Raw genomic sequence first — 57,671 nt, forward strand, 5'->3', positions numbered from 1 at the left:
AGGCGGCTTTGAATGATGTAGAGTATGTGAAACGAACAAAACAAGTATTACATGAAGAGCAACTTTTTATGTATAACTCATTAGATACTATAAATGGTATTACTGTATATCCGCCTTCAGCTAATTTTATATTGTTCCACATTGAACAAGAAGGAATAACAGCAGAGTCGATTAATGAAGCGCTTAAAAAATATAATATGATTGTTCGCAACTGTGATTCTTATATGGGATTAAATAATCAATGGGTTCGCGTTGCAATAAAAGATCATGATACTAATGTTAAGTTAGTAGAAAAATTAACAGATATTTTGAAAGTATAGGAAGACTATGAAAACATTGTATATTGTGCGCCATGGTGAAACTGATTGGAACAAAATGGGAAAATACCAAGGCATCACAGATGTTCCACTTAATGAAAATGGTTTAAATCAAGCAAAGGCATGTGGTCAGGCTCTTAAAGATGTTAAATTTGATCGCATATTATCTAGTGATTTGAGTCGTGCTTTAGTTACAGCTGAAGTCATTCGCGGTGAACGTACTACTCCTATTACGGTAGATAAACGCTTACGAGAACTTAATTTTGGTGATTGGGAAGCTATGTTATTTTCAGATATCGAAGATCGTTGGCCTGGTTTGATAGATGAAATGTATTTGCGACCACATCTAGTTAAGGTTCCTAATGGTGAAAGCTTTAAGAATTTACAAGACCGTGCATGGGCAGGTCTAGAGGAATTCATCAATGTTAATAATGAGGAGGAAACACTTCTCATTGCTTGTCATGGTGGAACTATACGAACATTATTGTGTAAATTATTAGATATTTCCATTAGTCATTGTTGGAATTTTAGTCAAGGTAATACAGCAATAAATCGTATATTCTATAATGGCATGGGAGAATTTGATCATAATATTTTAAACTTGCTCAATGATACAGCACACGTAGATGTATTACAAGGTCATGCATAATGCGACTAGATAAATTATTAGCCAATAAAGCTTATGGTAGTCGAAAAGAAGTCCATCAAATCATAAAAGATAGAAGGGTTACCATCAATGGTAGTATAACAACGAAAAAAGATACTCATATTGATATTGATGTTGATATAGTTGCTGTTGATGGTAAGATTGTTAGTACTACTCAACTATATTATGTAAAATTTCATAAGCCAAAGGGCTATGTTACCGCCGTAGAAGATTCTAGTCACCCTGTTGTTATGGATTTACTCCCTCCAGAATTCATAAAAATGGGAGTAGTTCCAGTAGGCAGATTAGATAAGGATACAGAAGGACTTTTACTATTAACTAATGATGGTGTGTGGGGACATTCTATCATCAATGGTAATAAACATGTGCCTAAGGTTTATTACGTAGAATTTGAAGGAACGCTATCTGATGAAGGTATACAACGTATTAAAGAGGGAATTCTTCTTGGAGATGGTACGCAATGTAAACCGGCAGAAATTGAATTTGTATCGTTACATTCAGTACATGTAACAATTGAAGAAGGTAAGTATCATCAAGTTAAGCGCATGATTGGTGCTGCAGGTGGTACTGTAACATATTTGAAACGTCTTACGATTGGTCATATTGATTTAAGTGGCATTGAAGAGGTTGGTTCTGCAATGGAATTGACCGTTGAACAGATAGAGGGCTTTAAAAAATAGCATAAAATTCTATTCAATATAGGTATTTTATGGTAAGATTAATTGTACTTTATAGACTAGGAGCAAGATTATGAATGGATTAAATCTGCTACAACAGTATATTAAAGAGCAAGAATTAACAGGCGTCATTTTAATAAGCCCTATAAATCTACATTATTTTGCAGGCTTTACTGGTACTACAGGCTTTGCTATCATTACTCAAGATAAAGCCTTTATGATTACTGATTTCAGATATACTGAACAAGCAACAAAACAATGTGAAGGGTACACAGTTATTCAATATGAAACAACTGTTATGGACACTCTTATAGATATATTCAATGAACATCATATTCACGAAGGTTTATTCGGTATAGAAGGCAAACAAATGCCTGTGGATACGTATGAAACTTTATGTGATACATTAGATGAACGCTTTAATTTTACATCTATCAATTTTGCAAAACTACGTGCGGTTAAGCGTGAAGATGAATTAGACTTATTGCGTAAAGCTGCTAAAATTGGTGATGGTGCTTTTGCTGCCTTGCTACCACAACTAAAGGTAGGGATGACAGAAAACGAAGCGCGCATTATATTAGAATCAGAAATGTTAAAACGTGGATCAGAGGAACCTTCCTTTGCAACCATTGTTGCTTCTGGTAATCGTTCTAGTATGCCTCATGGTGTAGCCAGTGATAAGGTCATTGAAGCAGGTGATTTTGTTACCTTTGACTTTGGTGCAGTATATAAGGGTTATCATTCTGATATGACTAGAACTATTGTAATGGGGCCTGCCTCTGAATTACAAAAGAACCTGTATGGTATAGTTTTAGAAGCACAAAAACGTGGCGTAGCTGCAGTTCGGGCTGGTATTACTGGTAAAGAACTTGATGCAGTTTGTCGTGATTATATTAAAGAACATGGATATACCAAGGAATTTAATCATGGTACTGGGCATGGCGTAGGTCTTGAGATTCACGAAGAACCAGTAGCCAATACTAAATCCGATACGGTATTTACAGAAAATATGATCATTACGGTAGAACCTGGCATTTATATAACAGGTACTATCGGATTGAGAATAGAGGATAGTGTCATCGTCAAATCTGACGGCTATGAGGTGTTGACACATAGTCCAAAAGAGTTAATTGAAATAGGTATTTAGAAGGAGAAGAGTTAGATGATTTCCAGTAATGATTTTCGTCCAGGTGTAACCGTTGAAATTGACGGTAATGTATGGCAAGTAGTTGATTTTCAACACGTTAAACCAGGTAAAGGTGCTGCATTCGTACGTACTAAAATGAAAAACTTGCAAACTGGTTCTGTAGTTGAGCGTACATTTAATGCAGGTGAAAAAGTGCCTAAAGCACATGTTGATCGTCGTCGTATGCAATACTTATATGAATCTGATGGCTCTTATACATTCATGGATAACGAAACTTATGATCAAGTTGAACTTACCCTTGAACAATTAGGTGATGCTAAAAACTTCCTTCTTGAAAATATGGAAGTATCCATCATGTTTTTCCAAGGTATCGTAATCGGTATCGATTTACCTGTAGCTGTTGAACTTCGCGTAGTTGAAACAGATCCTGGTATCCGTGGCGATACTGCGACTGGTGGTAATAAACCAGCCGTATTAGAAACAGGCTACACTGTAAAAGTACCTCTCTTCATTGAAGTAGATGATGTACTTCGTATTGATACTCGTACAGGACAATACATCGAACGTGCCTAATACTCATTGATATGTATTGGGGCAAGATCTTTTTAAGGAATCTTATTCCCCATATATCGTAACATTTGCACTTTAAGCACTTGTCGTCTATGTAATTATATATAGGGACAGGTGCTTTTTTTGAAAGAGGCCAGTATGACCAAGAAAAATACTGAACTAGAGTCGGGTAAGATTAAGATTAACGATGATGTATATGCTACAATTGTAACAATGACAGCGCTTGACACAAAGGGAATTCATCATATGAGTTCCACCTTTAATGATGGCGTTAACACTTTTTTTAGACGTAAATCCGATCATGAAGGTGTTAAGATATCCTTTAACGATGAAGGAGCAATATCAGTTACACTATATGTGTGCATTCAGTATGGATATCGTATTCCTGATGTTGTTTTACGTCTACAAGAGCGCATTAAAACTGCTTTAGTCTCTTATACAGAAATTGAGGTTCAAACTATTGATGTAGTTGTACAAGACATTATTTTTGATGATTTAGTAACACCTCAACAGCCATAGGAGGTATCTCTATGAGTTCAGATAATCAATTAAATTATGGTTTAGACACGGATACCATTGATATTGCAGATTCTGTCATCATTGATGTAGCAACAAAAACTTTAGGAACCATTCCTGGTATTCATTCTTTAAGCCCACGCTTTTACGATGAGTTGGTAGAGGGTATTACCCATGCTTTTGGTCAGCGTAGCTTACCTGGTATCAATGTAAAGCATCGTAAAGGTTTTATTGAAATTAACATTTATATTAAAGCATTGTATGGATATAATCTCATTGAATTATCGAAACAATTGCAATTAGAAATCAAACAAACCTTAAAAAATATGCTAGATCTTGATCATATTAAGGTTGATGTGCATATTGAAGGTATTGTAAAAGAAAAGGAGCCAGTTTTACATGGTAACTAAGCGAAATCGGCGAGAGGCTCGTCAATACGCATTCCAAATGTTATATGCCAATGAATTTCATACTGATCAAAATGATGTTCAATTTCCCGAAGGAAACATTCATAAAGCAATGGATAAAGCATATGCAAATAGTATTATAGAGGGTGTACTATCAAATGTTGAAGCAATTGATGCCACATTACAGCCATTCTGTAAATCTCGTAAAGTAGCAAATTTAGATAAGGTGGATCGTTCTATCTTACGTATTGCTGTTTGGGAAATGACTAATAAAGTGGAACCTTTAGAGCCATCTATTGCTATTAATGAAGCCATTCAATTAGCTAAAGAGTTTGGCTCTGATGCATCTTATAAATTAATTAATGCAATCTTAGACGCATATAATAAGAGTAAATAATGAAACGATATTACTTAGGCATTGATACGAGTTGTTACACTACAAGTTGTGCCATTGTAGATAGCGACTTTCACATAGTAGGGGAAGCACGTAAAATCTTAGAGGTAAAACTAGGTGAGCGAGGACTACAACAATCAAATATGGTCTTTCAGCATACAAAGGCATTGCCTAAGTTAATGTCAGAGTTGCCTCAGGTACCAATTAGCGGTATAGGTGTTAGTGGCTTTCCGCGCCGTGAAGAACGCTCTTATATGCCTGCCTTTATGGTCGGGTTAGGACAGGGGCAAACCTTGAGTCATCTTTTGAATGTGCCTTTACATATTTTTGCACATCAAGAGAATCATATATTAGCAGCTTTGAGGGATTTAAAAAATATTCCTAATGAGCCATTTTTGGCATTACATCTATCAGGTGGCACGACAGAACTAGTATATTGCCATTATCAAGGAAACGGTATTTTTGAATCTCACATCGTTGGTGGTTCTAAAGATTTACAAGGGGGGCAATATGTTGATCGCATAGGTGTCGCGTTGAGCTTACCATTTCCTGCAGGTAAACATTTAGAGGTATTAGCATTACAAACTACAGAATATGAACCATTGCCATCATCTGTAAAAGACGGATGGATTAGCTTTGCCGGTCCTTGTAGTGCTGCTATGCGGCGTATAAATAACGCTATGAGTGATATAGATAAATCTAAGTTAGCTAGAGCTGTTTTTACTTCCATTGGAAATGCTCTAGAAAAAATGATTACTTATTATACTAAAGAGAAACCTGTACGTGCACTCATTGCTGTAGGTGGTGTGATGAGTAATAGTTTACTTCGTAAGCGGATGGAAACCTATTGTAAACGAAATCATCTCCAATTACATGTGGCGCAACCACAATTCTCTGTTGATAATGCCACAGGTAATGCTTTTGGTGCTGCTTATTTACAAGAATCTAGAGGATAATCGTGAATGTATTAACCATTACACAATTAAACAATCTCATAAAACGTACCTTAGATCGTGAATATCTATTAAAGAATGTATATGTAAGTGGTACCATTATTAATGCAAAACGTCATAGCAGTGGTCATATGTATTTTTCTTTAAAAGATGAGGAATCTGCTATTGATGTGACAATGTGGTCTAGTACAGTCATGCAAAAGGGACTAGCTAATGCCATTCAAAATGGTTTATTAGTAACTGTAAAAGCATCTGTTAACTTTTACAATAAAATGGGCCGTTTAAATCTCATTGCATCAGATATGCAAATAGGTGCTAAAAGTCCGTTACAGCTCGAATTTGACGCTCTAAAACGAGAGTTAACTGCTTTGGGGTACTTTGATGATAGCCATAAAGTAGGTTTACCCTATATGGCGAGTTGCATTGGTATTGTTACATCCCAATCTGGTGCTGTATTACATGATATTCTACATGTTAGTAAACAACGCAATCCACTAGTTCAATTTAAATTGTTTTTCGTTCCTGTACAAGGTAGTACCGCAGGCCCAATTATAGCAAAAGGAATTGCTACGGCAGATGCTGATCCAGATATTGATGTCATCATCGTTGGTCGTGGTGGTGGATCTATGGAGGACTTGTGGTGTTTCAATGATAGAGCTGTTGTAGAGGCAATTTATAATGCTCATACACCGATTATTTCGGCGGTAGGTCATGAAACAGATTACACCTTATGTGATTATGTAGCTGATGTACGTGGTGCTACGCCTAGCCATGCTGCAGAAATGGCAGTGCTTCCAATTACTACATTACAAGATCAGTTGACAGAAAAAGAAGAGTATTTACACGAATATATACGCTATACACTACAACAAAAACGTACAGATTTAACATTGCTCTTTAATCGAAAACTTGGCATTCCAGCTCTGCAATTTTTACATAAGCAAAAATCACACTTACAAGAGCTTTCACAAACTCTAACGAATGCAACTAAAGAACGATGTAATGCAGAGAGACATAGCTTAGTATTATTGGCACAACAGTTAGAGTCGCTAAATCCATTACAAATGATCATTAAAGGTTTTGCAAAGGTTGAGCATGATAACAAACCTATTACTTCGGTTGCCCAATTACAAGCAAATGACGATATACGAGTTACACTAGCTGATGGTTATATTACTGCTACGGTAAAGGAGGCGCACAAGGATGGCCGCATCACTAAAAAGTTATGAGAAAAAATATAAGGCCTTAGAAGATATTGTTAAGCAATTAGATGATGGGAATATGACCATTTCTGAGCTTTTATCACAATATAAAAAGGGCTTAACTTTGGTAAAAGAATGTGCTGAAATGCTCGATTCTATTGAAGATGAAGTACAACAAATTATCGAAGAAGTCCGCATCAGCGAATAAGGAGATTCTATGTTCAAAGATTATTTAGCATCTAGCAAACAAAATATTGAACAATGGTTAGGCGAAGTACTTAATAGCCCAAATCAAGAATTTGAACAACTTTATGAATCTATGAATTATAGTTTAATGCAAGGTGGCAAACGAATACGACCTATTTTAACTAAGGCTGTGTTGGAAATGCTTCATAAAGAGCCAGCTGATTATAAGGAATTTCTATGTGCTATGGAGTGTATCCATACGTATTCATTAGTTCATGATGATTTACCAGCTATGGATAATGATGATTATCGCAGAGGTAATTTGACCAATCACAAAGTATACGGTGAGGGACTTGCTATTTTAGCCGGTGATGGGTTATTAACATATGCTTTTCAATTGATGACATCAAATACAGTTGCTAGTGCACAGCAAAAACTAGATGCTATAAAATGTGTTGCTACTGCGGCTGGTCCAGAAGGTATGGTTGGGGGACAAGCCTTTGATTTGCTCAGTGAAGATAAACATATTCCTTTAGAAGAATTAAAGGTTTTACATACTGGTAAAACAGGTGCACTATTTAACGCTTCTGTAGAATTAGGTCTTATTCTTGGAAGTGCTAATAATACTACGCGAACATTCCTTATGGAATATTCTAATTGCCTGGGATTATTATTCCAAATTACTGATGATATTTTAGATGTAACCGGTACTATTGAAGAATTAGGGAAAACACCTGGTAGTGATATTCGCCAACATAAATCTACCTATGTATCTTTACTAGGTTTAGAGCAAGCAAAACATCAAGCCTACTTAGTAGGTAGCCAAGCTCATGATGCGTTAAACTTGGTTTCTTATGATACAACTATACTATCAGCATTAATTGATTATCTTTTAAAACGTACGAATTAATGGGTATTACCTGTAGAAGGTATAAACAATGATTGATATATTACCACAAATAGCACATAATTATATCGCACAAGCTGCATTTTGGGGCTGGTTTACGGCTCAAGCTATCAAATTTGTATGGCAACTCTTAAGACATGGTAAATTCCGACCAGAGCGCCTTGTTGGATCTGGTGGTTTTCCAAGTTCACATACATCATTTGTAATTGCTACAACAACAGCAATTTACCTTAAAAATGGTGTAACGGATCTATTTATATTATCCTTAGTATTTTCAATTGTTGTTATGTATGATGCGTCTGGTGTACGATTAGAGGCAGGACGACAAGCTCAAATACTTAATCAAATTGTAGATTATTTTACCAAAAAGAATATACCTGTTGTCATTACACGTAAAGAAGCATTAAAAGAGTTGTTGGGACATACACCTATCGAAGTATTTGGTGGTTTAATTCTCGGTATTCTTGTGGCCTTTATTCAGTTTTATTGTATTTATCATGGTGTAATATGAACAATAAAGAACGATTAGATATACTCCTCGTTAATCGAGGCCTTTTTGAAAGTAGAGAAAAAGCAAAAGCAGCTATTATGGCGGGCCTTATATTTATGGATACTACGCGCATAGATAAAGCAGGCACCAAGATTCCTGCGGATGCTAATATTATTGTAAAAGGCAATACCCTACCTTATGTAAGCCGTGGAGGACTTAAATTAGAAAAGGCTATTCAAACTTATCCTATCGATTTACATGGGGCTGTGATGATTGATATAGGAGCTAGTACAGGTGGTTTTACAGATTGCGCATTACAAAACGGTGCGTCTAAGGTCTTTGCCATCGATGTAGGATATAATCAATTAGCTTGGAAATTACGCCAAGATTCACGTGTAATTAATATGGAGAAACAAAATATCCGTACTGTTACTGCTGAACAAATAGGTGAACTTGTTGATTTTATTTCTATTGATGTAGCATTTATTTCTTTAGACAAAGTTTTACCAGTAGCTACTAATTTATTAAAAGATACGGGCTCACTTGTGGCCTTAATAAAACCACAATTTGAGGCTGGTAAAGAAAATGTTGGTAAGGGCGGTATAGTGCGAGATAGTGAAATCCATAAAGAAGTATTACATCGTATTCTACATGTTGCGTATGATTGTGGATTGTATACACATGGCTTAACTTTCTCACCAATTAAAGGTATGGAAGGTAATATAGAGTTTTTAGGTTATTTTAAAAAGTACGAAGAAGGGGCCTTAACCATTGATGATACTTTGATTGATACAGTGGTTGCAGAAGCCCATTCATTATAGGAGATTACTATGCGTATCGGATTCTTCCCCAATATGGGGAAAAGCAATATTATGGCAGTTTTAAAAATGGCTGCACATATTTGTAAAGATGAAGGTATCGAAGTATTTTTGCCAGATGATCTCGAATCAGATGCACCTGCACGAGTACTTAAGATTCCTGAAACTCATATTTTAAGTCGCCCAGAAATCTTCAAACAAATAGATATTGCCTTTAGTTTTGGTGGTGATGGTACCATCATCCATCTTGCAAGACAAATTTATCCATATAATGTACCTGTTTGTGGTATTAATCTTGGCGAACTAGGTTTTTTAAATCAAATTGAAATTCATCAAATGCAAAGTCATATTAAACGTATTGCTAATGGTGATTATAATATTGAAAAGCGCGGACATTTATATGCTTATATCGAACGTCATGAGGGTAAAGAGGAAGAACTAGTTCCTATCATTAACGAAATTGTTATCACTCGTGCTGAACCTGCTAAAATGGCTCGAATTAATATGTCCATAAATAATCAACATACGCAAATGTATCCATCGGATGGTTTAATTATTTCCTCTGCTACAGGTTCTACCGGCTATAATCTATCGGCTGGTGGTCCAATCATGAAACCAGATAATCGATCTATCATTGTCACCCCAGTAGCACCACATTTAATTCAAGGTGTAAGCCTTGTTTTAGAGGAACATGATACGATTCAAATTACAATGCCGGAAAGAGAACCACAATTACATATTTGTATTGATGGTACATTTGACTATACTTTTACAAATAAAGAAACCTTACATATAAGCTCTAACCCTGTATATTGTTTATTTGTACGATTCAAGGATCAATGTTTCTTTGGTACACTATTTAAAAAGTTAGCATCTCGTCGAGATGAATTGTTATAACCAAATCTCAAGTGGGGTGGTTTTGTGATTAACATTAACAATGCTGTTCAATTCCAACATTTAATCTGGGATAGATGTATGGAAAATGCCAAAGTGGTAGTAGATGCTACATGTGGTAATGGACATGATCTTTTATACCTTTCTAAACGGGCACAAAAAGCATGCCATCTATATGGAATTGATATTCAAATGAAAGCTATTAAAACTAGCAAGGAGCTTTTACAATCAAATGATATTGCGCCAGAAGTGAGTTTAACGTTTATTCATGACTCTCATGATTTGGCGGTAGCTCATCAATTAAAGGATGAAGTTATTGATTTAATGATTTTTAACCTAGGATATTTACCTGGAGGAAATCACCAAGTTGTAACAAAACCGCATCAAACCATTGATGCCATAAATGAAGGTTTACACAAACTTTCCAAGTCTGGAGTTATCACAATAGTTGCTTACCCTGGAACAACAGAGGGATTTGAAGAAATGCAGTCTCTTAAAACGTATTTATCAGATTTAGATCAGAAAATATATAATGTATGTCATTGGCATCCGATGAACCAAATACATAATCCACCTGAGTTATTTATATTGCAAAAACGATAAAACGAAATATATCTTTATTCATTATGAATAAAACTCATACTCAGTTAGTAAAACCCCCTTTATAGGGGATTTTAATTATACATGTATATTTTTTTATTTTTAAATTATTAATTCCCTATAATTCCCTATAAATAGATGAACCTTATGAGCTATGAATTTACACGTTATCAATATATAGAATATTAACAATATTTTAAATATTAATATAATATGCATAAGACGTATAATATATGCGATTTATACCATATATTAATTATGAATATATGGTATAATATTATCAGAAAGATACTATTCTCTTTTATGTGCAAGGTTTAAAAAAGGGAGTTCAAAATGAAACGCTATCGCTATAACAAAATTAAAGAGATCGTGCAGTCCAAGGCGATTGAAACACAAGAGGAATTAGCTGCGGCTTTACTAGAAGAAGGTATTGAAGTTACACAAGCTACAGTTTCTCGTGATATTAAGGAATTAATGTTAATCAAAATTCCTACAGGCGATGGACATTATCGTTATGCATTATCTCCAGAGGAAAATGTAGTTTTATCTCGTAGTCGTATTAACCGATTATTCCAAGATTCTTTGATTAAGGTTGATCACAGTTTAAACCAAGTTGTATTACATACAATCCCTGGTTCTGCTCAATCTGTAGCATTTTCTATCGACCATGCAAAATGGACTGAAATTATTGGTACATTAGCAGGGGACGATACTATTTTGTTAATTGCAAAATCCGAAGCTGAAGTTCCAGCAATTTTAGCGAAAATTCAAGATTTAATGAAGGACTAATAATATGTTAACGCAAATGAGCATTCGCAACTTTGCGTTGATTGAGCAAATGAATATTTCATTTAATGATGGCATTACTATCTTTACCGGCGAAACTGGGGCAGGGAAATCCATTCTTATGGATGCCTTTAGTATCCTATTAGGAGAACGCGCAAGTAGCGAGTTTATTCGTCACGGTAAAGATAGTTTTGTTATTGATGGAATATTTGATATTGCTAATCACCAAAGTATTCAAGACCTATTAGAGTCTAAAAATATCATGATAGAAGAAGGCCAGTTAATTCTATCAAGATCCTTTAACCGTAATGGCAAATCTAGTATATTGGCTAATGATCAACCAATACCTTTAAAAGCTTTAAAGGAGATTGGTCAATACTTAGCAGATATTCACGGACAATATAGCAACCAACGTTTACTAGACGCTGATACACATCATGAATATTTAGATACTTTTAATAAAGAAGGAAAAGAAGCCTATAAAGCTTATATTGATGCGTATAAAATGTATAAGCAAGCAAAACAAGATGTAGATCATTTACAAGAAAATATGTCTGAGCGAGCCCGGGAGCTTGATATGCTTAGATACCAAATCGACGAAATTGAAGATGCTAGTCTGAGTGTTGGTGAAGATGTAACTATTGCTGAAGAACTTAAGCGTCTTGACAGTTTTGAACATATCGATAAGGTATTAGGTTCTTGTTATGATGTCTTTTATAATGGACGTCAACCATTACTTGATACGATTAACTCGATTAAGGTAGAGGTTAATGATCTAGTAAAATATGACAGCGAGTTAAAAGAAGTCTCAGAAATGGTGGACTCTGCTTATTTCCAACTAGAAGAAGCTGCACAATCTTTAGATCGTTACAGGGATACTATCAGCTACGATGAAGAGCGTTATAAGTATTGCCAAGACAGAGATACCACAATTTATAGCTTAAAGAAAAAATATGGTGAAACCGTAGAAGATATTCTAGCATACGAAGAAAAGGCGCAATCTCGTTTAGAAGAACTAGAAGGCCTTGTATTTGCTCAAGATGAATTAGAAACACGTCTTGAAGAAGCAAAAAAGGTAGCAGAAGAAGCGTTAACAGTTTTACACGAGGTACGTCAAAAAAATGCAAAAGAGATTGCTACGGCCTTACATCAAGAATTAGTGGATCTAGGGATGCCCAAAGGGGATATTCGTTTTCATATTGAAGAGGGGACTGAGTTATCCTCATTAGGTGCAAAGTCTATTGAAATGTTATTCTCTGCGAATAAAGGGGAACAGTTATTACCTCTACATAAAGTAGCATCTGGCGGTGAGTTAGCTCGCATTGCATTAGCCTTTAAATCAGTATTCCGTAGTGACGCTTTTAAAACGATGGTATTTGACGAAATTGACGTTGGTATCAGTGGTGATATAGCACTTAAGGTGGCAGAAAAAATACTTAATTTATCTAGAACAAATCAAGTATTTTGTATTACTCATTTGCCTCAAACTGCAAGTATTGCGAAACAACACTATCATCTATCTAAAATCGAGCAAGATGATCGTACAATCTCTACATTAGTAGTCTTAAATGAGGACGAACGAGTAACACAAATCGCGTCTATGATGTCTGGTAAGGGAATGTCTGCTACAGCACTTGCGGCGGCGAAAGAACTTATTGACCATTTTAATTGACTAAAATCGCATAATTACTTATACTAATAGTATTAAATGAATATGTTGATAGAGGTGCGAGTATTAAGAGTAATCATGAGGAGTAGGCATGCATTGATCCATGATAAAAGGGATGCTTGCCGAAGTTCGATGATTGCGACTCATCGTTCTGGTTGTCTATTTAATAGATAGACAACTGTCATCAATCTTGTATTGGTGGAGTGCTATCATTGAGCTTTTCATAAGAGTATATATAGCTATATAATCTATAAGGCCAGTGGATGCATCCACTGGCTTTTTTGGAGGTATATATGATTCGAGTAATGGTAAATGGCGCTGGCGGCAAAATGGGTCGTGAAGTGGTCAAAGCAGTACATAACGATCCTGATTTAACATTAGTTGGTGGTATTGATCCGACTAAGGCAGGGGAAGATGTAGGCTCTGTAGCAGGAATCGAACAATTAGGTATCAAGATGAATGCCTCCATTGATGAGGTATTAGATACAAATAAACCTGATGTGATTGTAGATTTCACTAATCCTGCAGTTATTTATGAAAACGCGAAGAAAATGTTATCCGCTGGTATTCATGTAGTCATCGGTACTACAGGATTGACCGCAGAACAACGTGATGAACTTGATACAATAGGTCGTTCCAATCAAGCGAATTGCTTAGTGGCGCCAAACTTTTCTCTTGGGGCGGTAATGATGATGAAAGTGTCTGCAGAGCTCGCTCCATATTTCCCTAATGTAGAAATTATAGAATTACATCATAATCACAAATACGATGCGCCTTCTGGCACAGCTATTTTAACAGCTAAATTGATTAACGATGCTAAACAAGCTGCTAAGGTAACTGCTGATGAGGATTTGACTCGTGAAAGCTTACCAGGTGCTCGTGGTGCTAAGGTTGACGATGTAACAATTCATAGTGTACGCCTTCCAGGTTATGTGGCTCATCAAGAAGTATTATTTGGTGGTTATGATGAAACATTAACCATACGTCATGATAGCTTAAGCCGTTTATCTTTTATGCCAGGCGTAGTATTAGCATGTAAAAAAATTAGTTCTAAAACTGGCTTAACATACGGTTTAGAACATTATTTATAATATTTGTGCAAGGAGATGTATCAATGAAAAAACCTAATGTTGCAATTCTAGGTGCTACTGGTGCAGTAGGTGCTGAATTTATTACACTTATTGAAGAACGTAACTTTCCTTATGAAAACTTAAAACTATTAGCTTCCGCTCGTTCTGCAGGTACAGAACTTACTGTGAATGGTAAAACATATATTGTAGAAGAAGCAAAACCTGAGTCTTTTGATAATATTGATATTGCGTTATTCGCAGGTGGCTCTATATCTAAGACATTAGCGCCAGAAGCTGCTAAACGCGGTGCTATTGTAATCGATAACTCTAGTGCTTTTCGTATGGATCCTGAAGTTCCACTCGTAGTACCAGAAGTTAATCCTGAGGATATTTTGAAACATAAAGGTATCATTGCAAATCCTAACTGCTCTACAATTATAATGAGTTTAGGATTAAAACCTCTTCATGATATTTCTCCAATTAAACGTGTAGTTGTAAGTACATATCAAGCTGTATCAGGGGCAGGTAAAGAAGGTATTGAAGAACTTGAAAATCAAGTAAAACAATATACTGCAGGCGAAGAAATGACAGCAAATTTATTACCAACAGGCTCAGCTCCTAAACACTATCCGGTAGCGTTTAACCTATTGCCACAAATTGATGTGTTCTTAGAAAACGATTATACTAAAGAAGAAATGAAGATGGTTTACGAAACGCAAAAAATTCTTCATGATGAAACAATTCAAGTAGTTCCAACTACAGTTCGTGTTCCTGTATATCGCTCCCATTCGGAATCCGTTTTGGTAGAAACAGCAGAACCTGTATCTGTGGAGGCTTTCAAAGCAGCATGTGAAAAATTCCCTGGTTTACAAGTTAAAGATAATCCTGCTGAACAAATTTATCCTATGCCATTGTATACATCTAATCAAAACGACTGTGAAATTGGTCGTATTCGTAAAGACTTATATAATGACAAAGGTATGAACTTCTGGATTGTAGGGGATCAAATTCGTAAAGGTGCAGCTCTTAACGCGTTGCAAATTGCTGAGTACTTGGTGGAAAAACAGGCATTTTAGTCTATCAAGGGGAGGATATATATGAAAACCTTTGGTCGAGTGTTAACAGCTATGGTGACATCCTTTAATAGTGATGGATCTGTAAATATTGAAAATTGTATAGATATCGCCAATTATCTGTTAGATAATGGCTCTGATGGTCTTGTAGTTTGTGGTACAACGGGTGAAAACCCAACTATGTCTAGAGACGAAAAATTAGCTCTATTTAATGCGATTGCAAAAGAATGTGGACATAAAGGTTCGATTATTGCCAATGTAGGCAGTAACGATACAAAAGCTTCTGCAGACTTTGTAAAGGAAGTCTCTAAAATCGATGGTATCGATGGTTTGCTAGTTGTAGTACCTTATTACAATAAACCTAACCAACAAGGCCAATATTTGCATTTTAAAACTATTGCAGAAGCTACTACATTGCCAATTATGGTGTATAATGTACCAAGTCGTGTGGGGACAGGTATTTTCCCAACTACCTTAGTACAACTACATAACGAATATCCACATATTTGTGCTATCAAAGAGGCAAGTGGTAATTTAATGATTGCTTCTGAAATTAAGCGTTTAATGCCTGGAGATGATTTCATGGTATATAGTGGGGACGATGGTCTTACATTACCGATGTTATCTATTGGAGGATGTGGAGTCGTATCTGTAGTATCTCATGTAGCAGGCAAAGATATGAATGCTATGATTCAAGCTTATGAATTTGGCCATAACTACGAAGCGATTCGTATTCATCAAGCTTTATCAGAAATTATAAAAGCGATGTTCATTACCACAAATCCGATTCCTGTTAAATATGCAGCCCGTAAAATTGGCTTACCTGTGGGAAAATTTAATTTACCAATGTGTGAACCGACGTCTGATGAAGCAGCATATATTGATAAAGCATTAGCAGAATATCTAAAATAAAATATCAGTATAAAATAAAAACCAGTAACTACATTGTAGCTACTGGTTTTTATTTTATAATACAATCTTACTGTTATTTTTGATTAGAGTGACATTATTTGTATTATATTAATTGTATTTTAATGTAAAAATTTATAATTATGGTATAATTTCTCTGGAGATAGTATTTTTAACTATACTCTAGTCTACTGTTAATTCATGATAAACAGACAAATTGTGAAAGTTCGAACCGACCAATATGGCGGGTACATTTAAAACACAAGGAGTTTAGCATGATACTAACAATGTTAAAAGGTAAAATTCACAGAGCTACTGTGACACAAGCAGAGCTTGATTATGTAGGGAGCATTACAATTGATACAGATTTATTGAATGCATCCGGAATACGAGAATATGAACAAGTTCAAATTGTAAATATCAATAATGGAGCACGTTTTAGTACATATACTATTGCCGGAGAAGCAGGTAGTGGTGTTATATGTTTAAATGGTGCTGCCGCACGACATGTACAAGTACATGATAAGATAATTATCATGTGTTATGCACAGCTTGATGAAAGCGAAGTTGAGGGCCATAAGCCTCTCGTTGTATTTGTAGATAACAATAACAAGATAAGTCATATAAAAAACTATGAGAAACATGGTTTATTAGTTGATCAAAAATAATTGTCATTGATCGAATTACAGTAGACTGTATAGGAGACTATCTTCGTATTTACAATATAACGGAGGAATATAATGGAATTTATAACAACTATCGAAAATGTACGGAATACAGTAAATAGCTGGAGAAAAGAAGGTTACACAATTGGTTTTGTACCAACCATGGGATTCTTACATGAAGGACATGCTGCATTAATAGATCAAGCTAGAAAAAATAACGATAAGGTCATTGTCTCTATATTTGTAAATCCTATTCAATTTGGAGAAAATGAAGACTTAAGTACTTACCCTCGTGATATTAATAGCGATAAAAAGTTATGTGAATCACATGGTGTCGATCTTATTTTTGCTCCAAATCCGGAGGAAATGTACCAAGATAAAAAAGCATTTGTAAATATTACGGATTTATCTGATACATTGTGTGGTATTCGCAGACCAATTCACTTTAAAGGCGTTTGCACTGTGGTGGCAAAATTCTTTAATATTATTCAACCAACAAATGCGTATTTTGGTGAAAAAGACGCACAGCAATTAGCAATTATACGTAAAATGGTCTTTGATTTAAATTTTCCTGTTAATATTATTGGCGTTCCCATTGTTCGTGAAGAAGATGGTTTAGCAAAATCTTCTCGTAATACATATTTATCTTGTGAAGAACGGAAAGCCGCTACCATATTGTATAAAGCTATTCAATTGGGAAAACAAACTATACAATATGGTTGTCCTGCTAAATGTATCATTGATACTATGACAGAAACAATACAAACCGAACCGCTTGCTAAAATAGATTATATTTCAGTTGTTGATGCTAAGACTATGCAACCTGTACAAGAGGTTACTGCCCCAGTATTAGTGGCTATGGCTATATATATTGGTTCTACACGACTTATCGATAACTTCTCATACGATCCAAATTAAGGAGAGAAGTTATGAATCATTTACTTGCACTCAACAACGTTCTTTCCAAATACTTAATTTTTATAATCCTAGGCTTTTCATGTATTGCCTATATAGTACCAGAATACTTTACTTGGGCAATCGCTTATACACCATTTTTACTTGGTATAGCCATGTTTGGAATGGGGCTTACTATTAAGTTTGAAAGCTTATGTAGTATCCTTAGGCATCCAAAAGATATTTGTATTGGTGTACTTGCACAATATACGATAATGCCTCTATTAGCTTGGGGAATTTGCCATATATTTACCTTATCACCGGATATTGTTATTGGTGTAATATTAGTAGGTTGTTGTCCCGGTGGGACAGCCAGTAATGTTATAACCTATATTGCCAATGGTGATGTCCCTTTATCTGTAGGAATGACAATTACTTCAACATTAATAGCTCCCATAGTTACACCATTATTAATCTTATATATCGGTGGCGCATGGGTAGATGTTCAAGTACTACCTATGATGATTACCATGGTAAAAGTTATTATTGTGCCAATCTTATTGGGCGCAGTAATCCAATATGTATGTAAATCACATATCAATACTTTAACCAGCATTAGTCCAATCTTCTCAATGATTGCTATTATACTGTTAATAGCAGCCATTATTGCTATTAACAAAGAGAAACTATTGATTTCTGGGCTTGAAACACTTATTGTTGTTGGTATACATAATATACTAGGTCTACTACTAGGATTAGGTGTAGGAGCACTGCTTAAATTAAGATATGATAAAACTACAGCGCTAGCAATAGAGGTAGGAATGCAAAATAGTGGTTTAGCCGTAACATTGGCAGCAACAAATTTTGCATTAAATCCATTAGCAACGCTAGTAGGGGCTATTTTTAGTGTATGGCATAATATATCAGGTGCTATTTTTGCTACTCTACGGAGAGAAAATAGTTTACATTAAAAATAAACTTTATACATGCAACAAAAAAACGGCAACAATATGTTGCCGTTTTTTTTGTTGCTTATATTCTATCTCGTACAAGACCGATTACAAGGCCCTCAATATGACAATCATCTACAATGATTGGAGCAAAATCATCATTTTCAGGTTGTAAACGAATATGACCATTTTCTTTATAAAAACGTTTTACGGTAGCCTCATCATCAATGCGAGCAACAACAACATCACCGTTATTAGCAGTATTTTGATGGCGCACGATGAGCATATCACCTTCATACATACCGATATTCATCATAGATTCGCCTTGAACACGAAGCAAGAAACAATCGGAATCACCAGTCAATTGAACTGGCAATGTAAGCGTGGACTCTAGGTTTTCTACTGCAGTAATAGGCATACCTGCTTGTACAGTGCCGATAAGAGGTACTTGTTTAAGTCCAGCCCCTAAAAACTCAAAGTTATCAGAGCTAGACGTTTCATTACCGGCTACTGAAATAGAAGGTTTAGTATCTTCTAATACAGTAATAGCACGATTTTTATTGGGATCACGTTTAATATAACCAAATTTTTCTAAAGTATTTAAGTGAGATTGAACGGTGGAAGTAGAACTTAGCCCTACATGTGTACAGATTTCACGAACTGTAGGACAACGATATTCATTATGTAATGAATCTTTTATAAATTCTAATATACGGCGCTGTTTTGTATTGATATCTGTAGCAGGGCGTCTCACGATAAACCTCCAAAGCCAATCTAATGTAAAAATAATGTTAACATTTCTATGCGTAAAAAATAACTCATATCATACTATATAATAAAAACATAAGGTATTTATTTAACTTATATCCCTATTATAGGAAATTTTGAAAGTTTTTGCAAACATTTGTTCTTAAACACTTGACCGAACATTCGTTCGTGTGCTATTATAAACATGTAAACAAACAAATGTTCTCAGATATTATGTTCGATGTAAATGTGAGGTATGAGATGAAAAATATATTGATGATGGTAGGAATGTGCTTAACAGTATTATTTGGTTATAATATGTCAAATCCTGCAACAGAGGTAAATACACATAATGTACGTGAGGTAAAGGTTCAAATAGGAGATACAATGTGGGACATTGCAGCACGTACAGCTCATAAAGATATGGATGTTCGTGAAATGGTATATGCCATGAAGGAACTTAACAATATTAGCGATTCTGGTGCACTTGTACCTGGTACAGTATTAAAAGTGCCAGCTAAAAAAATTGATAGTCCAGTTAGAGCTTTGGACTATGTGGCTCAAAACTAAATATATATGGGGATATCCCACGCAAAAAAGCAGCTACTCAATTGAGTTAGCTGCTTTTTGTTATCTAAATCGTTTCTCAAAGATCGTTGAGATAGGATTATCAACGAATTTATTGGCTTCATTAATATAACGACGAACCATATTAACACTATGATGGCGAGTTTGTCGCATAATATTACGTTCCTCAACACCATAAGCTGCTGCAGTCGTTGCGAAGCCATGACGTAAACTATGAGCGCCATACATGGTCGGATCTAGACCAATAAGAGAAATATATTTCTTTACGATTTCTGCAATCATCTTATCGGATATAGCTGTTTTACGTAAAGACATATTTTTTGTAAACCCTCTAAATACAGGTCCCTCAGTAATACCAGAAGCACGTAACCATTGTTGTAAGGCTCGTACTGCATCTAACGGAGAACCAGATAAATGTGGGATAGCTACCACTGCACCTTGACCTTCTTGATCGGCCTTAGAGGATGCTACAAAGATTTCAACACCTTGTGGTGAAAATTGAAGATTTTCTACTGTAATAGCTGCAATCTCACTGCGCCGGAAAGCACCCATAAAGCCAATCAAAAGAATAGCTTTATCGCGCAATAATTGAAGTTCCGGCACATCTAGCTTAGTCATACAGTCTATAATATCTTCAATATCTTCTAACAAAACTGGGGTTTTTCCTTGTTGGAATGTTCCTTTTAATCGTCTAATACCACGTAAGGCCTGTTTAACGATAGGAGCCATACATGGATTATCTCTTTGGCCAGAAGCATTAAAATTTTCAGATATAGCACTAATACGACGTGAAATTGTATTTGCCTTTGCATAATCTGCTAGATCGTTAATATAATTTACTATTGTTTCTGGTGTAGCTGGAAAATAAGATACCTTTTGATAAGTACACCAATCTACGAAATCGTCCCAATCCGATTCGTAAGCATCAACAGTGTTTTCAGCCTTAGATAACAATATGCTTTGTTTTGCTTTCATAGACAACTTTTTACTATTCATAAGCGCATCGTTATTGCGCAAATAGAAATGTTTTTGTTGTTTCTTAGACTTTGACATAATTCATCCTTACCCATAAAATATCAATATAATTGTACCATAGATTAGATCTTTATATGCTATAATTAGAGAATATAATAACTTATTCGGGAGCGTTTACGAATACATGACGAAGAAATACATATTAATAGGAACAGTACTCGTTCTTTTGGGTACAAGTGGTTGCTCATACATTCCAACAGAAAATATTTCTTATGGTGTATATTATAATGATACAGATCTATCAAATACACCAAAGAACGAATTACAAGCACGTTTACAAGAGGTGAATGATAAGATACCTCAGACTATATCTATCGATATGGGAAATAATAAAAAACAACAAGCCACATATCATGATTTAGGTATTCAATTCGATACAGAGGCTATGGTAAAAGCTATTTCCACATATGGCTATGAGGATGATATGTGGACAGTATTGTCACATAGATTTAATGGTTTATTTTATGGTCATCATTTTAAACCACAATATAAGTTAGACGAAGTAAAGGGTAAAACATATCTCACTGAGTTAGCAAAAACAATAGATACACCTGGCCATGATGCCTATCTTACTGTTGAAAATGGACAAGTAGTAATACATCCGTCAAAAGAAGGCAAACGTATTGATATCGATGCCACCCTGAAAAAGCTAAAAGATGATCTACAAACTAGCGATAGTATAAATTCTCTTTCTATGGTATTTACTACGCAGAATACGGTAAAAGTTACTGATACTGATCTAAAACCTTTAAATACTGTATTAGCATCTTTCACAACGGAGTATAATCCAAGTAATGAAAGCAGAACACATAATATCCAATTAGCTTCTGATAAGATAAATGGTACACTCATTAAGCCCGGTGCACAATTCTCCTTTAACGATGTAGTAGGCGAACGTACTGCAGAAGCTGGCTATGATGATGCGCCTGTTATGATTGATGGCAAATTAGTTCCAGGCATTGGTGGCGGTATTTGCCAAGTGAGTTCTACTATTTTTAATACAGCTTTATTATCTGGTATGAATATTGTTGAACGTACACCTCATTTTGAACCAGTTGGATATATTCAAGCTGGTAGAGATGCTACGGTAGCTTGGGGCTATTTAGACTTTAAGTTTAGAAATCCGTACCAACATTCTATTTATATCTTAAGTGTTATGAATAATGGTACGTTAACTATTTACATTATAGGTACAGCTGAAGATAAACCAAAAAATGTATCTATCTCTGTAGGCGATTATGGTGAGATTCCAAATAAAACAATAACTAAGGTAGATCCATCTTTAAAAGAAAAAGAGGTACAAGAGGGCCATGTAGGCTTAAAAATGAATACGTATAGAACCATTACATATGGTAACTGGGTTACTCAAACTGATTCCTTTGAGTCTGTATATGACCCTGTAGATACGATTATTACAATGCCTGCAACACCTGAAGCGCCACCTAAGAAAACAGATAAAAAGAAATCATAACTATAGCTTTTATGAAATATAGCCTAAACTATTGACCATTGTATATAAATAGTTTAGGCTATTATTTGGGCTGTAAATGAGAAATCATTATATACGTAAATAAATTAGTATAGATTAATTATTAAAATAAAAAGCATAATAAGACATTCTCAATAATTATCATTTAGGTAAAAGTAGAATAGAAGAGGAATTTATGGACACAATTTTACAATTTGATCACTCTTTAATCTTCTATGTACATGAACATTTTGTATATAGTTTTTTAACACCAATTATGGCATTTATCTCAAAAATTACAAGCAATGGCGCATTATGGATTATAATAGCCTTATTATTAATGCTACAAAAAAAATATCGTGTTTTAGGCGTGGCAATTATTATTGCTTTAGGATTTGTATTTATAATTGGCGACCAAGGTTTAAAACCAAATGTAGCGAGATTAAGACCATTTGTTGATTTTCCAAATGTAACGGTGCCGTTGGAATCTGCACTACCAAAAGCTACAAGCTATTCATTCCCATCAGGCCACAGTTTTGGTTCATTTGCATCATCTATGACGATTTACCTAGGCTTAACTCAAATAGCGCCTCAGAAGCGTTATTTAGGGATTTTAGCATTGTTAGGTTCAATAGTAGTAGCATTCTCTAGAGTTTACTTATTTGCACATTATCCAACAGATGTATTAACTGGTTTAGTATTAGGAATCATCGTAGGATTTATTGCCTGGAAGTTAGCAAGAATCGGCTGGAACTGGTGGACTAACCGCCATAATGATGTAGAATACGAACCATACACATTTAAACGTAAATAAGCAAAAAACTATATAACACAAGGGATTGGGCCATTTAGGCCCAATTTTTGACATTAAATTACTTCCGATAATATATCGTTATCGGAAGTAATTTAAAAACAAAAGAAAACTAGCCTATATTCCTATAAGCTAGTTTATGTAAGTTACTTCTAAAAATAACCAGATACATACTCATTATTTATCAACGGATTCTATTTTTTTAATATATGCAGCTAATAATGGTTCATCTATGGTGATCTTATCAAATTTAGGTTCAACGACTATATGGCCTTTATAATCCATTAGACCATATTTACTATCAGACTTATAAACAAATAAGTCTTTATAAAATGAGGTTATATCGTCATCAAAATGTGGTAATTCGAATAGTTTATAACCTGAATTTGTGGCAATCACATATTTTGTCTTATCATAAGTTGCTGTCGTAACTTTATTTAATACATAATTAGGCTTAGATGTATCTATACTATCATACACCACATCAAATAAAACACCCGTCTCAGCATTAAATATATGGCTTCCAATCGAATCCTTTAATACAAAACTACGATCACTTAATCTTTCATAAGAATCATAGTTCATTGCAACTACAGTTTGATTTAAGGAATCAATAATACCATACTTATTTTTTTCATTAGATACAATAAAATAAGAAAATTCTTTACCTAGATGTTGTATAGATTTATATTTCGCAGGAATTACTATTTCATTCTCACTCGTTCTCAATCCATACAAAGTATTTCCTTTTTTATCTACTTGAGTAAATAATTGATAAGTATCTGATGGTTTTCTACTATATAGACTTTCATCTGAATATCCATTCGTCCCTTGTCCAGCCCCTGTTGTTGACTTTTCATAGTCATGTGTATGAATAAGATTTAGTGCTTCATTTTCAGTCAGTAAAATGCCCTCTTCAGTAACAAATTTAATATAATCATCCGCAGTATGTATTTCAAATAAATTTTTCTTGTCATTTTTTGACCAGTAAAATTCAATATTATCCCAACCATCCTTTATAGGATTTCCCATAATTTGAACACCATTAGTTTTATTATATAGATACCAATAGTCACCTTTCTTTCCCAATATTAAATTTTCATTTATCGTACTATATTGATTTACTACATCATTAATAGCATAGGTACCATTGGAATTAACTAGTTTAAATCCTACATTAGTCAATGCCTTAGCCAAATCATAATCAAATTGATATTCATAGCCTGCTGGTAAATAGGCTAATTCAACTAAGTTTACATACCGCTTTTGTCCATTTTCATAAAATGATCCATATACGTATTTATTATTATATTCGTCTATATATTCTACATGTAAATTATCATAAGGACCAAGTATCCAAGTCCCTTTTTCATCGACGATAGTATTACCAGTTGGGGATTCTAATGTAATATATTCTTTTGCAGATGTTATATTACATGCAGCCAATGCTATAGCTAATCCTAATATAAATTTTCTCATATATCTCTCCATAATATTATACAACACAATAATAATTAATTTTATAATACCATATTTAACTCTTTTAATTAAATGATTCCTTTATATACGCTTACATATTATAACTGTCTAATAAAAACTTACTATTTAACCAATACTGTATATTGAATTTTTTAGAATTAGATTGTAAAATAGTAATATAAATTATCTAATTTACTCATACTTTTATGGAGGATTTATATGTGCTGGTGTGATATTGTAAGTAAAGCCAAAATTGGCGGTTTAAAACATTTAGGTAATGGCATGGAGAGTTCTTTAAGATTTCTTGCTGAAATTATTCTTAGTTTAAGTATCATTCGCGTATTAGTAAACTGGACTTTTGGTATTTAAATCTCAAAATATAATACATCATATTAAAAGGCGCTTAGTTATACTAAGCGCCTTATTTTTATATATTCAGTTATATCTAGTTATTTTCTTCACTACAGCTAATATATTACTCATATGCTTCGCTGCAATCTATGTATTCCATAATAATTTGGCAAATCTGGCCATCTTTATCAAATGCCCAGTATACTGGATATAAACCGTCGCCAAAGCCAGATTGAATCATCGGTACGGTCAATTCTGTATCAGGAATTGTAAAGTTAATCCAATCTCCTTTAGAACGTTGGAATTGTGGATATGCCATAGCATTCAATTGAAATAAATCACTATAATAATCATCGTAGATATTTTTTTCAGGGTAGTTTATATGCCATTGTTCATAAAATTTGTTATATGTCTCAATAGTTTGTGCATCTACTATTGTAGCTAAACCCGAATCTACAGGAAATCCAATATAGGTATCCCCATCATCTAAATCGGTTAAGTCTTCAGTCCCTTTTAATGCTAATTCGTAATATACAGGCTCATTACCGCTAAAAACAACTCGACTAGCTACATAACGATATTCATTTGGTTCCATTTCGATTATCTTAGTATCTAACAGATACGTACCTGGTGTTACCTGTCTAAGATATGTATCTGGTTTACTTGGCAATGTTACTAGAGGATCACAACACGTAATATATCCTGTTGGAAAATTTACCGTCCACATGGGTAATGTGTGTAACGGAAATCCTTTTAACTCTTTTCTGTTAAATAAATCATGATATGGTACGGTAGGTTTTAATTTACCTTCGGAACCTAATCGGTTAAAGGTTTGAATCCATTCGCTAGTTAATTTAGATTGTTCCATATTACTCCTCGGCTTCGTATTTACAATGAATATATTCGCCTTCTAATACTTCGTAGGCTGCGGTTTTACGTATAATTTGCTTTACTAATGTATCTAGTTTAGAACCATTTGTATAGTCTGCAGGTGCATAATAACGGATACGATGATGACGCATCATCTTATATACCTTTTCTTTATCTTTCTTAAATGGATCATATACACCTATAGAATGACCCCCATTAGCGTTCACAAGACTCATACAAGGAATATCTGTATCGCTATCCCCAATATAAATCATGTTACGGAACGGCACTCGTTGATTTTCAAGCTTAATGTAATCATTAACACCAGTATCATTAATATCAAGAATTCCTTTTTGAATACGGAACAAAAATTGTGTCTTATTCGTATAGTTAATGGCTTGTGCAGGCCAAACAGCTACACCTTTATCATCAAACATAAATGCACTGGCATAGATTTTGGTGAAAGCCCCCTCTTTTGCCATTTCAGTGCCTTCGATCATCTCTTTTAAGCCAGACGAAATAATATAATGTTCAATCTTAACGCCTTGTTCTAAGCCATATTCGCGAATACGTTCAAACCAAGTCCGTACCCCTTCGTATAATTCTACTTGATTGCCGTATTCCATGAGTTTATCTTTTGTTACATAGAAATGGCCTACAGCTTCTTGAATCATTTTGTACATATAGGCTAAGTTATTATCCATATCATGTTTTTTAGCCAATTGATTTGATTCATGCCAAAATTGTTTGATTTGCTCTTCGTTATAGCCTACCGATTGAATGAAACCTTGTGCCTGCATATCGTCAGGGGTTAATGTCTTATCAAAGTCGTAACACATTGCTAACACGGGCATAGATGAGTCAGATGATTGTAAATTATCTTTACTATCTTTCTTATACGTTATCATAAATGCACCTCCTTTTAAACTAAACCAAAAATACATTTACACTCTCTTATATTCCAGAGATACCTTCTTGACAACCCCTTTGGTATCTATTTTACACGATAAGTCAATTCATTTAATTTAGTAATTCCTCGTAATTCTCTCTAAAATAAGCTATCCTGTGTTACAGTTTCGTTTATAATCCAGCTCTTTTCCGTACTTTCTTTAATAATTTCTCTTTTTGAAAGTCTTCCAATAAGTAAACTAGAATTTGGATCATGATGTAAACGATTATATCGAACCACCGCTCGATTAGTATTAGCATAACAATAACGACAAAAGTGGCTACAGCTATCGTAGGCACCAATATCACCATGTAAATAACAATTACATTCTGGTCGTGCTGGCGCGCGTTTAGGTGCTTTTAATTTTATATTCCAGGCACTTTCATAACAATCTAAGGTTAAACACCCCTCTGTATCAGCACCAAGCTCTTTAAAGATAACTCCTTCTCCACAGGTTTTAAGATTCATATGATTGGAATGAGCTATGGAAACAAATTCTTTAATGATCTTAGTTTGAATATCTAAACTTGGTATATATCCTTCTGGAAAATTCTGAACCACCTTATCAAATATATCTAAAAAGCTAACAACAACTGTATCTGTATAACCTTTAAGGGCTTGAGCCATTTTGTAAAAGCTTTCACAATGAAAATCAACGGTATATTCATTAGTTAAAATGATAGGATCATAGCGCCACACCATAGATTGAGAATTAAGCTGTTTAGAAATATGTTTAAATCCTTCTATAACAGACGCATAAGTTGGCACGTAGGGTTCAATATCGGTTCCATAAGGCGTTATAGTCATATGCCAGTATTGTCTGTAATCAACAATTTCATTTAGTAGTGGAATAAACGGTAAAGGATTCTTTGTACAGAATGCAATACCATCTACCACCTCTTGATTAATTGGATACCGTGTCACCTGTAGGGGATTATAAGGGTTACGAACATCTACAAATCCTTCACGTATACGATTGATTAGCCATTGCCCATAAAAAGCAGGAATATCTGTACGTTGTCCAGTCTGTAATATCATAGCCCCTGCCCTTTCAGTAAAATAAAAACATAGGAGTATTATATCATATCTAATAGTAAGTATTTATGGAGTTAATGTGATTTTTGCTGTATAGTTCATTATTATTTTATGGTACTATACATACTATAGAATATGAGGAGAACTAAATTATGAATGATATTTTTGAACGCAACCATCCTATGAAGGATGATAAAGAATTTATTACATCCTATTGGACAGATCGAGCACACGATTTTGGCGCTTTACGTGCAAAAGAATTAGAAAGTCCCAAACTAAAATTATGGAGAGAAGAATTAACTTGTCATATATTTGATTCTGATAGATCTTTACGAATATTGGATATTGGATGTGGAGCCGGCTTTTTTAGTATTATACTATCTCAGCTTGGTCATACAGTTCATGGCATTGATATTACATCTAATATGATAGATGAGGCAAATCAACTAGCAGAGTCCCTCGATTGTGATGCAACCTTTTCTGTGATGGATGCAGAGAATCTAGGCTTTGATACTAATACTTTCGATATCGTTGTGGCTCGTAATGTAACGTGGAATTTACCCCATCCTGACAAAGCCTATGCCGAATGGCTTCGCGTCATTCGCCCAGGCGGTTTGATTTTAAACTATGATGCGGAACATGCTCGTAATCATCATAATGTACTACAATCTGTTCATCATGCCCATGAACATGTAAGCAACGAATTAAAAGAACGGTGTCATACCATTTATCATATGCTCGACATTTCGTCTTATACACGACCTCAATGGGATAAAGAACTACTTACTAAATTAGGTGCTAGTTCTGTTACCATTGATCTAACTGTAGGTCCGCGTATTTACAATGAGGAAGACGAGTTTTATATTCCTGTACCCATGTTCTTGGTGAAAGCAATTAAATAAATCTATATAATATATAACACAAAACCCACTCTATGATTATCATGAGTGGGTTTTGTGTTTAGATTAACTGCTAATTACTAAAATATACCTGAGCTTTATCAATCTCTGCCCGTAGTTTTTCTTCATCAATTGTAAGCAGTTCTTTGTCTTTCATAAGAACTTTACCACCCACAATTGTAGTATTTACATCGGAGCTATTAGCAGAGTATACAAGAGCTGCTAAATCATTGTAACGAGGCATCCAGTGCATACCAGATACATCATATAGCACGATATCTGCACGATAGCCTTTATCTAATACACCAAGATCTGTATATCCCAATGCTTTTGCACCTTCTACAGTGCCCATGTTCCATGCGGCTTGAGCAGGAATAGCCTTTGGATCATAAAGACGTGCTTTATGTAATGTTGCTGCAAGACGTACTTCTTCAAGCATATCAGCATTATTATTAGAAGCGGAGCCATCTGTACCAAGACCAACCGTAATACCTTTGGCAATCATTTCAGGTACTGGTGCAATACCGCTAGCTAATTTTAAATTAGATTGTGGATTATGCGCTACGGCTACATTATTTTCAGACATAATAGCCATATCTTCGTCTGTCACATGAACGCAGTGTGCGGCTAAGGTAGTATTCCAGAATAAACCTAAATCATGCATATGCGCAATTGGTGTCTTACCAGTAGCTTTCATAACAGTCTCCACTTCTCCTTTTGTTTCGGACAAGTGCATATGAATACCACAATTTAATTCATGAGATAAGGCAATCACCTTTTCCATATAATCATCAGGGCAAGTATATGGTGCATGTGGTCCAAGCAATACTTTGATGCGGTCATTATCAAAGCCGTTCCAAGTGCGGAATAAGTCAGCATTTTCAACTAATGCTTGATCTGCTGTTGGGGATACACCGGCTAAGCCACGTGACAATACAGAGCGAATACCTGTTTCTTTTACCACCTCAGCAGTAGTATTCATAAAGAAATACATGTCGCTAAATGTAGTGGTACCAGTGCGCAACATTTCAGCAATACCGAGTTGTGTGCCGTACCGTACATAATCGTCATTTAATTTTGCTTCTGTTGGCCAAATAGCCGTTTCAAGCCATTCCATAAGCTCAAGATCATCTGCATAGTTTCTAAATAGACCCATCGCAATATGAGTATGTGTATTTACAAGACCTGGCGTAGCCAATTGACCTTTACCGTCTAGTACTTCCTTAGCAGAGACTTTTACCTTTTCAGCTTCACTATCGTTTAAAATAGCTGTAATATAACCATTATTAATTGCAATGGCATGATTTTTTAGAACCCCCTCATCGGTGAGGACGTCTACATGAGTAATCAATAAATCAGACATAGTCTTCCCTCATAGGTATAACCGAGCCATGATAGCTCGGTTATATTTGTTTAATTTGAAAGCTAGTATAGTTTAGATACAAAATGTATTACAGAAACCATTATATTTCAATACAGTATTAGTTTACTTTTGTTAGATAATCGATTTGTTCTTGTGTTAAAGAATCTAAGTCATAGCCCATGGAGTTCAACTTAAGTTTAGCGATTTCCACATCTAATTCATGAGGCAATACGTATACTTTTGGATCCATTTCTTTACCGTTTTTCAAGATATACTCTGCAGCAAGGGCTTGCATAGCAAATGACAAGTCCATAATTTCTGCAGGGTGACCATCGCCAGCTGCAAGGTTTACTAGACGGCCTTCAGCCAATATATAGAGTTTACGACCATCAGACATAGTATAGCCTTCGATGTTTTGGCGAACCCTTTCGTGGCTTACAGCAAGTTCAGTAAGATCAGAAACATTCACTTCGCAGTCAAAGTGACCAGCATTACATAAGATAGCTTTATCTTTCATCACTTTGTAATGCTCTTTTACAATAACATCTTTACAACCTGTTACAGTACAGAAGATATCCCCAACCTTAGCGGCTTCAATCATAGGCAATACTTTGAAGCCATCAAATACAGCCTCTATAGCTTTAATTGGATCTACTTCAGTTACATATACGTGTGCACCAAGGCCTTTTGCGCGCATCGCAACGCCTTTACCACACCAGCCATAACCAGCAACAACAACGTTCTTACCTGTTACAGTCAAGTTCGTAGTGCGCATGATACCATCCCAAACGGACTGACCTGTACCATAGCGATTATCGAAAAGATATTTACAGTAAGAGTCATTTACAGCAATCATAGGGAATGTTAATTGTTTAGCGTTCTCTAATGCATATAAACGATGTACACCTGTTGTAGTTTCTTCACTCCCCCCTAACAAACGTTCTTTTGCATCTTGTCGTGTAGTATGCAATAGATTTACTAAATCACCACCATCATCAATGATAATATGTGGTTTATGATCAAGTGCTTTATGGAGGAAGTTAAAATATTCTTCATCAGTACAATCGTACCAAGCATATACAGTAATGCCCATATCTACAAGACCTGCAGCTACATCGTCTTGTGTAGACAACGGATTGGAGCCCGTTACAATTACATCTGCACCACCGCGTTTTAATACAGTCGCAAGGTATGCTGTTTTTGCTTCCAAGTGAACACTAACAACAATTGTTTGGCCTTTGAAAGTTTGTTCTGCTTCAAAACGGTCACCTAATGTGTTTAATGTAGGCATAAAGTTAGAAACCCAATCAATTTTTTTGCGACCTTCTGTTGCTAAATTTATGTCTCTAATTAAAGATTGCATAATATCTCCTTTTACTCATACAAGTAGATACAATAAAATAAATAGTTGATAGTAAATCTACTTAGATTTATTGATATTATATAATGTTGTTAATATCGTTGTAGATACTTACTTATATAGATAATATATTGCTTATATTTTGAATGCTTAATAAGCTAATCATTAAGATAATAGATTATTTAGATTCTACAATCTGGCGTAGCTTACCGATTGATTCTTCATAATTTGGAGTCAATACTCCCTCTTCGGTGATAATCGCTGTTACAAGTTCATGAGGTGTTACATCAAATGCAGGATTAAGTACATCAATACCACTAGGGGCTGTTTGAACACCGTGTAAAGCGGTTACTTCATCATCGTTACGCATCTCAATAGGAATATCGCTACCATTTTCCAAAGTAAAATCAAATGTACTATAAGGAGCGGCTACATAAAACGGAATATTGTGGAATTTAGCTAGTACAGCCACACCATAGGTACCAATCTTATTGGCTACATCCCCTTTTGTAGTGATGCGGTCAGCACCGACGATAACGGCATCAATTAATCCATGTTGCATCGCATAGGCTGCCATATTATCTGTTTCAAGAGTAATAGGAATACCATCCTCGTAAAGTTCAAAGGCTGTGAGTCGAGCACCTTGTAATAATGGACGTGTTTCATCAGCATACACGCGTTCCAGTTGTCCATTTTCATGTAATTTACGAACAACACCAAGTGCTGTTCCTAGACCACCTGTAGCTAGTGCACCCGCATTACAATGAGTTAAGATGCGAATATTCTTTTTACCTTCAAATAATGTAGAACCTGCTTCGGCCATACGTCTATTCAAAGACACATCTTCTTCGTGAATGATAATAGCCTCTTTTGTAATGAGGTCTACTACTTCACTCATTGAGGACATACTGTCAACATTAGTTTTCACAAGAGAAATGACACGATCTACAGCCCAAGCTAAGTTGATTGCCGTAGGGCGAGTTTCTTTTAAGATCTCACTAAACTCATATAAGCTTGTAAGTTGTTCACTAAATGGCGCCTCTAAACGTCCTGCTTCCATAGCAGCTAAAATGAGACCATAACTAGCAGCTACGCCAATAGCAGGTGCGCCACGAACGCGAAGCATTTTAATAGCTTCGGCCACTTGGCGCCAATCTGTACAGTGAACGTATGTAATTTCAGTAGGCAATTTAGTTTGATCTAATAGTACCAGCGTATCTTTACGCCATTCAATATTAATCATAACTTCTCCTTCGATAAACTATTGTGTATCATTATGAGTTGATTATAGTTTAAAACCACCATATTCATGCATGCGATTATGAGCATCATAACGAGCATCCACATCGATTGCATCAATAGCTCCTAAGATAAGAGATTTTAGTTGAGCCGCCATATTGCCCATCATTTCTACAACTTCCGCATGTGTCAAAGCAGATTCAGAAATACCTGCTGCATAGTTGGTAATCATAGAAATCGTAGCATATGCCATTTCAGCTTCATTCGCTAAATTTACTTCCGGTACATTTGTCATACCTACTGTATCGCCACCGAGCATGTGGAACATTTTGATTTCTGCAGGAGTCTCAAAACGAGGGCCTTCAGTACATACATAGGTACCGCCATTATGTATCGTAAGGCCTTGTTCCGTACCTACCTTTTGAAGAATATCACGTAATTCAGGGCAGTATGGATTTGTTACATCAAGATGTGCCACTGGACGGTCCCCACCTTCATAAAACGTAGTGATGCGGTTCTTTGTAAAATCTAAGAATTGGTCAGTCAACACAAAATGACCTGGCTTAAAGTTCTCATTTAAAGAACCTACTGCTGTCGTGGAGATAATAAATGTAACGCCTAGTTTTTTGAGGCCCCAAATATTAGCACGATAGTTAATTTTGTGTGGAGGAATTGTATGATCTTTGCCGTGACGAGCTACAAAGATTACAGTTTTCCCATGGTATGTACCTTGTACATAATCTATTTCACCATATGGTGTCATTAAGGATTCTTCATGAATATTTTCAAAGATGGACGGATCATAAACACCAGTACCACCAATTATGCCAATTGCACTCATTGTGACCTCCTATTATTAATAACTCTATCTTTTATTTTCTCATAGAATAGAAAAACAGGCTATAGGAAAAACCTAGTAGCCTGTATTTTTTCTACATATTATAAAGTTTTTATTGAATTGGACCTTTTGGGATGAACATATCTTGTAACTCTTCACGTGTGAAATGATATTTTTCATTACAATAATGGCAAACAAGCTCTGTTACGTCATCTTCCAAAATAGCATTCTTATCTTCTTCACGTAATGTCATTAGCACACTGGCAAAGCGATCACGACCACAACGACATTGGAAATGAATTGGTTCATTATATACTTCATTCACAGTTAAACCATCGAGAACACGTTCCATAAGACCTTTACCATCTGGGTTTGCTTTCAAATATTCTGTAATAGGACCAAGTTCATTAATATTCTTTTCTACTTGTGCTAATGCTTCATCTGTAGCATCCGGTAAGGCTTGTACGATAAAACCTCCAGCTACAACCGTATGGTAATCTGGATCTACTAATACACCTAAACTAATCGTAGACGGTACTTGTTCAGATGCATATAAATAATATGCCAAATCCTCTGCTACTTCACCACTTTGAATCGGGCTTGTAGAAGTATAGTCTTGCGCTAACTGCGTGAAACGAGTCACTTGCACTTCCCCATTATGACCTACGGCAGAACCAACATCAAGCTTACCAGCATGCTTTAAAGGTACATCAACATGTGGATCATCTACATAGCCTCGAACCGTATTATCAGAGAATGCATCTACATGAACTACACCTAGTGGACCATCACCTTTAATACGAAGACTTACGTTTTCATGGTTTTTAAAATCCCCAGCTAATAAAATAGCTCCCGACATAGCACGACCTAAAGCAGCTGTTGCTACAGGCCATAAATCATGACGTACACGAGCTGTTTCAACTGTATCGGTTGTTACAGCTAAAGACATACGAACCCCTTCTCGGGTTGTAAAACGTTTTATATAATCCATTCTATCATTCCTTATTTCTACTGATTTTATTAAGGTATTACTTTTATATTGCTTATATAGTATATCATGTCAAATATTTAACTTTCAATAATAGAGAATATATGTTCGTCTAGTCTTATTTAAATTTAAAAGAACATATTTTCGATGATATAAAAACACCCAGTACCATAAGATACTGAGTGTTATATATACAATTCTTAGATTTGATCGATAAGGTTAACCATTTCGATTGCACCCATCGCACAATCATAACCTTTATTACCCGCTTTTGTACCTGCGCGTTCGATAGCTTGCTCAATGTTTTCAGTAGTTACTACACCAAACATAACAGGAATACCAGTTTCCAAAGATACATGTGCGATACCTTTGGCTACTTCGTTGCATACATAATCATAATGAGTAGTGGCCCCACGAATAACAGCACCTACACAAATAACTGCATCATAACGACCAGATAAAGCTGCTTTCTTAGCAATCAAAGGAATCTCATAAGCACCTGGAACCCAAATTACTGTAATATCCTCTTGTTTAACATCGTGACGAAGTAAACAATCTTCAGCGCCTCCGATTAATTTAGATGTAATGAACTCGTTGAAACGAGAACCGATAATAGCAAATTTCTTACCAGTACCTAATAAGTTACCTTCTTGAACCATCATTATATTGACCTCCTTTATTCCATCTAAGGAAATATATATGTAACGACCGAGTTATATGGTGAAAGTTAATTAGTCTTCTAACATATGACCCATTTTCTCTTCTTTTGTTTTTAAATAGCCTGCATTAAATTTATTTGCAGCAATGATGAGTGGTACACGGCTAGTTACATTGATTCCCCAATGTTCTAAGCCATGACGCTTTTCGGGATTGTTAGTTAATAAGCGGATGCTTTTAATACCCAAGAAACGGATAATTTGAGCCGCTAAGGAGTATTCACGCATATCTGCAGGGAAGCCTAATTGTTCATTTGCTTCTACTGTATCAAGGCCCTGTTCTTGTAATGCATAGGCTTTAATTTTATTGGTCAAACCAATGCCACGGCCCTCTTGTCGCATATATACAACAACGCCTTTGCCTTCTTTTTCAATGGCGCGCAACGCATTGTCTAATTGTTCGCCACAATCACAGCGCTTAGAACCAAATACATCGCCTGTTAAACATTCAGAATGAATACGTACAAGCACATCGCTACAATCTTGAACATTGCCCTTTACGATAGCTAAATGCTCTTTATGATCCAATTCATTTTTAAATACAAAGATATTAAAATCACCAAATTTAGTAGGCAACTTAGAACAAGCACCAAGCTCAACCATATCTTCATGTTGTTTACGATATTCTATAAGTTCTGCTACAGAAGCAATTTTCAAGTCATGCTCCTTAGCAAATTTCATAAGATCTGGCAAACGGGCCATATCGCCATCGTCTTTAGTAATTTCACAAATAACGGCAGCCTCTTGTAACCCTGCTAGGCGACAAAGGTCGATAGATGTCTCAGTATGACCTTGACGTACCAATACGCCGCCCTCTTTATATACAAGTGGAAATACGTGACCTGGACGACGGAAATCTTGAGGTTTCGCATTAGGATCTAATAGTTTTTGAATTGTATAAGCACGCTCTGCAGGAGATACGCCTGTTGTAGTATCTACATGATCCACAGTCACAGTAAAAGCAGTTTCATGGTTATCAGTATTTTTGGTAACCATTGCGGGAATCCCAAGTTTTTCTAACGCTTCGCGGCGCATAGGCGTACATACGATACCGCGGGCGTATTTAACCATGAAGTTAATATTTTCTTGCGTCGCAAACTCTGCAGCAATGATAAGATCGCCTTCGTTTTCACGGCTTTCATCATCAACGATAATAACAGGTTTACCAGCTTTAAGGTCTTGTAAGACCTCATTAATAGAATGTAATTGTTCGCTCATAGGAACGCTCCTTACTTATATAAATCCATTCTCTACTAAGAGGGATTGCATAGATTTTTTAGGCTTTTCTTCGGTAGGTTCACTACCAAGATTCATAAAATGACGAATATATCGTCCAGCAATATCCGTTTCTAAATTGACCTCTGTTCCAATATGAGCAAAACCTAAAATGGTTTCACTCAAAGTGTGAGGAATGATAGAGACGGAAAAACTACTGTCTGTTCGTCGCATAATTGTGAGGCTAATTCCATCGATGGTAATGGAGCCCTTATAGATAACATAATCCATAACAGATTTTGGAGCTTCGATAGTAAAGATAATGGCATTATCGGTTTGTTCACGATTAATAATACGACCTGTACCATCTACATGGCCTGCCACAATATGACCACCAAATCTACCATTAGCAAGCATAGCTCGCTCTAAGTTGACTGGTTGATAGACTTTCAAATTAGTAAACGTAGTCATCTTAATGGATTCTGGCATCACATCCGCTGTAAATATACTATTGCCAATCGTTGTGGCCGTCAAGCACACCCCATTAACAGCTACGGAATCACCAACTTTTAAATCGCTAAAAATTTTTTCTCCTCGAATTGTTATGGCTAAGGATTTAGGGCCCTTTTTTATGTTCTCGATGCGGCCGATTTCTTCAACGATTCCCGTGAACATAAGCGCCCCTCCTTCCTTGACGATATGCTTCAATGCGAATGTTATTATCTAATACTTTAGTCTTGGTGAAAGTTAATTGCGGTGAAACCTCTAAACTTTCAAAACCTCGACCTCCTACAGCAGGTGTTGCATCGTTACCACCAATAATGGTATTTCCAATATATGTTACGACCTTATCAAAGTTCTTCGTTTCCACAAAGGAACTGATAATTGCAGATCCACCTTCAACAAGAATAGATGTGTAACCTAGTTCACCTAGTTTTGTAAGAATATCATCGATAGATAATTTCTTAATATCTATGACAATGTCTGTGCTCTTGCTTTTACGAGTAGAAATAGATTCTACTACGGTTACTTGAGCACCAACTTGTTCTAAGGCTTGTATCCGATCCTTAGGACAACCTTTAGATACGAATATATGAATCTTGCGATTATTTATTTCAAAGACACGACTAGTAGTAGGTGTTCTACCAAGACTATCCAAGATAATTACATTTGGTTGATGAATCGTAATCGGTTCATCAAGTATGCTTTTATCTAATAACGCATCTGATAATTCACTATCCGTTAAACGACAATTTAACTGTGGATTATCTGCCAAAATTGTACCAATTCCAACGAGCATGGCATCATGCGTGGCACGCAACACATGTCCATCACGACGAGAGGACTCATTTGTAATCCATTGAGATTGTCCAGTAGATGTAGCAATTTTCCCATCTAGTGACATAGCACTTTTTAGAGTGACAAAAGGCTTACCTGTCTGTATATAGGTAAAGAAATGCTCATTTAGTTCAGCACATTCATCACTACATACGGGGCAAACAACCTCAATACCTGCTTCACGAAGTAACTCCATTCCTTTTCCAGAAACTAGTGGATTTGGATCCGTACTACCTACTATTACTTTAGCTATACCAGCCTCAATGATACGAAGCGCACAAGGTGGTGTTTTTCCATAATGGGAACATGGCTCTAATGTTACGTATAAAGTAGCACCTTTGGCATTATCACCTGCTTGATTTAGTGCATGCACCTCAGCATGAGCTGTACCAGCTTTATGGTGATAACCTTCACCGATTATTGTATTATCTTTTACCACAACAGCACCAACCAAAGGATTTGGTGAGGTGTGACCTGTGGCTAATTTTGCCAGTTCAATGGCGCGCTTCATATATACTACGTCATCCACCATATCACCTCAATAAAAAAAGGACTATTACATAGTCCTTGGGTCATCATAAATGCGCACAACAAACGTGCCTCGTCTTTTCTCATCCAGACTCTACTGTCGGTATCGGAATTGCACCGATTCATACCAAGAAGGTTCGCGGACTTTACCGCCGGTAAGGAATTTCACCTATCCCCAAAGACTTATCTATTTTGTTTATGAATTAATAGTAACACTTTTATTAATGTTATGCAAGAATAATAGTTTTATATTGAGAAAGAATATTAAATAATTTAATTAAAATATAATTTTTAGAACACAAATACTAGAACAATATAAATAATAATATATATTTACTTTTAATATAAACATATATAAACTATGTATACAGTAAATAGTAACTTTTATCACATAATTACATGTTAAACAAGTCTAATATAGTATATATGGTTTGAATAACCATATTTTAATGATAGTAATTATTAAATATAGGTGATAATATGGCAAAAAAACGAATTTCTGATGTACTTATAGAAGTCTTAGCCAATGCGGGCATCGAACGCATTTACGGTATCACTGGAGATAGTCTAAACTCTGTAAATGATAGTTTACGCCGCAATGGTAAAATTGCTTTTGAACATGTACGACATGAAGAAACAGCAGCCTTTGCTGCCGGTGCAGAAGCATCCCTAACTCATAAACTAACTGTATGTGCTGGTAGCTCTGGTCCTGGCAACTTACACTTGATTAATGGTCTCTTTGACTGTCATCGCAATCGTGTTCCAGTATTAGCCATTGCATCTCACATTCCTCAATCTGAAGTAGGTTTGAACTATTTCCAAGAAACACATCCAGAAAATCTATTCAAAGAGTGTTCTTGTTTCTGTGAACTTATTTCTAGTCCTAAACAAATGCCGGAAATTCTATTCCGTGCTATGAACGCTGCTGTTGGTAACCAAGATGTTGCTGTTATCGTTCTTCCTGGGGACGTTGCAGTTATGGAAATGGAAATTGACGAATTACCTATATGGGCCCCACCTCGTTTACCTCATATCGTTCCACAACGAGAAGATATTGAAGAAATGGCTGCTCATTTAGAAACAGGCAAACGTATTACCCTATTCTGTGGTGCCGGCTGTGAAGGTGCTCATGACGAAGTGGTAGAATTAGCAAAACACTTACAAGCACCGGTTGTACATGCTTTCAGAGGTAAAGAATGGGTTGAATGGGATAATCCATATGATGTAGGTATGACTGGCCTATTAGGCTATACATCTGGCTACCGTGCTATTGAACAATGTGATACATTGGTAATGCTTGGTACAGACTTTCCTTACCGTCCATTCTATCCAGAAAATGCGAAAGTAATACAAGTAGATAGAGATCCTAGCGCTTTAGGTCGTCGCGTACCTCTTACACAAGGTATCATTGGTACTGTAAAAGATACGTTAAAAGAATTATTACCTCTTGTAGGCCAACGTGGTGATACTGAATTTATCGACACAGTGCGTAAAGCGTACACTAAATTTAGAGGTGATTTAGATAGTTATGCCGTTGCCGAGCCAGATGGTGTAGCAATTCACCCTCAATACTTCGTAAATCGCCTCAATAAACTAGCAGCAGAAGACGCGATCTTTACCTTTGACGTAGGTACTCCAGTTATTTGGACTGCTCGCCATCTAAAAACAAATGGTAAACGCCGTATTTTAGGATCCTTTAGCCACGGCTCCATGGCTAATGCTATGATGCACGCTATCGGTGCTCAAAATGCATGTCCTAATCGTCAAGTCATCTCCCTCTCTGGTGACGGTGGCTTTACAATGATGATGGGCGAAATGCTGACTTTAAAACAATTGAATCTACCAATTAAAATCTTTGTATTCAATAACGAAGAACTTAGCTTTATCGCTATGGAAATGAAAGCTTCCGGCTATCTAGACTACGCTACAGACTTTGTAAATCCAGATTTCGGTAAACTAGCTGAAGCTGCTGGTATCAAAGGGGTTAGCATTCATAACTCTAGCGAAGTGGATGAAAAAATTATGGAAGCCCTTAACCATAATGGCCCAGTAATCGTTAATGTTCGCGTAGACAAACAAGAACTTGCAATGCCTCCTAAAATTGCATATCAACAAGCTAAGGGCTTTAGCAAATACTTGATCAATGCAATCCTTGATGGCCGTGGTACAGAGCTTAAAGAAATGGCCAAAACAAACTGGATGAAATATAAATCCCTATACTAATATTGCAAAATTTGCAAAATCTGCCAAAATAAATAAACTGCAAAACTTTCAAAAAGAGGATTCATCATATGATGAATCCTCTTTTATTTAAAATTAATTATTTACTGTAATAAAACCTTCAGTCCATCCTCTAAGATTAAGTGTAATTGGATATATTCCTAAATACTCTAATCCATGTATCTTTAATATATCCCAGGTCTTATACCAATCTAATGCTTTCTCTGCATATTCTAAAGTGCTAAATAAACCTATGTATCCAGAACTAGAATAATATGGATCTATATCGTAATCATACCAAACACCATAAATTTTATTATTTACTATTTCATAGTTAATATCATCACCTATATGAGCACAATCATTTAAATAGTGAGTTTTTATAGAAAAGGAATCATCATTTAACTTAGAAAATCCAGACAATATTTTAGATTCAACTAGAGCCTCTTCAGCTAATGATCTATCAGAAAAAAATCCTAATCCAAAATATTCTGTATAAGGTAGCTCTTCATTCTTTTTATAGTGTGCTAAAGCTTCATATATTGGAACTCTCATAATTCATTAACTCGATTCAATATAAATATAACAGATTAACTATTTCTTTTTATCTATAATAATCGTCCTCATAATCGTCTTTATACCGTATCACATCGACCTCTGATGGAGATAATACATTCCCCTCTTCATCTACATATTCCCGGAATTCGTTAAAGTATACACCTGGAATATCTGATTCTTCTAGTACTGGTGTATCCTCAGACTCAATATCCCAAAATTCTAGTTCAACATCGTGATTTTGAACTTCCTCAGTGATGTTAGATTCACTACTATTACCTTCCAAATTCATTTTTGATTCTTTATAATCATTACAATCCGATGAATTAATTCCTAGAAACTTCAATAATCCACTTATCATTACATAACACTCCCTTACATCAATGATATAGTAATTTTATTGTAGCAAAATATATAAAAATAAGCACTATATCCACATTTCAGATATAGTGCTTACTTTGTATTTAAGTCTTATCTTGTATTTTATTATGCTCCAAATAGTGACATTTGTTCGTCTTCAGGAAGTTCACCACAGCATTTGAGGTCTTTCATAAGATCAATGATGGTATTTGATACTTTACAGCGGCGTTGTAAGTCTTTTAGAGATGTAAATGGACGTTCATTTCTTTCCTCGACGATAGTATCAGCCACTGTTTCACCTAGAGAATCAATGGCTAAGAATGGTGGCAATAAAGCGCCATCCTTAATACTAAAGCGTCTAGCTTCGGAATGTTGAATATCTACATTAATAAAACGATAGCCCCGTTGATACATCTCCATAGATACTTCCAAGGCACTCATAAGGTCCTTATCTTTAGGACTGGCAGCACGATCAAGAGCCTTGATACGGTTAAACTCGGTCAATTGTGTTTTGAGGTCCCCTGTCATGATCCGTAAATCGAAGGCTTTCGCACGAATGGAGAAGTAAGCTGCATAAAATGCCAATGGATGATATACCTTAAACCAAGCAATACGGAAAGCCATCATTACGTAAGCTACCGCATGGGCCCGTGGGAATAGATAGGAAATCTTTTTACAAGATTCAATAAACCATTCAGGAATATTATTTTCACGCATTTCTGCTTCAAATTCCGTCGTAGCTTGCCCTTGTTTATTTCGTTTTTCAATACCCTTACCTTTACGCACATTTTCCATTACAAAGAAGCTATGCTTTCTATCCATGCCCCGATGAATCAAGAAGTTCATTACGTCGTCACGAGTTGAAATGGCTTCATTCAACTTACAAGTACCATTTTTAATGAGATCTTGCGCATTGTCAAGCCATACGTTTGTACCATGTGAAAAGCCAGAAATACGAACTAAATCAGAGAATGTTTGGGGACGAGAGTCTTCAAGCATGCCCCGTACGAATTTCGTGCCACATTCTGGAACAGCCAAGCTAGCTACTTGGTCACCTTGCAATTGCTCAGGTGTTAAACCAATCCCCTCTGTAGAGGAGAACAAGCTCAATGTCTTTGGATCATCAAATGGTATTGTCTTAGCATCGATGCCAGTCAAATCCTCTAGCATACGAATAATTGTGGGATCATCATGGCCCAGAATATCTAACTTAGTCATACGACCTTCGATGGAATGATAATCAAAGTGTGTCGTTAATACGCCACTTTCCTTTTTATTAGCTGGATGTTGAATTGGCGTAAAGTGATGCACATCCATATCTCGAGGACATACCATAATACCACCAGGATGTTGGCCTGTAGTATTCTTCACATTTGTAAAGCCCTTTGCTAAATGTTCAAAGAAACCATTACGAGCTTGAATGTCTCGAACTTCGGCGTACTTTTTAACATAACCAAAAGCAGTTTTATCAGCTATAGTGCCGATTGTACCGGCTTTAAATACATTATCACGGCCAAATAGTTCTTCTGTATATTTGTGAGCTTTTGCTTGGTAATCACCAGAGAAGTTAAGGTCAATATCTGGAACCTTATCACCTTCGAAACCAAGGAAAATAGCAAACGGAATATCATGTCCATTTGTTTGTAAAGCATGACCGCATTCAGGACAGTTTTTACGAGGCAAGTCAAAGCCCCCTGCATATTCACCCTTTTCAAAGAATTCTGAATATTTACAGTTAGGGCATACATAATGAGGCGGTAATGGGTTTACCTCTGTAATCTCAGACATGGTAGCGGCAAAGGATGACCCTACGGAACCACGGGAACCTACGAGATACCCATCATCAAGAGATTTTTTTACCAGCTTATGAGCGATGTAATACAATACGCCGTAACCATTGGAAATAATACAATCCAATTCATAATCGAGACGTTCTTGTACGACACGCGGCAATGGATCACCGTAAATAGCCTTCGCATTTCTATAGCACATTTCTGTGAAAGCTTCGTCAGCACCTTCAATCTTAGGTGAATATGTACCATCAGGAACGGGCTTAATATCTTCAATGCTATCATTAATAGCACGTGTATTAGTAACGACTACTTCGTATGCTTTCTCTTCGCTTAAATAAGGGAAGGACGCAAGCATTTCATCTGTAGTACGTAAATGTAAATCTGGTTGTTCATCTGCATCTGGATAACCACATGCAGTTAACATGATTTCACGATAAATTTTTTCTTCTGGTGTCAGGTAGTGAACGTCACAAGTAGCACATACAGGTTTATTTAAGGCTTCTCCTAATTCGATAACGATCTTATTCATATCGATGAGTGCCTGCTCGTCGGGCATGAGACCTTTACGAACCAAAAACGTATTGTTAGTATGTGGCTGAATTTCAAGATAATCGTAGAAGGAGGCTATTTCTAAAAGCTCTTCTTTTGTAGCTCCACGAACGATGGATTGCATAAGCTCCCCTGCTTCACAGGCAGAACCGATGATAATACCTTCACGATGTTCTTCAATAACGGAACGAGGCAAACGAGGACGAACCTTATAATGTTCAAGGTGAGAAATGGAAATCATTTTATATAAATTACGTAAACCTACCATATTTTTAGCTAACAAGATAATATGGTACCGTTTATCTTTTTCTTTTTTCTTTTTCTTATCTAGTACAGGCTCTTCATCTTTTGTTACCGTTTCATCTTCGATGAGGTAACCTTCTACACCGTAGATAACTTTAACACCTAACTCCTTACCAAGAGCTTGCGCTTCTGGGAAGGCTTGTACTACGCCATGGTCCGTAATAGCCACCGCAGGATGACCCCATTTTTTAATTGTTTTAAACAAGTCTTTTACAGATACAAGAGCATCTTTATCACTCATCTTGGTATGTAAGTGGAGTTCCACACGAGAGTCCGGACGATTTTCAGTTCGTTCCACACTAGTAGTTTCTATTGCTTCAATACTGCGAATAGAAAGAATATAATCCTTGTCAAAACGATCATCAAAGCTAACACTACCTTGTACGCGAACCCGTTGTAAGCCTTTTAGTCGTTTTAATAATTCATCCCCTTCTTCAGGACTGTTCGTAAACTTAATAAATTTAATGCTATTTGTATCATCTACAATGCTGCCGTTAACGATACTTTTACCCGTCTTAGTATCACGTTTATCTAACCCTACAAAGACACCTTCAAAAATTACACTAGGTGTATCCAAGGTGCCCATGATTTTAGAGGTGACCCCTTCAATTTTAGGTCCTAAAATCATGCCTTCATCTGTAGATGCCTCCTTTGGTGCACGACGAGGATATTTACCATCCCCTTCACTTCCTTTAGCCGTAGATTTTGTAGTTTTTTTAGGGCCAAAGCCTTTGCTTGCTTTAGGTGTACTGCTCACAGATGCGATAGTATCACTACTGCTAGATTCGGCAGCCGTATGATTAAAACGAGACACAACAACTGGACTATTGTTGAAATAGCCTAATTCAATAGCTTCTACAAATGGGGCAAAATCATCTTCGTCTACATCATCATATTCATCTTGTTGGTCATAACCCGCAAAAGACTTGCCTCTAGGTTCTTGATTTTTAGCCTCTTCAGCTTCACGTTGTGCTTCAGCCGCTTCAATCCATTCACCAGCACCACAGCCACCGCCATAATAATAGGTATCTAACCCTTCACCCGTTTCAGTATCTACTTTCCAAGCAAAGCAACAAGCTGTATCTGTATTTGTTGGAATATCATCAAAAGAGATATTTTTTTCCTTATACCATGCAGACAACCTTTCACGTAGACTAAGCAATGTGGAAAATGCAGAGTCTGCTGCTTGAATCGTCACATGTTGGCTATGACAGTTCACATAGAAGGATGATTTCTTATTCTGTTTTGGTACAACACGATAACGTACTTTCATTTTTATCCCTTATACCCACAGTAGGTAATACATAAATCTCTAAATCGCCAAATATCGCCCTTGCTGCTACGGCTATCTAATATAATCTCATAAAGACCTTTTAATAAAGCTCGTAGAGCCTTAATTGAAATTCTCGGACTCGCCTCGTAAGCTAGCTTAATCGGATATGGTTTAAATGACGAATCATGATCCTTACATAAGTTTTGTATGGCTTGAACAGACATACCCACTTGGCGACATTCGCTAACTAGCAACTGTAAACGTAATTGCCCCTCAATATAGCTCATAGCACGGTCTAATTCTTTATAGCCGAACATAAATGGAAATAGTTCAAGTAATGTATCGATATCTCTTTTTAATAGAGCCTCTTTAAAAGTAAAAATGTTTTTGGCTCCATAGTCACTACCGTTTTCTTCGAGAAATTCTTTGGTAATAACCTTTTCCCCAGTAATCTGTAAAAAATATCGGTCAAACTCAGTTCTCATAAAAGAAACAGGTACCTCTTGCCACAAATCAATGAGATGAGCCACATATTCCTGTGCATCAGGCGTCATTTTAAAGCCGTTAGACGTACAGTACTGACGTATCCACATCACAAGGTCTGCCCCTTCAAGACGCTTACATTGATGATTTGGTATTTTTTCTAAAATCTCTTTATTCTGCTTAATACGTTTATCAATCATATCATGATAAATCAAAACGATAGGATTATCTCCATTATATTCCAAGAGGAGTTCATACAATGGAATCCAAGCATCACTATTTTTGCCACTTTTACGAATGATAGGCAAATTAACTAAACAGAAGACCTTTTGATCGCCAAAAAGTGAATCTTCACATAGTTTTTCACTTATTTTTTGTGGGCCCACCTCATCATCTAATACAGTCACTGGAAGGTCTGGATAGGCACTTAAAAATTTACGTTTTTCTTCTTCAATTAATTGTGGTTCGTCGCCATAGATGAGTTGAATATGTGCCATGTTCCCTCCTTTCACAGATAGATATCTTTAATAAAGCTGTATCCCATTATATACATATGTTCTGATGATGGATCCACATCGCGTAAAGCACCATGAGGACTACTAAACAAAACAGTACTACGCGGTGAAATACGATCAATTTCATGCATTACACTAAATCGACTCGTTATAAATAAAACATTAGCCTTATCATTTAATTTTAGATTTTTTTCTCTACTTTGTCCATTATATACGACTATTTGGTTCATACCATTTTTATATATTACCCTTGCCGAACCGTTACTGTGAAAGTACTTAACTTTTACCATTCTAGGATTCATGCCATATGCCCTAATAGTTTGATTAATTAGACTTTCATTAGGCATTGTTTTAATATAATCTGGTGCATCGATTAACTAATATGCCTGTTCATGGTTTGGTGCTATACACAGCAGCACATTACACTGTTTCATAGGAATATAATGGATTAACGTATTCTTGTGATGATGAGTCACATAGTATGAAACACCATAGGCTGCAACCATGCATAATAAGGACATTACTACATATACAGTATACTTCTTCTTATGTGTCAAAAAGTACGTAAACAGACCTAGTAAAGTATAATATACATAAACACAATAAAGATGCATCATACCAAGCCAAAGTAAACTACCACTACTCCCTAAGACATGATTTAAATATAACGATATGCGTAATAGTACATCTATCAAAGACCATGGAAAAGATATAGACATTACATAGCTAATAACAGTGCTTATAAAGATTAAAATGATGGATATATCTAATATAGGTGCTACTATGCAAGCTGCTAATAAACTAGCAATACTAATATAGTGAAAGTAATACAGCTGTAGCGGCAAGATGAGCAACTGTGCTGACACACATAAAACAAGGGGTGTTTTAATCCATTTTGGTAGCCATTGTATCCGTTCATATAGTACCTTCCCCCATATAAGTAAACCATAGGTTGCACCAAAGGATAGTTGAAAGCTTACATCAAACAAAGAAAAAGGATCATATACAAGACATAGTATAGCGCATATACATAAAGCCTGTTTAGCTTGATATAATCGTCCTTTTACATAAGCCATGCACATGAGTATACTCATCATCGTTGCACGTATAACAGGTGCATCTCCACCAACGATACAGCAATATATACAAGCTACTAATATACCTAAAATTAAGCATGTGCGCTTCCCTAATTTAACGAGTCTTCCTAAACCGTAAATTAAGGCTAATAGCAGTGCAATATGTGAGCCAGAGATAGATAAAATATGGATGAGACCCGTATAAGCAAAATCTTTCATTCGCTTTTCCCCTAGCTCACTATAATGACCACCCAAGCATAAGGCTTGTGCTAATACCTTTTGTGGACCATCTAGATTACTAGCAATATTTTTTTCAATAGATTCTCGTATTTGACCACATAAATATAAACTTTTTCCATATAGTTTTTCAGAAAATGTTTCTTTAAAGTGGAATGCTTGTAAATCTTTATTAGTAGCAGATCGATATACACCATCATAGATTCGACCTCTTGTATTAGAGCTCATATATCTGCCTCTAAGATTAATGCGTCCTTCCTCTTCAATGAGAAATAAGCTTTTTGGTGTACCTTCAATTATTGCTTGTTCCCCTAGCCGTATTGTATACTTTGTAGCAGATACCTTTGAGTAAATCTGTAATCGACCCTGTGCCTTAATATAGTCATTTTTAGCAGAATCTTTATAGGGATGTAATCCATGTAACTCTACATTATATTTGTAATATTCCTGTCCATCTAGATTTACTATTTCAGGAGATGATACAACAGTACCTAGATATTCTCCTTCTTGCTGTAAATAGTATGATGTATAGCTACTATAATTAATAATTTGTAAGTCTGTATGATAATAGGATAATCCCATTGCAGCAAAAACTAATATTAATAAATTGGCATATAAACGCCACCTACAATAAGATTGCATTATTTTAATAACAGTTACACCAATAATAGCTAAGGCAATCGCAAAAATATAATGCATTTGACTAAGTACGGGATAATATTTACCATATCCTAATATAGTGCCAATTATTATAGATCCCAATATAGTATGTGCCCATTGGCTATAAATTATAAATGGCTTTGTATTAACTAAAACTTGAGTATTGAAGATTGATTCCTCAAACGCTCGTTCTGTATTCCTAAATTTAGATTGTAATTTTATCTTTAATCTTCTTAAATACGCCATCACCGATGCCCTTCACCCCCTTGATACCTTCAACGGATGTAAAGGGTCCTTTTTGTGAACGATACTCTTCAATTCTTTTTGCCATAGCGGGTCCTATGCCTGGTAATGCATCAAGATCTTTTGCAGAAGCTGTATTGATATTAATTTTGTTACCGCGCAATAAAACCTCTGGATTACCGTGGAAGTTAAATACTATGTGGATATGATCTCCCGCATTAACCGACTTTGCCATATTGACTGATTCTACATCAGCATAAGGTAATAGCCCACCTGCTAACTGAACTACATCACCTACAGTAGCACTACTTTCAAACTCATATAAACCAGGTGAAACTACGGCGCCCGTAATATAAGCTATAGGTTTGTTGGATGTTTGTTCAACAGTTGATATAGAAGAATTTCCATCTATTGCTCCTTCAACTAAGACAGAATCGCTTTCATCTGTTATAATAGGCCATAGGAAATAAATTCCTACTAAAATACATAGGATTAATATAATTGTCATATATGGCTTCAATTTTACTTTCATAGTGCACCTCCTACTGAAAGAATTCCCTATGAAAAAGTAAACTCCTACCGTTGACTCTATTGGTCACACCAGCAGGAGTTTCATAATTGATGTCGAATATAAGGAGATACAATGAATCAAGAAATATTAAAAAAATATGCACATACCTTGTTAAAATATGGCGTAAATTTACAAGAAGATCAAACTCTTGTTATTTCTGTAGATGTGGAAAACAAAGACTTTGCAGTTATCGTCACAGAAGAAGCATATGAATTAGGTGCCAAAGAGGTTGTCCTCAACTGGAGATGTTCTCCAATCGCTCGTCAACGTTTATTACATGCTAAGGAATCTGTATTAGAAAGACCGGCTAACTGGATACCTGAATTCTACAAGCAATACATCGATGATAAGGCCGCTTTCTTATCTTTGATTAGTGCGAACCCAAAAGCGTTAGAAGGTATTCCAACAAATCGTATTTCACTACAATCTCGTAACTTAAATAAAGCTTTATCCTTCTACCATACAGCGATTATGAACTCCTCTGTTACATGGTGCGTTGCTTCTGTACCAACGGTTCTATGGGCAGATTTACTTGGCTATGAAGGTACAGATGAAGAGAAAATTGAACAACTATGGGCTACCCTATTAAAACTTTGCCGCATTGAAGGTGTAGAACCGAAAGACACATATCGTCATCACATGGCAAAATTGCGTCACCGCTGTGAAGCATTGAATAAATTAGACTTAAAGGCATTGCGTTATACTTGTAAAAATGGTACTGACCTCTTATTAGAATTACCAGAAGGTCATATATGGCTAGGTGGTGAAGAATCTTCAAAGGATGGCACTATTTTTAATGCCAATATTCCTACAGAGGAAGTTTTCTCCGCACCCCAATATAATGGTGTTAATGGTATTGTATACAGCACAAAACCTTTAATTTACCATGGCAATACTATTTCTGATTTCTCCTTTACTTTCAAAGAAGGTAAAATCGTTGATTATACTGCAAAAGAAGGTTATGAAGTATTAAAAGAGTTAATAGAAACCGATGAAGGCTCCCACTACCTCGGCGAAGTTGCTTTGGTGGACCACTTCAGCCCAATTAGCCAATCTAACCAAATTTTCTACGAAACATTGTTTGATGAAAATGCATCCTGCCATTTAGCGATTGGTGCATCTTATCCTACATGCCTCAAAAATAGTGATGGTTTATCTGAAGAAGAATTAAAAGAACGTGGCCTTAACTACTCCTTAACACATGTAGACTTTATGATTGGTCATGAACATATGAATATTAAAGGCTACACTCGTGATGGCCAAGAAGTAGACATTATGATTGATGGCCGTTTACAAGTATAAACATGACTACAGTGTAATCCTACATTGGATGATAGTAAAAACTGTACGTTCAATCTAACGGATCTGGTTGATATCAATTTATAATAGAAAACTACATATAAAAGAGCCCCTATATACGCTTGTATATAGGGGTTCTTATAAGTGGTAAAAAATTATTATATCACAATGTAATATTCAATGTGCGGCCTGTAGATTTGTATTCAATAATGTCTACACCTGCGGTTTTCAACATCCGTTTGGATGCTTTTACTTCTTTTGTATCCTTATAGAGATCATCGCGATAGATAACGGCTTTAATACCACTTTGAATGATGGCTTTCGCACATTCATTACATGGGAAAAGCGTTACATATATTTTAGAGCCCTCTAGAGAACCGCCACGATAATTTAAGATTGCATTGAGTTCGCTATGTACAGTATAGAAATATTTGTTATCATCAGCTGTATCACGTTCCCATGTGAAATCATCATCACTGCAATTCAAAGGCATACCATTATAACCAATGGACAAGATTTTATTATCATTACTAACAATACATGCACCAACTTGTGTATTTGGATCCTTAGAACGTTGTGCTGCCAAAATGGCAACACCCATGAAGTATTCATCCCAGGAAATATAATCGCTACGTTTTGCCATAATTACCTCACTTAAAATAAGCCCCCTTCTACCTATGTAGTTGGGGGCTTACAATATTAAACAAATAGAATATCCTTATTTAACAACGATATTTACAAGTTTACCAGGTACGTAAATAACTTTTACGATATACTTACCTTCTATAAATTCTTGAACACGGCTAGATTCTTTGGCCAATGTTTCTAATTCTTCTTTTGTAATATTTACGGAAACAGTAAGTTTATCACGAACTTTACCATTTACTTGCAAGACTACTTCTACTTCGTCTACAACGAGAGCGGATTCTTCATATACAGGCCATTTTTCTGTGTGAATGGATGTAGTTTCACCCAATTCATGCCACAATTCTTCTGTAATATGAGGCACAAATGGCGCTAAAAGAAGCAATAAGGAATGTGTCAATTCATTAGCTAATGCACTATTGATTGTTTCTACTTTATCCTTATGAGCATACATAGCATTTACAAGTTCCATGATGGCAGAAATCGCTGTATTAAAGTTGAAATTATTATCTAAGTCTTCCGTAACCTTTTTGATAACACGGTGTAATTCACGACGCAATCCGAATTCGTCTTTTGTAAGATCACCAGTTACATTTTTCTTAGACTCTTCGTTGTACGCATCAACAATACGCCATACACGGCCTAAGAAACGATAGGAACCTTCAACACCTTGGTCAGACCAATCAAGGTCACGATCTACAGGAGCTGCAAATAGAATGAACAAGCGAGCAGTATCAGCACCATAGGTATTGATAATTTCTTCAGGAGAAACTACATTACCTTTGGATTTAGACATTTTACTGCCTTCTTTAAGAACCATACCCTGTGTCAACAAGCCACGGAATGGTTCATTTGCATCGATAAGGCCTAAATCGTGAATAACTTTCACAAAGAATCGAGAGTACAATAAATGCAAGATAGCATGTTCAATACCGCCGATGTATTGGTCAACATTCATCCAGTAATTAGCAATTTTTTTATCGAATGAAGCTTGGTCATTTTTAGCATCTGTATAGCGCAAGAAGTACCAAGAGGAATCGATAAATGTGTCCATCGTGTCTGTTTCACGACGTGCAGGGCCACCACACTTAGGACATGTAGTATTTAGGAAGCTTTCAGATGTAGCTAATGGAGATACGGCACCAGATTCAAATTTAACATTCTCTGGCAAGCGTACTGGCAACTCTTCTTCAGGAACGAGTTGTTCACCACATTTTTCACAATATACTACAGGAATTGGCACGCCCCAGTAACGTTGACGAGAAATCAACCAGTCACGAAGGCGGAAGTTTACTTTACCTTCACCAATACCGCGTTCATTAAGAGCAGCTGTAATATTTTTACGAGCCTCTGCAGATGTTTGGCCGTTATAATCGCCAGAGTTAACTAGAATGCCATCTTCATGGTACCATTCTTGCCATTTTTCAAGGCTATATTCTTCGCCTTCACAAGCTACAACCTGTTTAATTGGCAAATCGTATTTATGAGCAAATTCCCAGTCACGTTCATCATGTGCAGGAGAACCCATTACAGCGCCTGTACCGTAGTCTACTAATACATAGTTAGCAATCCAAACCGGTACTTGTTCGCCAGACATAGGGTTTACTGTATAAGAGCCGGTGAACATACCTTCTTTAGGTGCCTCTGTAGATGTACGGTCGATATCGCTCATATTCCGCATACGTGTAATAAAAGCTTCTAATTCAGCTTTATTAGGAGCGTTTTCAATAATGCGTTCTACATATGGATGTTCAGGAGCCAGTACTACATAGCTTACGCCATAAATTGTATCTACACGGGTCGTATACACAGATACACGTTCATTAATAGACGGTACTTCAAAGGAAAACTCCGTACCTTCTGAGCGGCCAATCCAATTCTTTTGCATCAATTTAACGCGTTGTGGCCAGTGATCAAGAGTATCCAAATCAGTTAACAAGCGATCTGCATATTCAGTGATGCGCAAGAACCATTGAGACAAGTCTTTTTTCTCAACTGGGTTATCACAGCGCCAGCAAGCACCATCGATGACTTGTTCGTTTGCCAAAACAGTATGACAAGTTTCACACCAGTTTACTTTAGCTTCTTTTTTGTACGCTAAGCCTTTTTTATAAAATTGTTGGAAGAACCATTGAGTCCATTTATAGTAATCTTCTTTGCAAGTCGCTACTTCACGGTCCCAATCGTAGGACAAACCAAGAGCTTTTTGTTGTAATTTCATGTTCTCGATATTATCAAGAGTCCATGTTTTAGGTGCAATACCATGTTTGATAGCCGCATTTTCAGCAGGCATACCAAAGGAGTCCCAGCCCATTGGATGCAACACGTTGAAGCCCTTCATTTTTTTGAAACGAGCTACTACGTCACCGATGGAATAGTTACGCACGTGACCCATGTGTAAGTTACCAGATGGGTACGGGAACATTTCTAATACATAGTATTTTTCTTTAGATTCATCATATTCTGTTTTAAATGTATGGTTATCTTCCCAATACTGTTGCCACTTTTTTTCAATATCTTGGGCTACATACTTTTCGTTCATGTAGGGGCCTCCTCATATGGTCAACCTCATAGGTTGCCATTTTATAATTAATATTTTTATTTTACTACGTACTGTAAAAGCAGTCAAACACTAGCGTTTTACGACTTGAATAGTTTTTATTAAATCATTTTTAGGGCTTGTATTTTGATCAGAACTATGACTAGTATATAAATCATTTTGCTCTTTAACAGTTTGTTTATTGTGTTCTTTTCTAGCTTTAGCCTCTTCTTCTAAGCGTTTTTTCTCAGCTTTTACTTTTTCAACTTCTTCTTTTGCTTTGCGTTTAGCAGCTTCTTTCTCTTCTTTAGCTTTCCGTTTTGCTTCCGCTTTAGCTGCTTTTTCTTTTTCTTTTTCTTCTAAGCGTAATTTGTATTGTTCAAGCTTTGTTAATGGTTTAGCTTCTTGAACTACAGGTTCAGGAACAACTGCTGTAGGAGATTTAGGAATACCACGTCCTAAGTCTTTTTCTTGAATCATAGTAATCGTAGAAATATCTTCAAACCCTTTACGCCATGCTGCAAACCCACCAAGGTGTAATTCTTTTACCAGATCAAGTTTTAAGCCTAACGATGTATTATCTTCAAACCAAATACGATCTGAACCAGAAGCTGTTGGAATAGATAAATAGTATAACTTTAATCGATCGTCCCAAGTCATTTTATCTCTGTAATTAGCAAAGTAATTACTTGTATTCTTCATAGCCAATGTCTCGCTTTTTGCATAACCATTCGTTTCATGCCATAAGCGCATATAGAATGGTACGCCTAATATTAACTTTTGAGAAGGAACTTCAGATAGCATTCTTTCTGTATGGCTACGGACCCAAGGATAACTTGCAACAGGACCTGCAGTAGTACTCTTAGCCCAAGTTTCGTCATACGCCATAAGAACTACATAATCTACTGTATCTGCCAAAGCTTTACGGTTATACACTAATGACCATTCTGGACTATCAGAATAGCCAGTCACATCGATAGAAGTTTTAATATTATACTGATGTAAATGATTAGACAAATATGCTACAAATGTTGTTAAACGATCACGATCAGCATAATTAATGTTTTCAAAGTCAAAGTTATAACCATCAAACCCATATATATAGGCATATTGAACAAGGTTATGAGCAAATTTCTTCCATACCGATTGATCCGACAAAATACCACTTGTAAAATTAGAGTCAAACCGATTAGTAATTAACGGCCAAATATGATAGCCTTTATCCTTATACGCTTTCACATAATCAATATTTACATTTGAACTTGCTTCTAAACCTAAGCTATGCAATTTAAACCAACTTGGAGAAATAATATTATCACCACTCGTATTGAGTTTTGCCTGATACGGAATTCCCTCTGTTGTCCATGGATCAAAAGCCCAAGCCAATGGTGTTTGCAATGTATAAGGTGCTTTCACCGTAGATGCTTCTGGTGCAGGGCCTAAAATAAGTTGACCATTATTTTTTGTATAACTAACACCCAGCATAGCTGGCTCAGACTCAATATCTACATAGGATATACCATCTTTTTTGGTAATGGGCAATTTAACAGGTTCACCTACGGCTGCAGGATTTAAAATAACCGTATCACCTTGTAATTCACTTTGTGGAATATATACTGTATATGCTGTTTTATATTGATTTGCTTCGTAATGACGTGTAGTAGTGGCTAAAAATTGATCTAATGGTACCAATACCTCTGCTTGTACGATTGTACTAGATAATGCAGACATTACTAAAGCTGTTAATGATTTTATAATAGTAGATTTACGAATCATGTACTCTCCTAATTCTAGGTCCCATACTGGGATACAATACCAATCTCTATATTATACCATATTATATATAGTTCATCTCTTTTCTTGCATGAAGGATATATGTAATTTATAATTTAATTTATGTACTAATAAAAAATTATCACATAAGGAGTTTTGTATGCATCAATATTTATTTTTCATAGGGGACTTCCCTATTAGAGCCTATGGTACCATGTTAGCTTTGGCTATCATCTGTGGCGCTTCTGTGGCGTACGTACTGTTAAAGAAAGATAGTCGTGGATGGCACGAGCACATCATCGACTTTTCCATTACTGTAGCCGTAGCTGGTCTTATCGGCGCTCGCCTATGGGACGTATTCTTCTTTGATTGGGATTATTACGGTAATCATTTATTGGAAATTCCCTTTGTTTGGCAAGGTGGCATGGCCATTCAAGGTGGCGTGGTACTAGGCACAATTGCTGGCTATTGGTATCTTCACAAAAACAAAATCGACTTTTGGGCTTTTGCCGATTTATTTGCCCCTGCATTGATTTTAGCTCAATCCGTAGGTCGTATGGCAAACCTTTTAAATGGTGATGCTTTTGGTCATCCTACAGGCGGTAATTATGGTATTATCTATCCTGAAAGTACTCTTGCCTACCGCACCTACGGTAATCAACCGCTTTGGCCTGCCGAAGTATGGGAAGGTCAAATCGATATTCTTATCTTTGTAGCCCTTCTATTATTTGGATCCTTCAAGCATGCTAAGGGTCAAGTGTTCGTACTATATGCCATTCTCTATTCTACGGCTCGTTTCTTCTTAGAGTTCTTACGTGGTGACTACGTAAACTTAACGCTAGGTTTAAAATCTGCTCAAATGACGAGTTTAATAGCTATCATTGTCGGTATCTGTGTATTTATCTACCTAGGCTATCTAGAAAAGAAAAATCAAAAAATAATTGTTGCTACAGAGCCAACAGTTAAAACTAATAAGCGTAAATAAATTACATATAAAAAGAAAAGTCCTACATTCATTGGTTTTACCATTGAATGTAGGACTTTTACTATTTTTTGAAATAAAACTATTTCTTAAAAGGCTATTTTCTATAAGGCTATTTCTTATAAATTTTCTTTAGCTTTTAGAGCATCAAGTTCTTCTAATGCACGATTTGCAATCAGTGCATTTTTTTCTTTTTTCTTACGTACTTTTTGAGGCCACGACTCCATGATGCCAAAGTTGACATTCATCGGTTGGAAATTAGAGCCTTCGTAGTTAGAAATATAGTGACTAAGGGAACCGATAGCCGTCGTCTTAGGAAATTCAATAAATGGTTGTTCCTCTAAGTAACGGTCTACTTGTAGGCCTACCATTAGACCACTAGCAGCAGATTCTAAATAACCTTCAACTCCAGTCATTTGACCAGCAAAGAATAAACGCGGTTCCTTTTTAAGCTGGAATGCATGATTCAATAACTCAGGAGAATTGATATATGTATTGCGATGCATAACACCATAACGAATGAAATCGGCATTTTCAAGGCCTGGAATCATACCGAATACACGCTTTTGCTCGCCCCATTTTAAATGAGTTTGAAAGCCTACCAAATTAAACATGGTACCTTCTTTATTCTCCTTACGCAATTGCACAACTGCATAAGATTCCTCATTGGTGCGTTTATCCACTAAGCCCACAGGCTTTAAGGGGCCATAACGCAATGTATCTTCCCCACGGCTCGCCATAATTTCTACAGGCATGCAGCCTTCAAAGTAGATTTCTTTTTCGAAATCTTTTGGTTGTACGGCTTCAGCCGTTGTAAGCTCATGCCAGAACGCTTTATATTCCTCTTCTGTCATAGGACAGTTAAGATAATCCGCATCGCCCTTGTCATAACGAGAAGCAGCAAAAACTTTATCGTAGTTTAAAGATTCGTCCGTTACGATAGGTGCAGCAGCATCGTAGAAGTAAAATTCTGTTTCACCAGTTAAGGCTTTAATCTTATCTCCTAATGCTACAGAC

55 protein-coding genes, 2 pseudogenes and 2 riboswitches (1 of these 59 cut by a window edge) are annotated in these 57,671 nt (G+C 36.0%); of the genes and pseudogenes, 32 read left to right on the forward strand and 25 right to left on the reverse strand.

What is annotated here, in order from left to right:
* The 24 genes and pseudogenes from HMPREF1865_RS09430 to HMPREF1865_RS08310 all read left to right on the forward strand — a co-directional run.
* A pseudogene (locus HMPREF1865_RS09430) lies at positions 1-320 on the forward strand (pyridoxal phosphate-dependent aminotransferase); the annotation flags it as partial.
* Between the two features lie 7 nt (positions 321-327).
* Positions 328-966 carry an alpha-ribazole phosphatase gene (gene cobC, locus HMPREF1865_RS08200; protein ID WP_004697091.1) on the forward strand — a complete coding sequence of 213 codons (639 nt, stop codon included), beginning with the start codon at positions 328-330 and terminating at the stop codon, positions 964-966.
* A complete protein-coding gene (locus HMPREF1865_RS08205; protein WP_008713895.1) occupies positions 966-1,664 on the forward strand; it encodes a pseudouridine synthase in 699 nt (232 codons plus the stop codon). The genes cobC and HMPREF1865_RS08205 overlap by 1 nt, the downstream gene beginning before the upstream one ends.
* A gap of 70 nt (positions 1,665-1,734) precedes the next feature.
* Positions 1,735-2,808 carry a M24 family metallopeptidase gene (locus tag HMPREF1865_RS08210; protein ID WP_004697030.1) on the forward strand — a complete coding sequence of 358 codons (1,074 nt, stop codon included), beginning with the start codon at positions 1,735-1,737 and terminating at the stop codon, positions 2,806-2,808.
* Positions 2,809-2,823: 15 nt separating this feature from the next.
* Positions 2,824-3,381, forward strand: coding sequence for an elongation factor P (gene efp / locus HMPREF1865_RS08215; protein WP_004695799.1), 558 nt, complete (start codon positions 2,824-2,826; stop codon positions 3,379-3,381).
* Between the two features lie 135 nt (positions 3,382-3,516).
* Complete coding sequence (locus tag HMPREF1865_RS08220) at positions 3,517-3,897, forward strand: Asp23/Gls24 family envelope stress response protein (RefSeq protein ID WP_004695801.1); 381 nt, start codon at positions 3,517-3,519, stop codon at positions 3,895-3,897.
* 11 nt (positions 3,898-3,908) lie between these two features.
* The gene (locus tag HMPREF1865_RS08225; RefSeq protein WP_004695803.1) at positions 3,909-4,304 is read left to right on the forward strand and encodes an Asp23/Gls24 family envelope stress response protein; all 396 of its coding nucleotides are present in this window, start codon (positions 3,909-3,911) and stop codon (positions 4,302-4,304) included.
* On the forward strand, positions 4,294-4,698 hold the full coding sequence (gene nusB / locus HMPREF1865_RS08230) for a transcription antitermination factor NusB (RefSeq protein ID WP_060919794.1): 405 nt from the start codon (positions 4,294-4,296) through the stop codon (positions 4,696-4,698). The genes HMPREF1865_RS08225 and nusB overlap by 11 nt, the downstream gene beginning before the upstream one ends.
* Positions 4,698-5,651: a Kae1-like domain-containing protein gene (locus HMPREF1865_RS08235; protein ID WP_060919795.1), complete on the forward strand. Its 954-nt coding sequence runs from the start codon at positions 4,698-4,700 to the stop codon at positions 5,649-5,651. The genes nusB and HMPREF1865_RS08235 overlap by 1 nt, the downstream gene beginning before the upstream one ends.
* A gap of 2 nt (positions 5,652-5,653) precedes the next feature.
* The gene (gene xseA / locus HMPREF1865_RS08240) at positions 5,654-6,877 is read left to right on the forward strand and encodes an exodeoxyribonuclease VII large subunit (RefSeq protein WP_060919796.1); all 1,224 of its coding nucleotides are present in this window, start codon (positions 5,654-5,656) and stop codon (positions 6,875-6,877) included.
* Positions 6,852-7,058 (forward strand): exodeoxyribonuclease VII small subunit, encoded by a 207-nt coding sequence (gene xseB, locus HMPREF1865_RS08245; protein WP_060919797.1) that lies wholly within the window; start codon positions 6,852-6,854, stop codon positions 7,056-7,058. Before xseA ends, xseB begins: the two co-directional genes overlap by 26 nt.
* Positions 7,059-7,067: 9 nt before the next feature.
* Positions 7,068-7,946, forward strand: coding sequence for a polyprenyl synthetase family protein (locus HMPREF1865_RS08250; protein ID WP_060919798.1), 879 nt, complete (start codon positions 7,068-7,070; stop codon positions 7,944-7,946).
* Positions 7,947-7,974: 28 nt separating this feature from the next.
* On the forward strand, positions 7,975-8,454 hold the full coding sequence (locus HMPREF1865_RS08255) for a divergent PAP2 family protein (protein WP_004695814.1): 480 nt from the start codon (positions 7,975-7,977) through the stop codon (positions 8,452-8,454).
* Positions 8,451-9,254 (forward strand): TlyA family RNA methyltransferase, encoded by an 804-nt coding sequence (locus tag HMPREF1865_RS08260; RefSeq protein WP_008713910.1) that lies wholly within the window; start codon positions 8,451-8,453, stop codon positions 9,252-9,254. Before HMPREF1865_RS08255 ends, HMPREF1865_RS08260 begins: the two co-directional genes overlap by 4 nt.
* A 9-nt stretch (positions 9,255-9,263) precedes the next feature.
* The gene (locus HMPREF1865_RS08265; RefSeq protein WP_024061669.1) at positions 9,264-10,148 is read left to right on the forward strand and encodes an NAD(+)/NADH kinase; all 885 of its coding nucleotides are present in this window, start codon (positions 9,264-9,266) and stop codon (positions 10,146-10,148) included.
* Between the two features lie 24 nt (positions 10,149-10,172).
* Positions 10,173-10,748 carry a tRNA 5-(aminomethyl)-2-thiouridylate-methyltransferase MnmM gene (gene mnmM, locus HMPREF1865_RS08270; RefSeq protein ID WP_060919799.1) on the forward strand — a complete coding sequence of 192 codons (576 nt, stop codon included), beginning with the start codon at positions 10,173-10,175 and terminating at the stop codon, positions 10,746-10,748.
* A gap of 330 nt (positions 10,749-11,078) precedes the next feature.
* Positions 11,079-11,534 (forward strand): arginine repressor, encoded by a 456-nt coding sequence (argR, locus tag HMPREF1865_RS08275; RefSeq protein ID WP_004695825.1) that lies wholly within the window; start codon positions 11,079-11,081, stop codon positions 11,532-11,534.
* 4 nt (positions 11,535-11,538) lie between these two features.
* Entirely contained in the window at positions 11,539-13,203 is a 1,665-nt protein-coding gene (gene recN / locus HMPREF1865_RS08280; protein ID WP_060919800.1) for a DNA repair protein RecN, read from the forward strand.
* Between the two features lie 41 nt (positions 13,204-13,244).
* A riboswitch (Lysine riboswitch) is annotated at positions 13,245-13,417 on the forward strand.
* 76 nt (positions 13,418-13,493) lie between these two features.
* Positions 13,494-14,291 (forward strand): 4-hydroxy-tetrahydrodipicolinate reductase, encoded by a 798-nt coding sequence (gene dapB / locus HMPREF1865_RS08285; protein ID WP_060919801.1) that lies wholly within the window; start codon positions 13,494-13,496, stop codon positions 14,289-14,291.
* A 23-nt stretch (positions 14,292-14,314) separates the two neighbouring features.
* Entirely contained in the window at positions 14,315-15,346 is a 1,032-nt protein-coding gene (locus HMPREF1865_RS08290; protein WP_060919802.1) for an aspartate-semialdehyde dehydrogenase, read from the forward strand.
* Positions 15,347-15,367: 21 nt separating this feature from the next.
* A complete protein-coding gene (gene dapA, locus HMPREF1865_RS08295) occupies positions 15,368-16,255 on the forward strand; it encodes a 4-hydroxy-tetrahydrodipicolinate synthase (protein WP_060919803.1) in 888 nt (295 codons plus the stop codon).
* A 272-nt stretch (positions 16,256-16,527) separates the two neighbouring features.
* A complete protein-coding gene (panD, locus tag HMPREF1865_RS08300; protein ID WP_060919804.1) occupies positions 16,528-16,920 on the forward strand; it encodes an aspartate 1-decarboxylase in 393 nt (130 codons plus the stop codon).
* Between the two features lie 72 nt (positions 16,921-16,992).
* On the forward strand, positions 16,993-17,835 hold the full coding sequence (panC, locus tag HMPREF1865_RS08305) for a pantoate--beta-alanine ligase (protein WP_060919805.1): 843 nt from the start codon (positions 16,993-16,995) through the stop codon (positions 17,833-17,835).
* 11 nt (positions 17,836-17,846) lie between these two features.
* Positions 17,847-18,782: a bile acid:sodium symporter family protein gene (locus tag HMPREF1865_RS08310; protein WP_024061663.1), complete on the forward strand. Its 936-nt coding sequence runs from the start codon at positions 17,847-17,849 to the stop codon at positions 18,780-18,782.
* 61 nt (positions 18,783-18,843) lie between these two features.
* Here the strand turns inward: HMPREF1865_RS08310 and lexA are convergent, their stop codons facing one another.
* Complete coding sequence (gene lexA / locus HMPREF1865_RS08315) at positions 18,844-19,515, reverse strand: transcriptional repressor LexA (protein ID WP_024061662.1); 672 nt, start codon at positions 19,513-19,515, stop codon at positions 18,844-18,846.
* Between the two features lie 254 nt (positions 19,516-19,769).
* Here lexA and HMPREF1865_RS08320 point away from each other — a divergent pair, with 254 nt between their 5' ends.
* On the forward strand, positions 19,770-20,078 hold the full coding sequence (locus HMPREF1865_RS08320; protein ID WP_042977698.1) for a LysM peptidoglycan-binding domain-containing protein: 309 nt from the start codon (positions 19,770-19,772) through the stop codon (positions 20,076-20,078).
* A 60-nt stretch (positions 20,079-20,138) separates the two neighbouring features.
* Here HMPREF1865_RS08320 and HMPREF1865_RS08325 read toward each other — a convergent pair whose 3' ends face one another.
* Entirely contained in the window at positions 20,139-21,149 is a 1,011-nt protein-coding gene (locus HMPREF1865_RS08325; RefSeq protein ID WP_060919806.1) for a site-specific integrase, read from the reverse strand.
* Positions 21,150-21,255: 106 nt separating this feature from the next.
* On the opposite strand from HMPREF1865_RS08325, the gene HMPREF1865_RS08330 reads away from it, so the two are divergent.
* Positions 21,256-22,602: a VanW family protein gene (locus tag HMPREF1865_RS08330; RefSeq protein ID WP_060919807.1), complete on the forward strand. Its 1,347-nt coding sequence runs from the start codon at positions 21,256-21,258 to the stop codon at positions 22,600-22,602.
* Positions 22,603-22,795: 193 nt separating this feature from the next.
* The gene (locus HMPREF1865_RS08335) at positions 22,796-23,413 is read left to right on the forward strand and encodes a phosphatase PAP2 family protein (RefSeq protein ID WP_004695848.1); all 618 of its coding nucleotides are present in this window, start codon (positions 22,796-22,798) and stop codon (positions 23,411-23,413) included.
* A gap of 174 nt (positions 23,414-23,587) precedes the next feature.
* Here HMPREF1865_RS08335 and HMPREF1865_RS08340 read toward each other — a convergent pair whose 3' ends face one another.
* Positions 23,588-24,889 (reverse strand): WG repeat-containing protein, encoded by a 1,302-nt coding sequence (locus HMPREF1865_RS08340; protein ID WP_060919808.1) that lies wholly within the window; start codon positions 24,887-24,889, stop codon positions 23,588-23,590.
* Between the two features lie 219 nt (positions 24,890-25,108).
* Here HMPREF1865_RS08340 and HMPREF1865_RS09595 point away from each other — a divergent pair, with 219 nt between their 5' ends.
* Positions 25,109-25,258, forward strand: a complete 150-nt coding sequence (locus tag HMPREF1865_RS09595; protein ID WP_012864375.1) for a hypothetical protein — start codon at positions 25,109-25,111, stop codon at positions 25,256-25,258.
* Positions 25,259-25,364: 106 nt separating this feature from the next.
* On the opposite strand, the gene HMPREF1865_RS08345 is transcribed toward HMPREF1865_RS09595, so the two are convergent.
* The 3 genes from HMPREF1865_RS08345 to HMPREF1865_RS08355 all read right to left on the reverse strand — a co-directional run bounded on the left by HMPREF1865_RS08345 (position 25,365) and on the right by HMPREF1865_RS08355 (position 28,097).
* On the reverse strand, positions 25,365-26,108 hold the full coding sequence (locus HMPREF1865_RS08345) for a DUF4241 domain-containing protein (RefSeq protein ID WP_060919809.1): 744 nt from the start codon (positions 26,106-26,108) through the stop codon (positions 25,365-25,367).
* Between the two features lies 1 nt (position 26,109).
* The gene (locus HMPREF1865_RS08350) at positions 26,110-27,018 is read right to left on the reverse strand and encodes an HAD family hydrolase (protein WP_060919810.1); all 909 of its coding nucleotides are present in this window, start codon (positions 27,016-27,018) and stop codon (positions 26,110-26,112) included.
* A 140-nt stretch (positions 27,019-27,158) separates the two neighbouring features.
* On the reverse strand, positions 27,159-28,097 hold the full coding sequence (locus tag HMPREF1865_RS08355) for a DUF1848 domain-containing protein (RefSeq protein ID WP_060919811.1): 939 nt from the start codon (positions 28,095-28,097) through the stop codon (positions 27,159-27,161).
* A gap of 149 nt (positions 28,098-28,246) precedes the next feature.
* Between HMPREF1865_RS08355 and HMPREF1865_RS08360 the strand changes: the two genes are divergently transcribed.
* A complete protein-coding gene (locus tag HMPREF1865_RS08360) occupies positions 28,247-28,996 on the forward strand; it encodes a class I SAM-dependent methyltransferase (RefSeq protein WP_060919812.1) in 750 nt (249 codons plus the stop codon).
* Positions 28,997-29,066: 70 nt separating this feature from the next.
* Here HMPREF1865_RS08360 and HMPREF1865_RS08365 read toward each other — a convergent pair whose 3' ends face one another.
* The 9 genes from HMPREF1865_RS08365 to ribD all read right to left on the reverse strand — a co-directional run bounded on the left by HMPREF1865_RS08365 (position 29,067) and on the right by ribD (position 38,582).
* Complete coding sequence (locus HMPREF1865_RS08365; protein ID WP_004697167.1) at positions 29,067-30,356, reverse strand: amidohydrolase; 1,290 nt, start codon at positions 30,354-30,356, stop codon at positions 29,067-29,069.
* Positions 30,357-30,474: 118 nt separating this feature from the next.
* Entirely contained in the window at positions 30,475-31,719 is a 1,245-nt protein-coding gene (locus tag HMPREF1865_RS08370; protein WP_060919813.1) for an adenosylhomocysteinase, read from the reverse strand.
* Between the two features lie 175 nt (positions 31,720-31,894).
* On the reverse strand, positions 31,895-32,959 hold the full coding sequence (gene mtnA / locus HMPREF1865_RS08375) for an S-methyl-5-thioribose-1-phosphate isomerase (protein WP_024061654.1): 1,065 nt from the start codon (positions 32,957-32,959) through the stop codon (positions 31,895-31,897).
* A gap of 42 nt (positions 32,960-33,001) precedes the next feature.
* Positions 33,002-33,796: an S-methyl-5'-thioadenosine phosphorylase gene (gene mtnP, locus HMPREF1865_RS08380; RefSeq protein WP_021148163.1), complete on the reverse strand. Its 795-nt coding sequence runs from the start codon at positions 33,794-33,796 to the stop codon at positions 33,002-33,004.
* A 109-nt stretch (positions 33,797-33,905) separates the two neighbouring features.
* Positions 33,906-34,784, reverse strand: coding sequence for an Hsp33 family molecular chaperone HslO (gene hslO / locus HMPREF1865_RS08385; protein ID WP_060919814.1), 879 nt, complete (start codon positions 34,782-34,784; stop codon positions 33,906-33,908).
* Between the two features lie 197 nt (positions 34,785-34,981).
* The gene (ribH, locus tag HMPREF1865_RS08390) at positions 34,982-35,443 is read right to left on the reverse strand and encodes a 6,7-dimethyl-8-ribityllumazine synthase (RefSeq protein WP_004697404.1); all 462 of its coding nucleotides are present in this window, start codon (positions 35,441-35,443) and stop codon (positions 34,982-34,984) included.
* Between the two features lie 69 nt (positions 35,444-35,512).
* Positions 35,513-36,715, reverse strand: coding sequence for a bifunctional 3,4-dihydroxy-2-butanone-4-phosphate synthase/GTP cyclohydrolase II (locus HMPREF1865_RS08395; RefSeq protein ID WP_060919815.1), 1,203 nt, complete (start codon positions 36,713-36,715; stop codon positions 35,513-35,515).
* A gap of 15 nt (positions 36,716-36,730) precedes the next feature.
* Positions 36,731-37,387 (reverse strand): riboflavin synthase, encoded by a 657-nt coding sequence (locus HMPREF1865_RS08400; RefSeq protein ID WP_060919816.1) that lies wholly within the window; start codon positions 37,385-37,387, stop codon positions 36,731-36,733.
* Positions 37,368-38,582, reverse strand: a complete 1,215-nt coding sequence (ribD, locus tag HMPREF1865_RS08405) for a bifunctional diaminohydroxyphosphoribosylaminopyrimidine deaminase/5-amino-6-(5-phosphoribosylamino)uracil reductase RibD (RefSeq protein ID WP_060919817.1) — start codon at positions 38,580-38,582, stop codon at positions 37,368-37,370. Before ribD ends, HMPREF1865_RS08400 begins: the two co-directional genes overlap by 20 nt.
* Positions 38,583-38,649: 67 nt before the next feature.
* Positions 38,650-38,765: riboswitch (FMN riboswitch) on the reverse strand.
* 293 nt (positions 38,766-39,058) lie between these two features.
* Between ribD and poxB the strand changes: the two genes are divergently transcribed.
* On the forward strand, positions 39,059-40,801 hold the full coding sequence (poxB, locus tag HMPREF1865_RS08410; RefSeq protein WP_060919818.1) for a ubiquinone-dependent pyruvate dehydrogenase: 1,743 nt from the start codon (positions 39,059-39,061) through the stop codon (positions 40,799-40,801).
* Positions 40,802-40,894: 93 nt separating this feature from the next.
* Here the strand turns inward: poxB and HMPREF1865_RS08415 are convergent, their stop codons facing one another.
* From HMPREF1865_RS08415 to HMPREF1865_RS08440, 6 genes and pseudogenes are all read right to left on the reverse strand, one after another.
* Positions 40,895-41,353 (reverse strand): hypothetical protein, encoded by a 459-nt coding sequence (locus HMPREF1865_RS08415; RefSeq protein WP_060919819.1) that lies wholly within the window; start codon positions 41,351-41,353, stop codon positions 40,895-40,897.
* Positions 41,354-41,402: 49 nt separating this feature from the next.
* Complete coding sequence (locus HMPREF1865_RS08420) at positions 41,403-41,714, reverse strand: hypothetical protein (RefSeq protein ID WP_072270809.1); 312 nt, start codon at positions 41,712-41,714, stop codon at positions 41,403-41,405.
* Positions 41,715-41,839: 125 nt separating this feature from the next.
* The gene (locus HMPREF1865_RS08425) at positions 41,840-45,631 is read right to left on the reverse strand and encodes a PolC-type DNA polymerase III (RefSeq protein WP_060919820.1); all 3,792 of its coding nucleotides are present in this window, start codon (positions 45,629-45,631) and stop codon (positions 41,840-41,842) included.
* 2 nt (positions 45,632-45,633) lie between these two features.
* Positions 45,634-46,611 (reverse strand): DNA polymerase III subunit delta, encoded by a 978-nt coding sequence (holA, locus tag HMPREF1865_RS08430; RefSeq protein WP_024061647.1) that lies wholly within the window; start codon positions 46,609-46,611, stop codon positions 45,634-45,636.
* Between the two features lie 11 nt (positions 46,612-46,622).
* Positions 46,623-48,848 (reverse strand): annotated as a pseudogene (locus HMPREF1865_RS08435) (ComEC/Rec2 family competence protein).
* Complete coding sequence (locus HMPREF1865_RS08440) at positions 48,808-49,377, reverse strand: ComEA family DNA-binding protein (protein WP_021148170.1); 570 nt, start codon at positions 49,375-49,377, stop codon at positions 48,808-48,810. The pseudogene HMPREF1865_RS08435 and the gene HMPREF1865_RS08440 overlap by 41 nt, the downstream one beginning before the upstream one ends.
* A gap of 111 nt (positions 49,378-49,488) precedes the next feature.
* Here HMPREF1865_RS08440 and HMPREF1865_RS08445 point away from each other — a divergent pair, with 111 nt between their 5' ends.
* Entirely contained in the window at positions 49,489-50,718 is a 1,230-nt protein-coding gene (locus tag HMPREF1865_RS08445) for an aminopeptidase (RefSeq protein WP_060919821.1), read from the forward strand.
* 160 nt (positions 50,719-50,878) lie between these two features.
* Here the strand turns inward: HMPREF1865_RS08445 and HMPREF1865_RS08450 are convergent, their stop codons facing one another.
* The 3 genes from HMPREF1865_RS08450 to HMPREF1865_RS08460 form a co-directional block, all read right to left on the reverse strand.
* Entirely contained in the window at positions 50,879-51,358 is a 480-nt protein-coding gene (locus HMPREF1865_RS08450; RefSeq protein ID WP_004695896.1) for a deoxycytidylate deaminase, read from the reverse strand.
* A gap of 75 nt (positions 51,359-51,433) precedes the next feature.
* The gene (gene leuS / locus HMPREF1865_RS08455) at positions 51,434-53,902 is read right to left on the reverse strand and encodes a leucine--tRNA ligase (RefSeq protein WP_060919822.1); all 2,469 of its coding nucleotides are present in this window, start codon (positions 53,900-53,902) and stop codon (positions 51,434-51,436) included.
* A gap of 90 nt (positions 53,903-53,992) precedes the next feature.
* A complete protein-coding gene (locus HMPREF1865_RS08460) occupies positions 53,993-55,675 on the reverse strand; it encodes a glycosyl hydrolase family 18 protein (RefSeq protein ID WP_060919823.1) in 1,683 nt (560 codons plus the stop codon).
* Positions 55,676-55,832: 157 nt separating this feature from the next.
* On the opposite strand from HMPREF1865_RS08460, the gene lgt reads away from it, so the two are divergent.
* Positions 55,833-56,657: a prolipoprotein diacylglyceryl transferase gene (gene lgt / locus HMPREF1865_RS08465; RefSeq protein WP_060919824.1), complete on the forward strand. Its 825-nt coding sequence runs from the start codon at positions 55,833-55,835 to the stop codon at positions 56,655-56,657.
* Between the two features lie 116 nt (positions 56,658-56,773).
* On the opposite strand, the gene trmFO is transcribed toward lgt, so the two are convergent.
* Positions 56,774-57,671, reverse strand: partial view of a methylenetetrahydrofolate--tRNA-(uracil(54)-C(5))-methyltransferase (FADH(2)-oxidizing) TrmFO gene (trmFO, locus tag HMPREF1865_RS08470; RefSeq protein ID WP_060919825.1) — the 3' portion only. The gene runs 419 nt beyond the window's last position; 898 of the gene's 1,317 nt are visible here — the last part of the coding sequence; its start codon lies off the right edge, out of view — the gene reads right to left on this strand; it ends in the stop codon at positions 56,774-56,776.

Origin of the sequence: Veillonella parvula (assembly GCF_001553335.1) — a bacterium.
GTDB classification, from domain to species: domain Bacteria; phylum Bacillota; class Negativicutes; order Veillonellales; family Veillonellaceae; genus Veillonella; species Veillonella parvula_S.

Coding starts and splice junctions, on each gene's coding strand:
- poxB (WP_060919818.1), top strand. CDS start 39,059: ATGGCAAAAAAACGAATTTCTGATGTACTTATAGAAGTCTTAGCCAAT.
- HMPREF1865_RS08345 (WP_060919809.1), bottom strand. CDS start 26,108: ATGGAACAATCTAAATTAACTAGCGAATGGATTCAAACCTTTAACCGA.
- HMPREF1865_RS08365 (WP_004697167.1), bottom strand. CDS start 30,356: ATGTCTGATTTATTGATTACTCATGTAGACGTCCTCACCGATGAGGGG.
- HMPREF1865_RS08220 (WP_004695801.1), top strand. CDS start 3,517: ATGACCAAGAAAAATACTGAACTAGAGTCGGGTAAGATTAAGATTAAC.
- HMPREF1865_RS08265 (WP_024061669.1), top strand. CDS start 9,264: ATGCGTATCGGATTCTTCCCCAATATGGGGAAAAGCAATATTATGGCA.
- HMPREF1865_RS08440 (WP_021148170.1), bottom strand. CDS start 49,377: ATGAAAGTAAAATTGAAGCCATATATGACAATTATATTAATCCTATGT.
- HMPREF1865_RS08335 (WP_004695848.1), top strand. CDS start 22,796: ATGGACACAATTTTACAATTTGATCACTCTTTAATCTTCTATGTACAT.
- HMPREF1865_RS08290 (WP_060919802.1), top strand. CDS start 14,315: ATGAAAAAACCTAATGTTGCAATTCTAGGTGCTACTGGTGCAGTAGGT.
- HMPREF1865_RS08355 (WP_060919811.1), bottom strand. CDS start 28,097: ATGATATTACAGACTGGACAACGTACAGATATTCCTGCTTTTTATGGG.
- HMPREF1865_RS08460 (WP_060919823.1), bottom strand. CDS start 55,675: ATGATTCGTAAATCTACTATTATAAAATCATTAACAGCTTTAGTAATG.
- HMPREF1865_RS08340 (WP_060919808.1), bottom strand. CDS start 24,889: ATGAGAAAATTTATATTAGGATTAGCTATAGCATTGGCTGCATGTAAT.
- HMPREF1865_RS08450 (WP_004695896.1), bottom strand. CDS start 51,358: ATGGCAAAACGTAGCGATTATATTTCCTGGGATGAATACTTCATGGGT.
- HMPREF1865_RS08360 (WP_060919812.1), top strand. CDS start 28,247: ATGAATGATATTTTTGAACGCAACCATCCTATGAAGGATGATAAAGAA.
- HMPREF1865_RS08320 (WP_042977698.1), top strand. CDS start 19,770: ATGAAAAATATATTGATGATGGTAGGAATGTGCTTAACAGTATTATTT.
- xseB (WP_060919797.1), top strand. CDS start 6,852: ATGGCCGCATCACTAAAAAGTTATGAGAAAAAATATAAGGCCTTAGAA.
- recN (WP_060919800.1), top strand. CDS start 11,539: ATGTTAACGCAAATGAGCATTCGCAACTTTGCGTTGATTGAGCAAATG.
- HMPREF1865_RS08415 (WP_060919819.1), bottom strand. CDS start 41,353: ATGAGAGTTCCAATATATGAAGCTTTAGCACACTATAAAAAGAATGAA.
- mtnP (WP_021148163.1), bottom strand. CDS start 33,796: ATGAGTGCAATTGGCATAATTGGTGGTACTGGTGTTTATGATCCGTCC.
- ribH (WP_004697404.1), bottom strand. CDS start 35,443: ATGATGGTTCAAGAAGGTAACTTATTAGGTACTGGTAAGAAATTTGCT.
- HMPREF1865_RS08235 (WP_060919795.1), top strand. CDS start 4,698: ATGAAACGATATTACTTAGGCATTGATACGAGTTGTTACACTACAAGT.
- leuS (WP_060919822.1), bottom strand. CDS start 53,902: ATGAACGAAAAGTATGTAGCCCAAGATATTGAAAAAAAGTGGCAACAG.
- nusB (WP_060919794.1), top strand. CDS start 4,294: ATGGTAACTAAGCGAAATCGGCGAGAGGCTCGTCAATACGCATTCCAA.
- HMPREF1865_RS08250 (WP_060919798.1), top strand. CDS start 7,068: ATGTTCAAAGATTATTTAGCATCTAGCAAACAAAATATTGAACAATGG.
- cobC (WP_004697091.1), top strand. CDS start 328: ATGAAAACATTGTATATTGTGCGCCATGGTGAAACTGATTGGAACAAA.
- efp (WP_004695799.1), top strand. CDS start 2,824: ATGATTTCCAGTAATGATTTTCGTCCAGGTGTAACCGTTGAAATTGAC.
- HMPREF1865_RS08370 (WP_060919813.1), bottom strand. CDS start 31,719: ATGCAATCTTTAATTAGAGACATAAATTTAGCAACAGAAGGTCGCAAA.
- HMPREF1865_RS08445 (WP_060919821.1), top strand. CDS start 49,489: ATGAATCAAGAAATATTAAAAAAATATGCACATACCTTGTTAAAATAT.
- ribD (WP_060919817.1), bottom strand. CDS start 38,582: ATGGTGGATGACGTAGTATATATGAAGCGCGCCATTGAACTGGCAAAA.
- HMPREF1865_RS08400 (WP_060919816.1), bottom strand. CDS start 37,387: ATGTTCACGGGAATCGTTGAAGAAATCGGCCGCATCGAGAACATAAAA.
- panC (WP_060919805.1), top strand. CDS start 16,993: ATGGAATTTATAACAACTATCGAAAATGTACGGAATACAGTAAATAGC.
- panD (WP_060919804.1), top strand. CDS start 16,528: ATGATACTAACAATGTTAAAAGGTAAAATTCACAGAGCTACTGTGACA.
- mtnA (WP_024061654.1), bottom strand. CDS start 32,959: ATGATTAATATTGAATGGCGTAAAGATACGCTGGTACTATTAGATCAA.
- HMPREF1865_RS08425 (WP_060919820.1), bottom strand. CDS start 45,631: ATGAAAGTACGTTATCGTGTTGTACCAAAACAGAATAAGAAATCATCC.
- dapA (WP_060919803.1), top strand. CDS start 15,368: ATGAAAACCTTTGGTCGAGTGTTAACAGCTATGGTGACATCCTTTAAT.
- HMPREF1865_RS08330 (WP_060919807.1), top strand. CDS start 21,256: ATGACGAAGAAATACATATTAATAGGAACAGTACTCGTTCTTTTGGGT.
- HMPREF1865_RS08325 (WP_060919806.1), bottom strand. CDS start 21,149: ATGTCAAAGTCTAAGAAACAACAAAAACATTTCTATTTGCGCAATAAC.
- HMPREF1865_RS08260 (WP_008713910.1), top strand. CDS start 8,451: ATGAACAATAAAGAACGATTAGATATACTCCTCGTTAATCGAGGCCTT.
- HMPREF1865_RS08395 (WP_060919815.1), bottom strand. CDS start 36,715: ATGAGCGAACAATTACATTCTATTAATGAGGTCTTACAAGACCTTAAA.
- hslO (WP_060919814.1), bottom strand. CDS start 34,784: ATGGATTATATAAAACGTTTTACAACCCGAGAAGGGGTTCGTATGTCT.
- holA (WP_024061647.1), bottom strand. CDS start 46,611: ATGGCACATATTCAACTCATCTATGGCGACGAACCACAATTAATTGAA.
- dapB (WP_060919801.1), top strand. CDS start 13,494: ATGATTCGAGTAATGGTAAATGGCGCTGGCGGCAAAATGGGTCGTGAA.
- HMPREF1865_RS08420 (WP_072270809.1), bottom strand. CDS start 41,714: ATGATAAGTGGATTATTGAAGTTTCTAGGAATTAATTCATCGGATTGT.
- HMPREF1865_RS08225 (WP_004695803.1), top strand. CDS start 3,909: ATGAGTTCAGATAATCAATTAAATTATGGTTTAGACACGGATACCATT.
- HMPREF1865_RS08205 (WP_008713895.1), top strand. CDS start 966: ATGCGACTAGATAAATTATTAGCCAATAAAGCTTATGGTAGTCGAAAA.
- HMPREF1865_RS08210 (WP_004697030.1), top strand. CDS start 1,735: ATGAATGGATTAAATCTGCTACAACAGTATATTAAAGAGCAAGAATTA.
- HMPREF1865_RS08310 (WP_024061663.1), top strand. CDS start 17,847: ATGAATCATTTACTTGCACTCAACAACGTTCTTTCCAAATACTTAATT.
- lgt (WP_060919824.1), top strand. CDS start 55,833: ATGCATCAATATTTATTTTTCATAGGGGACTTCCCTATTAGAGCCTAT.
- HMPREF1865_RS08350 (WP_060919810.1), bottom strand. CDS start 27,018: ATGATAACGTATAAGAAAGATAGTAAAGATAATTTACAATCATCTGAC.
- HMPREF1865_RS09595 (WP_012864375.1), top strand. CDS start 25,109: ATGTGCTGGTGTGATATTGTAAGTAAAGCCAAAATTGGCGGTTTAAAA.
- HMPREF1865_RS08255 (WP_004695814.1), top strand. CDS start 7,975: ATGATTGATATATTACCACAAATAGCACATAATTATATCGCACAAGCT.
- argR (WP_004695825.1), top strand. CDS start 11,079: ATGAAACGCTATCGCTATAACAAAATTAAAGAGATCGTGCAGTCCAAG.